Annotated in this window: 47 protein-coding genes, 1 tRNA gene and 1 pseudogene; 24 read left to right on the top strand and 25 right to left on the bottom strand. The window is 68.0% G+C overall.

The features are described from left to right. Positions 1–144: 144 nt before the first annotated feature. Positions 145–1,674 carry a glycosyltransferase family 87 protein gene (locus ADK57_RS46215; RefSeq protein ID WP_053755805.1) on the bottom strand — a complete coding sequence of 510 codons (1,530 nt, stop codon included), beginning with the start codon at positions 1,672–1,674 and terminating at the stop codon, positions 145–147. Between the two features lie 99 nt (positions 1,675–1,773). Beyond that, positions 1,774–4,464 (bottom strand): transglycosylase domain-containing protein, encoded by a 2,691-nt coding sequence (locus ADK57_RS46210; protein ID WP_078973698.1) that lies wholly within the window; start codon positions 4,462–4,464, stop codon positions 1,774–1,776. A 386-nt stretch (positions 4,465–4,850) separates the two neighbouring features. Here ADK57_RS46210 and ADK57_RS46205 point away from each other — a divergent pair, with 386 nt between their 5' ends. The 3 genes from ADK57_RS46205 to ADK57_RS46195 all read left to right on the top strand — a co-directional run bounded on the left by ADK57_RS46205 (position 4,851) and on the right by ADK57_RS46195 (position 7,997). Then, positions 4,851–5,531, top strand: a complete 681-nt coding sequence (locus ADK57_RS46205; protein ID WP_053755804.1) for a PadR family transcriptional regulator — start codon at positions 4,851–4,853, stop codon at positions 5,529–5,531. Between the two features lie 44 nt (positions 5,532–5,575). Then, positions 5,576–6,658, top strand: coding sequence for an inositol-3-phosphate synthase (locus ADK57_RS46200; RefSeq protein ID WP_053755803.1), 1,083 nt, complete (start codon positions 5,576–5,578; stop codon positions 6,656–6,658). A 79-nt stretch (positions 6,659–6,737) separates the two neighbouring features. Next, entirely contained in the window at positions 6,738–7,997 is a 1,260-nt protein-coding gene (locus tag ADK57_RS46195; protein ID WP_053755802.1) for an MFS transporter, read from the top strand. Between the two features lie 111 nt (positions 7,998–8,108). On the opposite strand, the gene ADK57_RS46190 is transcribed toward ADK57_RS46195, so the two are convergent. Then, entirely contained in the window at positions 8,109–9,551 is a 1,443-nt protein-coding gene (locus ADK57_RS46190; RefSeq protein ID WP_053755801.1) for a CCA tRNA nucleotidyltransferase, read from the bottom strand. Positions 9,552–9,808: 257 nt separating this feature from the next. Here ADK57_RS46190 and ADK57_RS46185 point away from each other — a divergent pair, with 257 nt between their 5' ends. The 7 genes from ADK57_RS46185 to trxA all read left to right on the top strand — a co-directional run bounded on the left by ADK57_RS46185 (position 9,809) and on the right by trxA (position 19,565). Further along, complete coding sequence (locus ADK57_RS46185) at positions 9,809–12,202, top strand: DUF6049 family protein (RefSeq protein WP_053755800.1); 2,394 nt, start codon at positions 9,809–9,811, stop codon at positions 12,200–12,202. 44 nt (positions 12,203–12,246) lie between these two features. Continuing rightward, a complete protein-coding gene (gene murJ / locus ADK57_RS46180) occupies positions 12,247–14,511 on the top strand; it encodes a murein biosynthesis integral membrane protein MurJ (RefSeq protein ID WP_053755799.1) in 2,265 nt (754 codons plus the stop codon). 118 nt (positions 14,512–14,629) lie between these two features. Continuing rightward, positions 14,630–16,321, top strand: coding sequence for a protein kinase family protein (locus ADK57_RS46175; RefSeq protein ID WP_053755798.1), 1,692 nt, complete (start codon positions 14,630–14,632; stop codon positions 16,319–16,321). A 74-nt stretch (positions 16,322–16,395) separates the two neighbouring features. Beyond that, positions 16,396–17,121 carry an RNA polymerase sigma factor SigM gene (sigM, locus tag ADK57_RS46170; protein WP_053755797.1) on the top strand — a complete coding sequence of 242 codons (726 nt, stop codon included), beginning with the start codon at positions 16,396–16,398 and terminating at the stop codon, positions 17,119–17,121. Further along, complete coding sequence (locus ADK57_RS46165) at positions 17,118–18,053, top strand: anti-sigma factor family protein (RefSeq protein ID WP_053755796.1); 936 nt, start codon at positions 17,118–17,120, stop codon at positions 18,051–18,053. The genes sigM and ADK57_RS46165 overlap by 4 nt, the downstream gene beginning before the upstream one ends. 168 nt (positions 18,054–18,221) lie before the next feature. Further along, positions 18,222–19,190 carry a thioredoxin-disulfide reductase gene (trxB, locus tag ADK57_RS46160; protein WP_053755795.1) on the top strand — a complete coding sequence of 323 codons (969 nt, stop codon included), beginning with the start codon at positions 18,222–18,224 and terminating at the stop codon, positions 19,188–19,190. Positions 19,191–19,232: 42 nt separating this feature from the next. Beyond that, positions 19,233–19,565: a thioredoxin gene (gene trxA / locus ADK57_RS46155; protein ID WP_003991504.1), complete on the top strand. Its 333-nt coding sequence runs from the start codon at positions 19,233–19,235 to the stop codon at positions 19,563–19,565. A 52-nt stretch (positions 19,566–19,617) separates the two neighbouring features. Here trxA and ADK57_RS46150 read toward each other — a convergent pair whose 3' ends face one another. The 9 genes from ADK57_RS46150 to rpmH form a co-directional block, all read right to left on the bottom strand. Next, a complete protein-coding gene (locus ADK57_RS46150; RefSeq protein WP_053755794.1) occupies positions 19,618–20,235 on the bottom strand; it encodes a GNAT family N-acetyltransferase in 618 nt (205 codons plus the stop codon). A 327-nt stretch (positions 20,236–20,562) separates the two neighbouring features. Next, positions 20,563–21,663: a ParB/RepB/Spo0J family partition protein gene (locus tag ADK57_RS46145; protein WP_053755793.1), complete on the bottom strand. Its 1,101-nt coding sequence runs from the start codon at positions 21,661–21,663 to the stop codon at positions 20,563–20,565. Continuing rightward, on the bottom strand, positions 21,660–22,733 hold the full coding sequence (locus ADK57_RS46140; protein WP_078973697.1) for a ParA family protein: 1,074 nt from the start codon (positions 22,731–22,733) through the stop codon (positions 21,660–21,662). The genes ADK57_RS46145 and ADK57_RS46140 overlap by 4 nt, the downstream gene beginning before the upstream one ends. Positions 22,734–22,995: 262 nt before the next feature. After that, positions 22,996–23,712 (bottom strand): 16S rRNA (guanine(527)-N(7))-methyltransferase RsmG, encoded by a 717-nt coding sequence (rsmG, locus tag ADK57_RS46135; protein ID WP_053755791.1) that lies wholly within the window; start codon positions 23,710–23,712, stop codon positions 22,996–22,998. 124 nt (positions 23,713–23,836) lie between these two features. Next, positions 23,837–24,349, bottom strand: a complete 513-nt coding sequence (locus ADK57_RS46130; protein ID WP_053755790.1) for a protein jag — start codon at positions 24,347–24,349, stop codon at positions 23,837–23,839. Positions 24,350–24,364: 15 nt separating this feature from the next. Further along, positions 24,365–25,615 carry a membrane protein insertase YidC gene (yidC, locus tag ADK57_RS46125; RefSeq protein ID WP_053755789.1) on the bottom strand — a complete coding sequence of 417 codons (1,251 nt, stop codon included), beginning with the start codon at positions 25,613–25,615 and terminating at the stop codon, positions 24,365–24,367. A gap of 3 nt (positions 25,616–25,618) precedes the next feature. Next, positions 25,619–25,972, bottom strand: coding sequence for a membrane protein insertion efficiency factor YidD (gene yidD, locus ADK57_RS46120; RefSeq protein ID WP_053755788.1), 354 nt, complete (start codon positions 25,970–25,972; stop codon positions 25,619–25,621). After that, positions 25,969–26,340: a ribonuclease P protein component gene (gene rnpA, locus ADK57_RS48635; RefSeq protein WP_078973696.1), complete on the bottom strand. Its 372-nt coding sequence runs from the start codon at positions 26,338–26,340 to the stop codon at positions 25,969–25,971. The genes yidD and rnpA overlap by 4 nt, the downstream gene beginning before the upstream one ends. Before the next feature lie 21 nt (positions 26,341–26,361). Then, positions 26,362–26,499 carry a 50S ribosomal protein L34 gene (rpmH, locus tag ADK57_RS46110; RefSeq protein WP_006381191.1) on the bottom strand — a complete coding sequence of 46 codons (138 nt, stop codon included), beginning with the start codon at positions 26,497–26,499 and terminating at the stop codon, positions 26,362–26,364. Between the two features lie 372 nt (positions 26,500–26,871). Between rpmH and dnaA the strand changes: the two genes are divergently transcribed. The 9 genes from dnaA (at position 26,872) to ADK57_RS46065 (ending at position 39,780) form a co-directional block, all read left to right on the top strand. Next, on the top strand, positions 26,872–28,818 hold the full coding sequence (dnaA, locus tag ADK57_RS46105) for a chromosomal replication initiator protein DnaA (RefSeq protein ID WP_078973695.1): 1,947 nt from the start codon (positions 26,872–26,874) through the stop codon (positions 28,816–28,818). Positions 28,819–29,741: 923 nt separating this feature from the next. Next, positions 29,742–30,872, top strand: coding sequence for a DNA polymerase III subunit beta (dnaN, locus tag ADK57_RS46100; RefSeq protein ID WP_053755808.1), 1,131 nt, complete (start codon positions 29,742–29,744; stop codon positions 30,870–30,872). Between the two features lie 139 nt (positions 30,873–31,011). Continuing rightward, positions 31,012–31,887, top strand: coding sequence for a phosphogluconate dehydrogenase (NAD(+)-dependent, decarboxylating) (gene gnd, locus ADK57_RS46095; RefSeq protein ID WP_053755785.1), 876 nt, complete (start codon positions 31,012–31,014; stop codon positions 31,885–31,887). Positions 31,888–31,938: 51 nt separating this feature from the next. Continuing rightward, a complete protein-coding gene (gene recF / locus ADK57_RS46090; RefSeq protein WP_053755784.1) occupies positions 31,939–33,060 on the top strand; it encodes a DNA replication/repair protein RecF in 1,122 nt (373 codons plus the stop codon). Further along, positions 33,057–33,593 (top strand): DUF721 domain-containing protein, encoded by a 537-nt coding sequence (locus tag ADK57_RS46085; protein ID WP_053755783.1) that lies wholly within the window; start codon positions 33,057–33,059, stop codon positions 33,591–33,593. The genes recF and ADK57_RS46085 overlap by 4 nt, the downstream gene beginning before the upstream one ends. A 410-nt stretch (positions 33,594–34,003) precedes the next feature. Continuing rightward, complete coding sequence (gene gyrB, locus ADK57_RS46080) at positions 34,004–36,088, top strand: DNA topoisomerase (ATP-hydrolyzing) subunit B (RefSeq protein ID WP_053755782.1); 2,085 nt, start codon at positions 34,004–34,006, stop codon at positions 36,086–36,088. Between the two features lie 42 nt (positions 36,089–36,130). Then, positions 36,131–38,725, top strand: coding sequence for a DNA gyrase subunit A (gene gyrA, locus ADK57_RS46075; RefSeq protein ID WP_053755781.1), 2,595 nt, complete (start codon positions 36,131–36,133; stop codon positions 38,723–38,725). Positions 38,726–38,743: 18 nt separating this feature from the next. Next, positions 38,744–39,592 (top strand): DUF3566 domain-containing protein, encoded by an 849-nt coding sequence (locus tag ADK57_RS46070; protein WP_053755780.1) that lies wholly within the window; start codon positions 38,744–38,746, stop codon positions 39,590–39,592. A gap of 111 nt (positions 39,593–39,703) precedes the next feature. Continuing rightward, a tRNA-Ile gene (locus ADK57_RS46065) sits at positions 39,704–39,780 on the top strand. Positions 39,781–39,835: 55 nt separating this feature from the next. On the opposite strand, the gene ADK57_RS46060 is transcribed toward ADK57_RS46065, so the two are convergent. From ADK57_RS46060 to ADK57_RS46015, 10 genes are all read right to left on the bottom strand, one after another. Continuing rightward, positions 39,836–40,993, bottom strand: a complete 1,158-nt coding sequence (locus ADK57_RS46060) for a tyrosine-type recombinase/integrase (RefSeq protein ID WP_053755779.1) — start codon at positions 40,991–40,993, stop codon at positions 39,836–39,838. After that, positions 40,993–41,181: a helix-turn-helix domain-containing protein gene (locus tag ADK57_RS46055; RefSeq protein ID WP_053755778.1), complete on the bottom strand. Its 189-nt coding sequence runs from the start codon at positions 41,179–41,181 to the stop codon at positions 40,993–40,995. Before ADK57_RS46055 ends, ADK57_RS46060 begins: the two co-directional genes overlap by 1 nt. After that, positions 41,178–42,557 (bottom strand): replication initiator protein RepSA, encoded by a 1,380-nt coding sequence (gene repSA / locus ADK57_RS46050; protein ID WP_053755777.1) that lies wholly within the window; start codon positions 42,555–42,557, stop codon positions 41,178–41,180. Before repSA ends, ADK57_RS46055 begins: the two co-directional genes overlap by 4 nt. After that, a complete protein-coding gene (locus ADK57_RS46045; RefSeq protein ID WP_053755776.1) occupies positions 42,550–42,735 on the bottom strand; it encodes a hypothetical protein in 186 nt (61 codons plus the stop codon). Before ADK57_RS46045 ends, repSA begins: the two co-directional genes overlap by 8 nt. An 87-nt stretch (positions 42,736–42,822) precedes the next feature. After that, positions 42,823–43,149 carry a hypothetical protein gene (locus ADK57_RS46040; RefSeq protein ID WP_053755775.1) on the bottom strand — a complete coding sequence of 109 codons (327 nt, stop codon included), beginning with the start codon at positions 43,147–43,149 and terminating at the stop codon, positions 42,823–42,825. 199 nt (positions 43,150–43,348) lie between these two features. Continuing rightward, positions 43,349–43,540 (bottom strand): mobile element transfer protein, encoded by a 192-nt coding sequence (locus ADK57_RS46035; protein WP_053755774.1) that lies wholly within the window; start codon positions 43,538–43,540, stop codon positions 43,349–43,351. A gap of 6 nt (positions 43,541–43,546) precedes the next feature. After that, positions 43,547–43,729 carry a hypothetical protein gene (locus ADK57_RS46030; protein WP_053755773.1) on the bottom strand — a complete coding sequence of 61 codons (183 nt, stop codon included), beginning with the start codon at positions 43,727–43,729 and terminating at the stop codon, positions 43,547–43,549. A 20-nt stretch (positions 43,730–43,749) separates the two neighbouring features. Beyond that, positions 43,750–44,439 (bottom strand): DUF2637 domain-containing protein, encoded by a 690-nt coding sequence (locus tag ADK57_RS46025; protein ID WP_053755772.1) that lies wholly within the window; start codon positions 44,437–44,439, stop codon positions 43,750–43,752. A gap of 84 nt (positions 44,440–44,523) precedes the next feature. Then, a complete protein-coding gene (locus tag ADK57_RS46020) occupies positions 44,524–45,879 on the bottom strand; it encodes an FtsK/SpoIIIE domain-containing protein (RefSeq protein ID WP_053755771.1) in 1,356 nt (451 codons plus the stop codon). Positions 45,880–45,881: 2 nt separating this feature from the next. Continuing rightward, positions 45,882–46,235 (bottom strand): hypothetical protein, encoded by a 354-nt coding sequence (locus ADK57_RS46015; protein WP_053755770.1) that lies wholly within the window; start codon positions 46,233–46,235, stop codon positions 45,882–45,884. A 147-nt stretch (positions 46,236–46,382) separates the two neighbouring features. On the opposite strand from ADK57_RS46015, the gene ADK57_RS46010 reads away from it, so the two are divergent. The 3 genes from ADK57_RS46010 (at position 46,383) to ADK57_RS46000 (ending at position 48,705) form a co-directional block, all read left to right on the top strand. Beyond that, a complete protein-coding gene (locus ADK57_RS46010) occupies positions 46,383–46,751 on the top strand; it encodes a winged helix-turn-helix domain-containing protein (RefSeq protein ID WP_053755769.1) in 369 nt (122 codons plus the stop codon). Positions 46,752–46,985: 234 nt separating this feature from the next. Continuing rightward, positions 46,986–48,200, top strand: a complete 1,215-nt coding sequence (locus ADK57_RS46005) for a helix-turn-helix domain-containing protein (protein ID WP_053755768.1) — start codon at positions 46,986–46,988, stop codon at positions 48,198–48,200. Positions 48,201–48,219: 19 nt separating this feature from the next. Further along, a complete protein-coding gene (locus ADK57_RS46000; RefSeq protein ID WP_053755807.1) occupies positions 48,220–48,705 on the top strand; it encodes an NUDIX domain-containing protein in 486 nt (161 codons plus the stop codon). An 82-nt stretch (positions 48,706–48,787) separates the two neighbouring features. On the opposite strand, the gene ADK57_RS45995 is transcribed toward ADK57_RS46000, so the two are convergent. The 3 genes and pseudogenes from ADK57_RS45995 to ADK57_RS45990 all read right to left on the bottom strand — a co-directional run bounded on the left by ADK57_RS45995 (position 48,788) and on the right by ADK57_RS45990 (position 53,030). Then, positions 48,788–50,590 carry an IS481 family transposase gene (locus ADK57_RS45995; RefSeq protein WP_420711987.1) on the bottom strand — a complete coding sequence of 601 codons (1,803 nt, stop codon included), beginning with the start codon at positions 50,588–50,590 and terminating at the stop codon, positions 48,788–48,790. 1,425 nt (positions 50,591–52,015) lie between these two features. Further along, positions 52,016–52,196: pseudogene (locus tag ADK57_RS48625) on the bottom strand (DnaA ATPase domain-containing protein); the annotation flags it as partial. A 474-nt stretch (positions 52,197–52,670) separates the two neighbouring features. Then, entirely contained in the window at positions 52,671–53,030 is a 360-nt protein-coding gene (locus ADK57_RS45990) for a DUF6344 domain-containing protein (RefSeq protein ID WP_053755766.1), read from the bottom strand. 338 nt (positions 53,031–53,368) lie between these two features. Here ADK57_RS45990 and ADK57_RS48620 point away from each other — a divergent pair, with 338 nt between their 5' ends. Together ADK57_RS48620 and ADK57_RS45985 are read left to right on the top strand one after the other, a co-directional pair. Continuing rightward, on the top strand, positions 53,369–53,497 hold the full coding sequence (locus ADK57_RS48620) for a DLW-39 family protein (protein ID WP_003999697.1): 129 nt from the start codon (positions 53,369–53,371) through the stop codon (positions 53,495–53,497). A gap of 166 nt (positions 53,498–53,663) precedes the next feature. Then, positions 53,664–54,987 (top strand): hypothetical protein (locus ADK57_RS45985; protein ID WP_053755806.1); only part of this gene is annotated, 1,324 nt, incomplete at its 3' end.

The raw sequence follows: 54,987 nt of genomic DNA, 5'->3' as shown, positions 1-54,987 counted from the left end.
CAGCAGGGCTCTGGGTCCCTGAGCTGTCCGGACCTCCCGGATCTTGAAGTCCATCGCGTCCCCTGAGCTGGTGTGTTGCAACGACCACTAGAACGGAAGAACCCGTGTACGGCCTTTCGCGTGGGTCACCCATGCCCCGTTCGCTCAGAGCGAACTGCCCTCAGAAGGCTCAGCTGAGGCCACCGCGCCCCGACTGCCCCACTCCACCTGAGGACCGTCGAAGTGGGCCGCGTGCCGCGGCGGATGAGCGGCGGGGCCGAGGACGAAGACGTCCTCCGCGCCGTCGAGCACGCCACCGGAGGGGTCGTCGTCGCCGGCCCGGCGCACCACGTCCCGCTCCGGCATGAAGATGTCGCGCACGACCACCGCACACAGGTACAGCGTGCCCAGCAGGTGAAGGGCGATGGCCCAGTGATAGCCGTCGGTCGGCAGACCCTTGTGGGCGTCTCCGCTGGTCGTGTACGCGAGGTACAGCCAGATGCCCAGGAAGTACGCCACCTCGCACGCCTGCCAGATCAGGAAGTCCCGCCACTTGGGCCGGGCCAGCACGGCCAGCGGCACCAGCCAGAGGACGTACTGCGGCGAGTAGACCTTGTTGGTGAGGATGAACGCCGCGACGATCAGGAAGGCGAGCTGAGCGAAGCGGGGACGGCGCGGGGCGGTCAGCGCAAGCGCCGCGATGCCCCCGCAGCACACCAGCATCAACAGCGTGGCCATCGTGTTGACGGTCTCGGTGCTGGGCGGGTTGCTCGAGTTCTGGGACCAGATCAGCCAGAAGGAGCCGAAGTCGACACCCCGCTCCTGACTGAACGTGTAGAACTTCGACCAGCCGTCGAAGGCGAAGAACATCACCGGCAGATTCACGACCAGCCAGGCGATGATCGCGCCCACCAGAGCCGTCCCGTATTCACGCCATCTGCCGGCGCGCCAGCACAGCACGAGCAACGGGCCGAGCAGGAGGAAGGGATAGAGCTTCGCGGCCGTGGCGAGCCCCAGCAGAACGCCGAAGGCGAGGGAGCGGCCCCGCGACCACATCAGCATCGCAGCGGCCGTCAGAGCGACCGCCAGCAGGTCCCAGTTGATGGTGGCGGTCAACGCGGCGGCAGGCGCCAGGGCCACCAGCAGGCCGTCCCAGGGGCGCCGGGCGTGCGTACGGGTCACGCAGACGGCGATGATGGCCGCGCACGCCATCAGCATCCCGGCATTGACCATCCAGTACCACTGTTCCTGGTCCTGGATGCTGCCGCTGCTGGGCGTGAGCCAGCTGGCGACCTCCATGAACACACCGGTCAGCACCGGATATTCGAGGTACTGCATGTCCCCGGGGAGCTTGTCGAAGTAGGGCACAAGCCCGTCGGCGAAGCCACGCCCCTGGTAGAGGTGCGGGATGTCCGAGTAGCACGCATGCGTGTACTGCGAGCTGGCGCCGAAGAACCAGGCCCCGTTGTAGCAGGGCGCCTTCTGGACCAGGCCGAGGGCGAACATGCCGATCGCCACGAGAGCGATGATCCGGACGGGAGTCCACCAGGACGTCCCGAGCAGGGCACGCCGCCCGACGGGGCCACCGATCAGCTCGCTGCCGCTCCTGGCGACCTCGTCGTTCTTGGTCGGCCGCACCACGTCCGGCTCGTGCACGCTCGTTGGCGTCGATTCTGCACTGGGCATGCCGCACATCCTGCCGTACGCGCCTAGGAATACGCCGAGGGCCGCCGCACCTGGTGGGTGCGACGGCCCCTGTTTCACGTGAAACACCCTCAGCGGGCGATATGACGGCTAACCGGCTGGGCCTCCGAAGATGCCTCCGTTGTTGTTTCCGTTGTTGCCGTTCGTGTCTGTCGACGTGGCTGTGGGTGTGGAGGACACACCTCCGTCGGTGCCTCCGGTGTCCGTCCCGCCGGTGGTGTCACCGGTGCACTGCCAGTCGAACTGGCAGCTCTCGGTCGGCGTGGGCGACGGAGACGTCGTCGTCTCGCTGGGCGACGGACTCGGCGTCGGAGTGGCGGACGGCGTCTCGCTGACCGTGGGAGTGGGCGTCGGACTCGGGACGTCGTTGACGATCTCGCCGATGGGCTCCGGAGTCGGGAACGGCTCCGCCTTCACACCCTTCAGCGCCTGTTCCATGTAGTCGTGCCAGATCTCGGACGGGAACGAGGCACCATGGATCTTCTCCTGGCCACCCGTTCCGAACATCTTCAGGAACTCGCGGTTCTTCTTGGACTCGTCGTCGTCCATCCGGAACATGGTGATCGACGTAGACAGCTGCGGGGTGTAGCCCACGAACCAGGCGGACTTGTTGCCGTCGGTGGTACCGGTCTTGCCCGCCACCTCACGTCCGGTCAGCTGGGCGTTGGTACCCGTGCCCTTCTCGACGACGGTCTTGAGGACGTCCGTGACGTTGTCGGCGACCTTCGCCTCGAACGCGTCCTTGGGCGCGTCCTTGTGCGTGTAGATCGAGCCGTCCTTGCTCGTGACCCTCTGAACCGAGAACGGCTCCCGCTGCTTGCCGCTGGCCGCAAACGTGGCATAGGCACCCGCCATGCGGATCGCGCTGGGGTCGGAGATACCGATGGAGAAGGACGGGAAGCTCGTGCCCGCAAGGCTGTTCTCCTTGAGGCCGGCGTCCATGGCCGACTCCTTCACCTTGTCCAGCCCGACGTCCATGCCGAGCTGTACGAAGGCGGAGTTCACCGACTCCCGCATCGCCTCACGCAGGTCGATGTTGTACTTCGGCGCAGTGCCGTACGACTCCTGGCCGTCGTTCTCCTGGAGCCACTCCTTCCCCTTCTCGTTCTTCCAGATCGACCCGTCGTAGTTCTTGATCTTGAGATCGTTCTCGCCGCTGAACAGGCTCTTCGGGGACACGACGGTGCGTTCGTCCTGCGCCTGCGACTCGGGACCGTCAGGATCCCGCACACCCCACTTCATCGCCGCCGCGAGCACGAACGGCTTGAACGTCGAACCCACCTGCGCACCGGTGGCGTCCGCGTTGTTGGTGAAGTGCTTGGTCGCGTCCTCACCGCCGTAGATGGCCTTGATGGCACCGGTCGTCGGATCCACAGAGGCTCCGCCGAACTGGACGTATTTGTCCGTCTTCGGGCGTTCCTTGGGCTTGATGTTCGCCTTCTGGACCTTCTTGACCGACTTCTCGAGCTCGTCGACCTTCTTCTTGTCGAAGGTCGTGTAGATCGAGAAGCCGCCCTGCTGCAGCTTGTCGGCGCTGATGATGTCGTTGTTGATCAGGTACGCCTTGGCGAGGTCGACGAGGTAGCCCACCTGGCCGCTCAGCTCGTTGTTCGAGCGCGGGTTCTTCCAGTCGGGGAGCTTGGTGTACTTGGCCCGCACCGTGGGGTTCAGATGGCCGTACTCGACCATCTTGTCGAGCGTGTCCTGCATCTGTGTCAGGGCCCGCTTCTGGTTGGCGGCGGGACTGGCACCGGTCGGGTCGATGGACGTCGAGCCCGCCGGGTCGTAGTACGTGGCGCCCTTGAGTGTCGCCGCAAGGAAGGCGCACTCTCCCTCGTTCAGGTCGACGGCGTCCTTGTTGAAGTAGGCGCGGGCGGCTGCCTGGATGCCGTAAGCCGAGCGACCGTAGTACGCCGAGTTCAGGTAGCCCTCCATGATGTCGTCCTTCGACACCGTGGCGCCCACCTTGATGGAGACGAAGATCTCCTTGAACTTTCGCGAGACCGTCTGGGACTGGTCGTTCAGCATCGCGTTCTTCACGTACTGCTGGGTGATGGTCGAGCCACCCTGCGTCTCACCGCCCCTGGCCATGTTGAACACGGCGCGGGCGATGCCCTTTGGGTCGATGCCGCTGTCGGTCTCGAAGGTCTTGTTCTCCTGCGAGATGACGGCGTACTGCATCGCCTTGGGGATCTGCGAGAGGTTGACGTTCTGGCGGTTCGTCTCGCCGCCCGTGGCGACCATCTCGGTGCCGTTGGCCCAGTAGTAGACGTTGTTCTGCGCCGTCGCGGTCTGGTCGATGTTCGGGACGCTCACCAGTGCGTACCCAACGCCCGCGACCGCGACCAGGCCTCCGAAGAAGCCGATGAACATTCCTGTCACCAGCTTCCACGACGGCACCCAGCGCGCCACGCCGTACTTGCCGGCACGTGGATAGTCGATCAGCCGCTTCTTGCCGGAAGCCGCAGGACGCCCCCGCCCGGGGCCGTTCGGGCCACCGCGCCGGCCACCGCGGCCGGCGGGTTCGGCGGCTCTGCGTCGGCCGCCACCACTTCTCTGTGCCGCCCGGCGCGCGTCGGCGCGGCCGCCGGGCGGGCGCTCCTGACCTCCCGGACCGTAGGAATCCGACTCATGGGAGCTCGCCCCATAGGAGTCGGAAGGTGACCCGGTGGCGCCTCGCGGTGCCGCGCGGCGACCGGAGGACGAGCCGGACTGGCCGCGTCGGGCCGCGGCACGTCCGCCTCCCTGCGGCTGCGGCGGTTTGCGACGGTGCTCGCTCATCGAACGATTACTCCTCGGGCAGGCGCACCTTTGCGCGCCTGGAAACGGCGGCTGGTTTCCGGTCCCCCCGAAGTACGGATGTGGTCGGTCCTGCATTCACCCGTACTGCACCAAGGACGACGACGCTCCCCAGTCGTCACTCGGTTCCCGGTGGTGTGCATGGCGCACAGACTACGCACCGTCAAAACCCGCCTAGCCCAGAAGTTCACCCCAAATCAGGCAACTCGCTTCCCATGAATCAGTGATGTGATCCCGTTCACCGTCCCCCCTCTTGCCGCATCCGGAAGGCCGTTCTATCGTCTGGATGTATCGAGTCGATACATCAGCTCGGCATAAAGACCGTCACGGCACCCGTCTCGACGGGTCGCGGCAGAGGGGAGGCGACGATGAGCCGACGTTCCGGCATCCTCGAGTTCGCCGTACTCGGCCTGCTCCGCGAATCCCCGATGCACGGCTATGAGCTGCGCAAACGACTCAACACGTCACTGGGCGTGTTCCGTGCGTTCAGCTACGGAACCCTGTACCCCTGCCTCAAGACGCTGGTCGCGAACGGCTGGTTGATCGAAGAGCCGGGGAACACCCCCGAGGACGCCCTCGCCGCACCACTCGCAGGGCGTCGCGCCAAGATCGTCTATCGGTTGACGGCGGAAGGTAAGGAGCACTTCGAGGAGCTCCTCTCGCAGACGGGGCCAGACGCGTACGAGGACGAGACCTTCGCCGCTCGCTTCGCCTTCTTCGGGCAGACCTCTCGTGATGTGCGCATGCGCGTCCTTGAGGGTCGCCGCAGCCGGCTCGAGGAGCGCCTGGAAAAGATGCGCGCCTCTTTGGCCCGCACCCGGGAACGCCTCGACGACTACACGCTTGAGCTCCAGCGCCACGGGATGGAGTCCGTGGAGCGCGAAGTGCGCTGGTTGAACGAGCTCATCGAGAGCGAGCGGGCCGGACGGGACCTGAAGGGTTCCGCCCACGAAGCACCCGCTCGCGACACCACAGAGGGAGCGCCGGGCGTCCTGCCCCGGACCGGGGACACCTCCGGTCCGGATACGCCCGGCGACACCACCACGTGAGGCCCCTGCCAGGGCCTCACTCGTACACACAGGGAGCAACCGGAATGGGTTCGGTTCGCGTAGCCATCGTCGGCGTGGGCAACTGCGCCGCGTCGCTGGTGCAGGGAGTCGAGTACTACAAGGATGCCGACCCGGCGTCCAAGGTCCCCGGCCTGATGCACGTCCAGTTCGGCGACTACCACGTCGGTGACGTCGAGTTCGTCGCCGCCTTCGACGTCGACGCGAAGAAGGTCGGCCTCGACCTTTCGGACGCCATCGGTGCCAGCGAGAACAACACCATCAAGATCTGCGACGTCCCGAACAAGGGCGTCACGGTCCAGCGTGGCCACACCCTCGACGGCCTCGGCAAGTACTACCGCGAGACCATCGAGGAGTCCGCCGAGACCCCGGTCGACGTGGTGCAGGTCCTCAAGGACAAGCAGGTCGACGTCCTCGTCTGCTACCTGCCCGTCGGTTCCGAGGACGCGGCGAAGTTCTACGCCCAGGCCGCCATCGACGCCAAGGTGGCGTTCGTCAACGCCCTCCCGGTCTTCATCGCCGGCACCAAGGAGTGGGCGGACAAGTTCACCGAGGCGGGCGTCCCGATCGTCGGCGACGACATCAAGTCGCAGGTCGGCGCCACCATCACCCACCGCGTGATGGCGAAGCTCTTCGAGGACCGCGGTGTCCGTCTCGAGCGCACCATGCAGCTCAACGTCGGCGGCAACATGGACTTCAAGAACATGCTGGAGCGCGACCGCCTCGAGTCCAAGAAGATTTCCAAGACGCAGGCCGTCACCTCCCAGATCCCCGACCGGGACATGGGCGCGAAGAACGTCCACATCGGCCCGTCCGACTACGTCGCCTGGCTCGACGACCGCAAGTGGGCGTACGTCCGCCTCGAGGGCCGCGCCTTCGGTGACGTCCCGCTGAACCTGGAGTACAAGCTCGAGGTCTGGGACTCCCCGAACTCCGCGGGTGTCATCATCGACGCCCTCCGTGCCGCGAAGATCGCCAAGGACCGAGGCATCGGCGGCCCGATCCTGTCGGCGTCCTCGTACTTCATGAAGTCCCCGCCGGTCCAGTACTTCGACGACGAGGCCTACGCCAACGTCGAGAAGTTCATCAAGGGCGAGGTCGAGCGCTAAGGCATCTGTCTTTTCGGCTTGTTGAGGGTCCCCGAGGCATTACGCCCGGGGGCCCTTTGCGTATGTGAGGCTGTGCCCCATGGCCGTCGTCCGTGACCTGCGCGTCCTGCTCCGCTTCCGGAACTTCCGACGCCTCCTCGCCGTACGTCTGCTCTCGCAGGGTGCCGACGGCGTCTACCAGGTCGCACTCGCCGCCTACGTCGTCTTCTCGCCGGAGAAGCAGACCTCGGCCACCGCGATCGCCTCCGCGATGGCCATCCTGCTGCTCCCGTACTCCCTGGTGGGCCCCTTCGCCGGCGTCCTGCTGGATCGCTGGCGCCGCCGCCAGGTCTTCCTGTACGGCAACTTGGTGCGCGCCCTGATGGCATCGGCGACGGCCCTGATGGTCAGCCAGGTCCCCGACTGGCTCTTCTACGTCTCCGCGCTGTGCGTCACGGCTGTCAACCGCTTCGTGCTGTCCGGCCTCTCCGCCGCACTGCCCCGCGTCGTCGACGCGGAGCGGCTGGTGATCGCCAACTCCCTTTCCCCGACCGCCGGAACGCTCGCCGCCACCGCGGGCGGCGGTCTCGCCTTCGTCGTACGGCTGGTGGTCGCGGACTCCGATGCGGCCGTGGTGCTGCTGGGAGCCCTGCTGTACCTGGGCGGTGCGTTCGCCTCGCTGCGAATGGCGCCGGAACTCCTGGGTCCCGACCGTGAGTTGGTCAAGCCCCGGATCGCGGTGGCACTCGCCGGCACCGCCCGCGACCTGGTGGCGGGCGTGCGGCATCTCACTGCACCCTCACGCCGGGAAGCCACCCGGGCGCTCGGCGCGATGACACTGATGCGGTTCTGCTACGGCGCCCTGCTGGTCATGCTGCTGATGCTCTGCCGGTACGAGTTCTCCTCGAACACCGACGACGGACTCGCCCTACTGGGGCTGGCGTTGGGGATCTCGGGCGCCGGCTTCTTCGCAGCCGCCGTCGTGACACCCTGGGCTGCCGGACGACTCGGGCCCGGCAAGTGGATCATCGTGTGCGCCGCGGCCGCCTCGATCCTGGAACCCTCCCTCGGCCTGCCGTTCGCCACGGCCCCCATGCTCGCCGTGGCTTTCGTGCTGGGCCTGACCACCCAGGGCGCGAAGATCGCCACGGACACGATCGTCCAATCCTCGGTCGAGGACAGTTTTCGCGGCCGGATCTTCTCCGTCTACGACGTGCTCTTCAATGTCGCCTTCGTCGGTGCCGCTGGCGTAGCCGCCCTGATGCTGCCGCCGGACGGCCGCTCAGTGCCGTTGGTGGTCACGATCGCCGTCATTTACGGGGCAGTGGCAGTTACGCTGGCCCGCTTTGAACGCCAGTGAGTGGAACCAAGCGATGTTTCACGTGAAACACCGCCTCTGAGGGCATCCGCGATCAGGTCTCCCCCGAAACGGGGTCATGTTTCACGTGAAACATGACCCCGTTTCACGGCCTCAGCTCTGCTCGGCCCACCACTCCTTGAGTGCTGCCACCGCTTCGTCGTGCTCCATCGGCCCGTTCTCCAGACGAAGCTCCAGCATGTGCTTGTAGGCGCGGCCGACAACGGGACCGGGCCCGACGCCAAGGATCTCCATGACCTGGTTGCCGTCGAGGTCGGGGCGGATCGCGTCCAGCTCCTCCTGCTCCTGAAGCTGAGCGATCCGTTCTTCCAGGCCGTCATACGCCCGCGACAGCGCGGCCGCTTTGCGCTTGTTCCGGGTCGTGCAGTCCGACCGGGTCAGCTTGTGGAGCCGGTCGAGGAGTGGTCCCGCGTCCCGGACGTACCGGCGGACGGCCGAGTCGGTCCACTCCCCGGTGCCGTACCCGTGGAAGCGCAGGTGAAGCTCGACCAGGTGCGAGACGTCCTTCACCAGATCATTGGAGTACTTCAGGGCAGTCATCCGCTTCTTGGTCATCTTCGCTCCGACCACCTCGTGATGGTGGAACGAGACCCTGCCGTCTTTCTCGAAGCGGCGCGTGCGCGGCTTGCCGATGTCGTGCAGCAGTGCGGCAAGGCGGAGGGTGAGGTCGGGACCGTTCTCCTCCAGCGCGATCGCCTGCTCCAGAACGATCAGCGTGTGCTCGTAGACGTCCTTGTGCCGGTGGTGCTCGTCACTCTCCAGCCGCAGAGCCGGCAGCTCGGGCAGGACATGCTCGGCAATCCCCGTGTCGACCAGCAGCGTGAGGCCCTTGCGCGGGTACGCCGACAGGATCAGCTTGTTCAGCTCGTCCCGTACCCGCTCGGCAGAGACGATCAAGATGCGCTCGGACATCTCCTTCATGGCCGTCACGACCTCGGAAGCCACCTCGAAGTCGAGTTGGGCCGCGAAGCGTGCGGCCCGCATCATCCGCAGCGGGTCGTCCGAGAAGGACTCCTCGGGGGTGCCCGGCGTGCGCAGGACACGCTCCGCGAGGTCGTCGAGGCCGCCGTGCGGATCGATGAACTCCTTCTCCGGCAGCGCGACGGCCATCGCGTTCACGGTGAAGTCCCTTCGGACGAGGTCCTCCTCGATGGAGTCGCCGTACGACACCTCGGGCTTGCGCGAGGTCCGGTCGTACGCCTCCGACCGGTAGGTCGTCACCTCGATCTGGTAGCCGTCCTTCTGCGCTCCGACCGTGCCGAAGGCGATCCCGACCTCCCACACGGAGTCCGCCCACGGCCGCACGATCTTCAGTACGTCCTGGGGACGGGCGTCGGTCGTGAAGTCCAGGTCGTTGCCGAGTCGGCCGAGCAGCGCGTCCCGGACCGAGCCGCCGACCAGGGCAAGCGAGAACCCGGCCTGCTGGAAGCGGCGGGCGAGGTCGTCGGCGACAGGGGCGACCCGCAGCAGTTCACTCACCGCGCGGTGCTGCACCTGACTCAGGGCGCTGGGGTTGTCTTCGTTGGCGTTCGGCACAACAGAAGAGGGTACGTGGCCCGGGCGGCCACGAGCTCCTCCATTAAACGCTCACAGACTCTCCACCCCGACCTGCACAAGGCCTGTCCCTGAGGAGCACGGAGGCGACCCCCTTTATACGTGCACATTCAGGACAGCACGGCTGCGTCCCCCGATCTTGTGGAGCGGTCCGCGGCACTTCCCCTCAGCGCACATCGTTACCATGCGTGGACGCACATTCCGACGACCACTGACGACGACGAGGGACGGGCGAGCGCGTGGCCGAGGCGGCAGACTTCCAGGGGACGAGTCCCTCACCTGCCCGCCGCTGGCTGCGGCGCACCGGAGCACTGCTCGCCGGGGCGCCTCTCCTGGCCGGACTGTGCCAGCTGCCCTCCGCCACGTCCGCGCACGCCGCCACACAAGCCTCCGCGCAGACCGCCGCGGATTCGGGCACGGTGTCCGTGGCCCTCGACACGCTCAGCCCCAGTGCCCCCACGGACGGCGACACGCTGACCGTGTCCGGCACGGTGACCAACAACGGCAAGCAGGCCGTCACCGATGCACACGTGGGCCTGAGGGTGGGGACCGAGCTGACCACCCGCTCGGCCGTCGACAACGCCACCAAGAACAGCAGTGACACCCAGGCCGTCACCGGCCCGGAGGTCGGCGGCAAGTACGCCGAGGAGTTCTCCAAGCTGACGCCGGGCGTCGCCGAGCACTTCTCCATCTCCGTACCGGTCGACGAGCTCGACCTCGGCGACAGCGGGGTCTACCCGTTCGCCGTCTCGCTCTCCGGCGAGACGGCCGCCCAGCCCTGGGAGCAGGTGCTGGGCTCGCAGAGCACGTTCTTGCCGTGGCACTCCGGCGAGGCAGACACGAAGACGAAGACGACGTACCTGTGGCCGCTCGTCTCCACCGTCCACATGACCGCGGAGACGGGATCGAACGAACAGCAGACGCCGGTCTTCCGCAACGACGACCTCGCCAAGGAAATCTCCCCGGGTGGCCGCCTGGACCAGCTGGTCTCACTCGGCAAGGACCTCGACGTCACCTGGGTCGTCGACCCCGACCTGCTGGCCTCGGTCGACGCGATGACGAACACCTACCGCGTGAAGTCGGGCAACACCACCAGGCCGGGCTCTCAGCAGAATCAGACGCTCGCCAACCAGTGGCTCGCCGAGCTGCAGCAGGCGGTGGCGGGCAAGGAAGTCGTCGCGCTGCCCTTCGCCGACCCGGACCTCGCCTCCCTCGCCCACAACGGCACGAGCGTCACCGGTTCCCTGAGCCAGCTCAAGAACGCCACGGACGTCGTCGACAACACGGTGGAGACGATCCTCCACGTGAAACCGGTCACCGACTTCGCCTGGCCGGTGGAGGGCGCGATCGACCCGTCCATCGTCAAGGTCGCCACCTCCGCCGGCGCCGACAAGGTGATCACCCGCAGCGACAGCCTGCAGGAGACGGGCGGCCTGTCGTACACGCCCTCAGCGGCCCGCCCCATCGGCGGTGGCACCACCGCGGTCGTCGCGGACGCCCGGCTGTCGACGGCCTTCCAGGGCGACCTGATGAGGGCGTCCGCCTCCACGCTCTCGGTGCAGCAGTTCCTCGCCCAGAGTCTCGCCCTCAACCTCCAGACCGACAAGCAGCGCAGCATCGTCGTCGCCCCGCAGCGGATGCCGTCGGCACGCCAGGCCCAGGCCATGGCAGAAGCGGTGACGGCCCTGCAGGACGGAAACTGGTCCGAGTCCCGGAAGCTCACGCAGGCCGCCACCGCCAAGCCGGACCCCGGAGCCACCACGAAGGTGCCGTCGGCGTCCAAGTACCCCTCCTCGCTGCGCAAGAAGGAGCTGCCGCGATCGGCCTTCGAGCAGATCGCCGGCACACAGGAGAAGCTCGACAGCTTCAAGGTGATCCTCGCCAACCAGTCCCGGGTGGTGACCCCCTTCGGGCGGGCCATGAACCGTGAGATGTCCACGTCCTGGCGCGGCCGCGCCACGGAGGCGACCAGCTTCCGCGACGACGTGAAGGCGTACCTCGACGGACTGACCGACCAGGTCAAGCTGATCGACAAATCCGAGACCAAGCTCTCGGGCCGCAGCGCCACGATCCCGGTGACCGTGCAGAACAACCTGGTGCAGGGCGTGGACCACCTGGTCCTGCGGCTCACCTCGCTGAGCCCGAAGCGCCTCGAGATCGGCGGCGAGTCCTACTACGAGCAGCCGGTCGAGGTCTCCGGCGGTCACAGCCAGACGGTGAAATTCACCACGACGGCCAAGGCCAACGGTAAGGCCACGGTGATCGCCCAGTTGTACACCGAGGACGGCCAGGAGTACGGCGAGCCCGTGACCTTCGACGTAAAGGTCACCGAGTTCACGGCTACCGTGATGCTGGTCATCGGCGGCGGCTTCCTGCTGCTCGTCCTTGCCGGCTTCCGGATGTACACCCAGCGCAAACGCGCAGCTGCCCGTGAAGCCGAGAACGACGGCCCCGACGGGGCGGACCAGGCCGAAGGCGGACCGGAGAACCCCGAGGGCCCCGAAGACCGTCTCAAGGAGGAGTCCGGCACCCGCACCCGGGCAGACGACCCGGAGCAGCCGAGTGACCCGGCACCGGACACCCCAGCGGAAAGCGCAGACCCGTCCGGCACGGGTGAGAGAGTGGACCGTTGAGGATGTCGTGGCCGGTGGGCCCGGAACGATGAGGTGGGGTAACCATGAACGCGCCGCACGACGGTGACCGCGGCCAGGCCGCGGGCAGCTCGGGCTACCCCGAGGGTCCGCCGCCCGAGCACGGCCAGGTGCCGCCGCAGCCCCCCGCGGACATGTACCTCCAGGACGCCTACGACCAGGACCCCTACGGGGCTCAGGACCTCTACGCCCAGGATCCCGTCGCCGAGGCGCTCTACGACCGCGCGGCCCACCCCCCGCCGCCTTCAGGCACGCACCAGCCGCAGCAGCCGCTGTACGCCCAGCCGCCCCAGTCTCCGTACGCCCCCGATCCCCGCGTGTGGGCGCAGACCCCGGCACCGGAGCCGGAGGGTCCGACGCAATACCTGCCGTACGGCGACGATCCCCGCACCACCCAGTTCGTGGGTGTCGACGACCTGGTGACCCAGGCCGGCGAGGAACGCCACGAGCCGGACGCCTTCGCCCACCTCTTCCGGGACCAGCAGCAGGGCGGCCACTCGCCGTCGGAACACCCGTCAGTGCCGAGTCCGGCAGCGGCTCCTGGCGAGCAGGGACCGGCACAGCAGTACCAGGCTCCGGTGGCCCCCACGCCCTCGGCCGACCAGACCATGAACCTCGGCACCACCCCCGCCGCGGCATCGGCGCCCCCCGCGAAAAAGGGCGGGAAGGCCGCGGGCCTGCTGAAGTCGAGCGCCCTCATGGCAGCGGGCACGATGGTCTCCCGCCTCACCGGCTTCGTCCGCTCCGCGCTGATCGTCTCGGCACTGGGCACCGCCTTCCTGGGCGACTCCTTCCAGGTGGCGTACCAGCTCCCGACCATGATCTACATCCTCACCGTCGGCGGCGGCCTGAACTCCGTCTTCGTGCCGCAGCTCGTGCGCGCCATGAAGGACGACGACGACGGCGGTGAGGCGTACGCGAACCGGCTGCTGACGCTCGTCATGGTGGCGCTCGCCGCGCTCACCGCGATCGCGATGTTCGCGGCGCCGCTCCTGGTACGCGCGCTGTCGAACCCCGTCGCGAGCGACCCCGCGGCCAACGACGTCGCCGTCACGTTCACCCGCTACTTCCTGCCCTCGATCTTCTTCATGGGCGTCCACGTGGTGATGGGGCAGATCCTCAACGCCCGTGGCAGGTTCGGCGCGATGATGTGGACCCCGGTCCTGAACAACATCGTCATCATCGTGACGCTCGGGATGTTCCTCTGGGTGTACGGCACCGCCGAGCACTCCGGCATGAGCGTCACGAACATCCCGCCGCAAGGCCAGCGCCTGCTCGGCATCGGCATCCTGCTCGGGCTGGTGGTGCAGGCCCTCGCGATGATCCCGTACCTGCGCGAGACCGGGTTCCGGCTGCGGCTGCGCTTCGACTGGAAGGGCCATGGCCTGGGCAAGGCCGCGATGCTCGCGAAGTGGACCATCCTCTTCGTCCTCGCCAACCAGGCGGGCGCGCTCGTCGTCACCCAGCTGGCCACCGCGTCGGTTGCCGACACGGAGATCCCCGGCACCGGCTTCAGCGCCTACGCGAACGCCCAGCTCATCTGGGGCCTGCCGCAGGCCATCATCACCGTCTCCCTCATGGCCGCCCTGCTGCCGCGCATCTCGCGCTCGGCCGCGGAGGACGACGCCGGCGCGGTGCGCGACGACATCTCTCAGGGCCTGCGCACGACAGCGGTCGCCATCGTGCCCCTCGCCTTCGGCTTCGTCGCGCTCGGCATCCCGATGTGCACGCTGATCTTCGGCTCCTCCGGCACCAGCGCCGCCACCAACATGGGGTACATGCTGATGGCCTTCGGCCTCGGCCTCATCCCGTACTCGGTGCAGTACGTCGTCCTGCGCGCCTTCTACGCGTACGAGGACACCCGAACCCCCTTCTACAACACGGTCATCGTGGCGGCCGTCAACGCTGCCGCCTCCGCCGTCTGCTACATCGTGCTGCCGGCCCGCTGGGCCGTGGTCGGCATGGCAGCCGCGTACGGGCTGGCGTACTCGATCGGCGTCGGCGTCGCCTGGCGCAGGCTGCGCAAGCGGCTCGGCGGAGACCTCGACGGCGGGCGCGTCCTGCGGACGTACGCCCGGCTGTGCATCGCCTCGGTACCGGCGGCCCTCCTCAGCGGCGCCGCCTGCTACGGCATCGGCCACTCGCTCGGTCAGGGCGCCCTCGGTTCCTTCGCCGCGCTGATCGCCGGCGGGGCGGTACTGCTGGGAATCTTCTTCGTCGCCGCCCGCAAGATGCGTATCGAGGAGCTGAACTCACTGGTCGGCATGGTCCGCGGGCGCCTGGGGCGCTGAAGCGGGGGTACGCGCACAACCATCGTCCGCCACCGTGTGTCGTGCATAGCGGCGGACTGTGGGCACAATTGGTTTCGGCGTCGAACGGCGCGCAATGGATGGGGAGGCAGGAACGACGGTGGCGGAACGGAGCACGGCTGCCGTCGACGTGGCAGACAACAGCGGTGACGAGCCGCTGACCGCCAAGGCGGACCAGTCCACGGCCGACGGGGTGGCCAAGAACCGGGAGCGGGACACGGAAGACGTCGAGGCACAGGGGAGTGGCGGGACCGAGAGTCCCGAGAAGGCCTCACCACCGGAGCTGCACAGCGGACACAAGCTCGCCAGACGCTACCGGCTCGAGGAGTGCGTCACCCGTCTGGACGGATTCAGCAGTTGGCGTGCCGTGGACGAGAAACTGCGTCGCGCCGTCGGCGTACATCTCCTGCCCGCGGACCACGCGCGGGCGCGTTCGGTGCTGGCTGCGGCCCGCTCCTCCGCACTGCTGGGCGACCCGCGCTTCGTCCAAGTCCTGGACGCCGTCGAGGAGAACGACCTCGTCTACGTCGTCCACGAGTGGCTGCCCGACGCCACCGAGCTGACTGCGCTTCTGGCATCCGGCCCGCTGGAGGTGTACGACGCCTACCAGTTGGTGAGTCAGATCGCCTCCGCCATGGCCGCCGCACACCGCGAGGGCCTGGCCCATCTGCGTCTGAACCCCAACGCCGTGCTGCGCACGTCGACCGGCCAGTGGCGCGTCCGCGGTCTCGCCGTGAACGCCGCCCTGCGCGGCATCAGCTCCGAGACCCCGCAGCGCACCGACACCGAGGCGATCGGCGCCCTGTTGTACGCGGCGCTGACCCAGCGCTGGCCGTACGAGAACGACGCCTACGGATTGTCCGGCCTGCCGAAGGACATCGGCCTCATCGCTCCCGACCAGGTGCGTGCCGGAGTCCACCGCGGCCTGTCCGAGCTCGCCATGCGGGCGCTCGCCAACGACGGTGCGACCGCCTCCCGCCACGAGTCCCCGTGCACCACGCCCGAGGAACTGGTGAAGGCGATCGGCGAGATGCCCCGCATCCGCCCGCCGGAGCCGGCGTTCACCGCACCGCCGGACTACCAGCGAACGACCTATCAGCAGGGCACGTACGGACGCCAGGCGCCGCATCCTGGCGTCACCCAGCCCGTGCAGACCCCGCCGGCCCCGCTGCAGAGCCGTACCGGCAGAGCGCTGAAGTGGGCGGTCTCCGCCCTCCTCATCGCCGCCCTCGGCCTCGGCAGCTGGCAGCTGGCGGACGCGCTCATGGACCAGGGCGACAAGTCGGACGACACGAACCAGACGCAGACGACGGACGGGAACGACAAGAGTCCGACGCAGGCGGTCAGCAAGCCGGTCGCCATCAGCGACGCCAGTGACTTCGACCCGTTCGGCGACGGATCCGAGAAGCCGTCCGACATAGACAAGACCTACGACAGCAGTTCCAGTACGTACTGGCAGACGGACTTCTATACGAGTGCCGACTTCGGGCGGCTGAAGCCGGGCCTCGGCGTCATCCTCGATCTCGGCAAGGTCCAGCAGGTCGGGAAGGTGACCGTCTCCTTCGTGGGGAACACGTCGGTCGAACTCCGCGCCGCCTCCACCGACACGGGTGAGCAGCCGACGTCCTTCGACTCGTACACGAAGGTCGCAGAGGGCTCCGGTACGAGTGTGACGCTCAAGCCCGACGAGTCCTTCGAGAGCCGGTACCTGCTGGTCTGGCTGACCAAGTTGCCGCAAACGGAGGACGGCAACTTCCGAGGCCGGGTCGCTGACATCAAAGTGACCAGCTAAGGGCCTGCTGTCCGTCGGCCGAGGATGGAGCGCGCTCCTGCGAGAACGTAGGGTCGCCGCGAGGGAGGGGTCCCATGGCGGAAGGCGCCGGATACGGCGATGTGAGCGATCAGGATCTGCTCGCCCGCCATGTCGAGGGCGATGCCGACGCCTTTGGTGAGCTCGTGCGTCGCCACCGGGACCGGCTCTGGGCGGTGGCCCTGCGGACGCTGGGGGACCGGGAGGAGGCCGCTGACGCCGTCCAGGACGCCCTGGTATCCGCCTACCGGGCCGCCCACACCTTCCGGGGCCAGTCGGCGGTCACGACGTGGCTGCACCGGATCACGGTGAACGCCTGTCTGGACCGTGCCCGTAAGGCGGCCTCCCGCAAGACGTCCCCGGTCGACGACACCGAGCGCCTGGAGCAGCTGCTGGAGCCGCACGAGTCGGCCTCGGCGCCCGCGGAGCGCAACGACCTCCACCGTCAGCTCCTGGAGGCACTCGGCACGCTTCCGCCCGACCAACGGGCCGCGCTCGTCCTGGTGGACATGCAGGGCTACCCGGTCGCCGAGGCCGCCCGCATGCTCGACGTGCCGACCGGAACGGTGAAGAGCCGCTGTGCCCGCGGCCGAGCCAGACTCCTGCCCCTGCTCAAGCATCTGCGGCCGGAAAACACCGACGCCGGCAGAGAAGCGGGCGAGGGGCGGAACCGGACGCAGGGGACATCCGTCCCACCCGCAGCGGGACCGCGAAAAGCGGGTCCGCCGGATACCGGACCAAGCGATTCAGCTGCAGTGAAGGGCGGAGGTGGGCGAGCGTGACATCCACGACAGACACAGCCGGGCACCCGGACGTCGCGGAGATCTCGGACCTCGCCGAAGGCCTGCTCCCGCCTTCCCGGACCGCAGACGTACGACGGCATCTGGACGAGTGCGAAATCTGTGCGGACGTCCACGCTTCCCTGGAGGAGATCCGGGGACTGCTCGGAACCCTGCCGGGTCCCTCGCGCATGCCCGACGATGTCGCCGGCCGGATCGATGCCGCCCTCGCCGCGGAGGCCCTGCTACAAGCCACGGCTCCCGATGCCGTGGACGCGCCGGCACCCGTCAGCGCCCGGTCGCTGTCCGATGCGTCGCCCGCCTCCGTCTCCGGCTCGGACGACAGCACGCATGTTTCACGTGAAACCTCGGCCACGGCGGACCGCCCCGCAGGCCACGCACGAGCCTCGACCACCGGCCCGGGCCGCAAGGGGCCCAGCCGGGGCGGTCGACGCCGGGCTGTCGTCCTTGGCGCCGTGTTCACCGCCGCCGCCCTGGGATTCGGTTCCGTACTGCTGTCCTCGCTGAACGACGGCAAGCCGTCCGCCCCCGAGGCACAGTCCACGTCCCGGGACACCTTCTCCGAGGACAAGCTGGAGAAGCAGGTCTCCGATCTGCTCGCTCAGAGCCAGAACGACGGCAATGGATCTCGCGCTCCGCACAGCTTCGGCGCGGAAACCCTCTCCGGCAACTCACCCAGGGTCTTCAAGGACCCCGTGGTCCCCGACTGCATTCAGAAGGGCATCGGCCGCAGCGACGCGGCGCTCGCCACCGACAAGGGGATCTACAAGGGGACGGAGGCTCTCCTCGTCGTCCTGCCCGACACTCCGGACGGCACCCGAGTCACCGCCTACCTCATGGACGCGACCTGCGTGGGTCAACCGTCGCCCGCCAAGGCCAAGGTCTTGCTGAAGCAGTCCTACACCGACTCCTGAGCCCGCACGCTTCGTCTCCGTCCTGCGTGGTGTCTCGTAGGGTGTCGCATCCCCGTGTGCCCGGACACAGCGGGAATGCGCGCCCCTTAGGATCCGTTGGGTGGGGTGAGAGTTCTGAAAGGAGCTCCCCCGGTCCAACGACGCAGTCCAGAGACGAGGAATCAAGCCGTGAGCGACGTCCGAAACGTGATCATCATCGGCTCCGGGCCCGCCGGCTACACGGCGGCGCTCTACACCGCGCGCGCGTCGCTGAAGCCGCTGGTGTTCGAGGGGGCCGTCACGGCGGGTGGTGCGCTGATGAACACCACCGAGGTAGAGAACTTCCCCGGCTTCCAGGACGGCATCATGGGCCCCGAGCTCATGGACAACATGCGTGCCCAGGCCGAACGCTTCGGCGCCGAGCTCATTCCGGACGATGTCGTCTCCGTCGACCTGTCCGGTGAGATCAAGACCGTCACCGACACCGCGGGGACCGTCCACAAGGCGAAGGCCGTCATCGTCACCACCGGCTCGCAGCACCGCAAGCTCGGCCTGCCGAACGAGGACGCTCTCTCCGGCCGCGGTGTCTCCTGGTGCGCCACCTGCGACGGCTTCTTCTTCAAGGACCAGGACATCGCCGTGATCGGCGGCGGCGACACCGCGATGGAGGAGGCCACCTTCCTCTCCCGCTTCGCCAAGTCCGTGACGATCGTCCATCGCCGCGACACCCTGCGCGCCTCCAAGGCGATGCAGGAGCGTGCCTTCGCCGACTCGAAGATCAAGTTCGTGTGGGACAGCGAGGTCGCCGAGGTCCAGGGCGACCAGAAGCTCTCGGGCCTGAAGCTGCGCAACCTCAAGACCGGCGAGCTCTCGGATCTTCCGGTGACCGGCCTGTTCATCGCGATCGGCCACGACCCCCGCACCGAGCTCTTCAAGGGCCAGCTGGAGCTGGACGAGGAGGGCTACCTAAAGGTCGAGGCGCCCTCCACGCGGACGAACCTGACCGGTGTCTTCGGCGCCGGTGACGTGGTCGACCACACGTACCGCCAGGCGATCACCGCGGCCGGCACCGGCTGCTCCGCCGCCCTCGACGCCGAGCGCTTCCTCGCCGCCCTCGCGGACGAAGAGAACGCCGAGCCCGAGAAGACCTCCGTCTGACCCCCATCCGCCCCACCGCACCAACCAGTTAAGGAGCCCGCCGTGGCCGGCACCCTCAAGAATGTGACTGACGATTCCTTCGAGCAGGACGTCCTCAAGAGCGACAAGCCCGTACTGGTGGACTTCTGGGCCGCTTGGTGCGGTCCGTGCCGCCAGATCGCGCCGTCCCTCGAGGCGATCGCCGCCGAGTACGGCGACAAGATCGAGGTCGTCAAGCTGAACATCGACGAGAACCCGGGTACGGCCGCCAAGTACGGCGTCATGTCCATCCCGACCCTGAACGTGTACCAGGGCGGCGAGGTCGCCAAGACCATCGTCGGTGCGAAGCCGAAGGCCGCGATCGTCCGCGACCTCGAGGACTTCATCGCCGAGTGACGTTTCACGTGAAACACGAATGGGCCAACCCTGAGGGGTCGGCCCATTCGCTTTAGAGCGGCCGGAGCACCGGCTCCTTCTGTACGGCTCCCAGGAGCCGGTCCAGTGCCATCTCCACGTCCTCCTTCCAGGAGAGCGTGGTCCGCAGCTCCAACCTCAGCCGCGGGTATGTGGGATGAGGCCGGACCGTCTTGAAGCCCACCGCGAGGAGATGGTCGGCGGGCAGCAGGCAGGCGGGCTCCTTCCAGCGCGCGTCTCCGAAGGCCTCGATCGCCTTGAAGCCCCGTCGCAGCAGATCCTTGGCGACCGTCTGGACCATCACCCGGCCCAGACCCTGCCCTTGGTAGCCCGGCATGATGAACGCGGTCATCAGCTGCACTGCGTCGGGCGAGACAGGGCTCGTGGGGAATGCCGTCGAGCGGGGCACATAAGCCGGAGGGGCGTAGAGCACGAAGCCCACCGGTACGTCGTCGACGTACACGACCCTGCCGCAGGATCCCCAGTCCAGCAGGACGGCGGAGATCCAGGCCTCCTTCTCGAGGGCGGGTGTTCCGGCTTTTACCGCGGCTTCACCGCTGACTGGGTCCAACTCCCAGAAGACACACGCGCGACAGCGCTTGGGAAGGTCCTGAAGGTTGTCCAGCGTGAGCGGTACGAGCCGACGCCCCATGAAGGCTGTTCCTCGCTTCCTTCGCCCGCCGCGTCGCGGGCGGCCGTCAGAGCGCTCCGTTCCCTGAGCAGGCTGCCGACGAAGCCGCCGACCGCGCCCAGCCCCAGGCCCGCGCTCACCAATCCGGTGCGGCTCACCGTTCGCATGGCCCCTGCCTCTCCCCTCAGAGGTGCTGTCGGGTGGATGCGCCATACCCGATCGCATCGTATCCACGATGCGATTCCACCGATACCGCCTGAAAGCAAAGAGCGGGCCGTGTCCGGTACACACCGGACACGGCCCGCCCCGACGGTCGAGCGAGATCGCCCCGCCCGCCTGAGGATCGGATCAGTCGTCCGTCTCCTCGGCGTCACCATCCAGCAGGCTCTTCTGCAGAACCGGTCCCTCTCCGGGGGCCAGGCTGCTGAGAATCCGCTCAAGGTCCTCCATCGAGGCGAACTCGACGGTGATCTTGCCCTTCTTCTGGCCGAGATCCACCTTCACCCGCGTCTCGAAACGGTCCGACAGACGGGTCGCGAGGTCGGTCAGCGCCGGCGAGACCAAAGCACCGGCGCGCGGTCCCTTGGAGCGCTGAGCCGTCTGGGGCCGAGACCCCATCAAGGTCACGATCTCCTCGACGGCACGCACCGAGAGCCCCTCGGCCACGATCCGGTGAGCCAGCCGGTCCTGCTCCTCCGAGTCGTCGACGGAGAGCAACGCCCTCGCGTGTCCGGCCGAGAGGACACCGGCGGCCACGCGCCGCTGGACCGCCGGCGAGAGCTTCAGCAGACGCAGGGTGTTGGAGACCTGCGGACGGGAGCGACCGATGCGGTCCGCCAGCTGGTCGTGCGTGCAGTTGAAGTCCTTCAGCAGCTGGTCGTAGGCCGCCGCTTCTTCCAGCGGGTTCAGCTGGGCACGGTGCAGGTTCTCCAGGAGGGCGTCCAGGAGGAGCTTGTCGTCGTCCGTGGCTCGGACGATCGCGGGGATCGCCTCCAGCCCTGCCTCCCGGCAGGCCCGCCAGCGCCGCTCGCCCATGATGAGCTCGTAGCGCGCGGGACCGAGCTGCCGTACGACGACGGGCTGGAGGAGACCGACCTCCTTGATGGAGGTGACGAGCTCCTGAAGAGCGTCCTCGTCGAAGACCTCACGGGGCTGCCGGGGGTTCGGCTTGATGGAGTCGAGGGGGAGCTCCGCGAAGTGGACGCCCATGGGAGGCGCAGGCGTCTCCATCGCGCCGTTCGTCGACGGTTCCTCTGTTTCATGTGAAACAGGCGGCAACGTGGCGACCTTCGCCGCAGCCACGCCACGGTCGGTGGTCAGCACCGGCACAGCCGCCGGAGACGTCGAAGCGGCGCTCCCCACCGCGGCCGAAGCCACCGACTTCTCCGTCGGGGCAGCAGGGATCAGTGCGCCGAGACCACGACCCAAACCCCTCCGTCGCTCGCTCACTGGATCCCCTCCACCATGCTCGGGTCGCTCTGTGCGCCGATGTGTGCGTGTGTCGCGTCGTAGGAGACGCCGACACCCTTCAGCGCGATTTCTCGTGCCGCCTCAAGATACGACAGGGCACCGCTCGATCCTGGATCGTAGGTCAGCACCGTCTGTCCATAGCTCGGCGCCTCGGAGATACGGACCGAGCGGGGAATGCTCGTCCGCAGCACCTCGTCACCGAAGTGGGTGCGCACCTCGTCCGCGACCTGGGACGCGAGACGCGTCCGGCCGTCGTACATGGTGAGCAGGATGGTCGACACATGCAGGACGGGGTTGAGGTGCCCCCGCACCAGATCGACGTTCCGCAGCAGCTGACCGAGGCCCTCCAGTGCGTAGTACTCGCACTGGATCGGGATGAGGACCTCCTGGCCGGCGACCAGAGCATTGACTGTCAGCAGGCCGAGCGAGGGCGGGCAGTCGATGAGGATGTAGTCCAACGGCTGCTCGTAGGCCTGGATCGCCCTCTGTAGCCGACTCTCTCGTGCCACCAGGGAAACCAGCTCGATCTCCGCACCGGCGAGATCGATCGTGGCAGGGGCACAGAAGAGACCCTCGACATCAGGGACCGGCTGGACGACCTCGGCAAGGGGCCTGCTGTCGACCAGCACGTCGTAGATGGAAGGGACCTCGGCGTGGTGGTCGATCCCCAGCGCCGTGGATGCGTTGCCCTGCGGGTCGAGGTCGATCACCAGGACACGGCCGCCGTGCAGGGCAAGCGAAGCGGCAAGATTGACGGTCGTCGTCGTCTTGCCCACACCGCCTTTCTGGTTGGCCACCACCATGACGCGGGTCTGCTCGGGACGCGGCAGACCCTCGCCTGCACGGCCCAGAGCCTCCACCGCCAGTTGGGCAGCACGACCGATCGGAGTGTCGTCCATCGGGGGCGGTGTTTCACGTGAAACATCCTCCCCCATCGACTCGGTACGGGGACCGGGGACCGGATCGGTCATCGGTCCCGCGATGTTGGCGTCGGACCGCAAGGATTCACTCTCCTCGACTTCAGGCTCGCAATGAACAGAGCCTCCCATGCCTTCGGGGTCGTGAACCAGTGAGGCCTGTTGTTCTGTGGAGAAAACCACCTCTGTGGACAACTCAGGCCCCTCATCGAGTGACCCAAGAGGCTTTCGGTCGCGGGGTTCGGCCGCGCGGCCCCGGCTGATGATGCCGTGTAGCAGTGAGCGACGTTTCACGTGAAACACGATGCACAGCAGTGAGGGCCGAACTGTCGCGACACTCCGGCATGCGTACGTTTGCCAGCTTGTGGGGAGTAAGTCTCGTCATCAGGACGGATCAGCGTCGCCGCCGCGCACGTCCCGTCCTGGCCGCCTTCGCCCGCTTCGCCGCGAAGCGCACACCACCCGGACTCTCGCCGACCTCTACCCGCACGACGGTGGACAGCGGATCCACCACGCCCTCCCCAACCTGCAGGATGGACGTCTCCACGGCACCGAGCTTGCTCAGCGCCGTCGCCGCGCTCTTGAGCTCCTCCTCCGCGGTGTCGCCCTTGAGAGCGAGCATCTCCCCGTACGGACGCAGCAGGGGAATGCCCCAGGTCGCCAGCCGGTCCAGCGGAGCCACGGCCCGTGCCGTCACCACATGGACAGGCGTGATCTTGCCCATGACCTCCTCGGCCCGCCCACGAATGACCGTCACATGGTCCAGGCCCAGCAGCTCCACGACCTCGGTCAGGAAGTTCGTGCGCCGCAGCAGGGGCTCCAGCAACGTGATCTTCAGGTCTTCCCGGACGAGCGCCAGGGGAATGCCGGGCAGGCCCGCGCCCGAGCCGACATCGCACACCGTCACGCCCTCGGGAACGACCTCCGAGAGCACCGCGCAGTTCAGCAGGTGCCGCTCCCACAGGCGAGGCACTTCGCGCGGACCGATCAGACCGCGCTGCACACCCGCCTCGGCGAGCAGCTCCGCGTACCGCACCGCGTCCGCGAAGCGATCACCGAACACCTCGCGGGCCTGGTCGGGCGCGGGGGGAAGCTCCGCTGCCTCCGTCACGGGGACCGTCCTTCCGTACCGCGTAGGCGCACCGGGCGCCGACGCCAGAACCACCAGAACTATCAGGCTGACAAAGTTCGGCCCCGCCTGCGCTACAGACGGGGCCGGAGAACGTACGGACCGATCAGGCGGGAAGCACGACGACGAAGCGCTGTGGCTCCTCGCCCTCAGACTCGCTGCGCAGGCCGGCGGCCTTGACCGCGTCGTGCACGACCTTGCGCTCGAACGGCGTCATCGGCTTCAGCTTCACGGATTCGCCCGTGCTCTTCACCTCGGCTGCGGCCTTGGCACCGAGCTCGGACAGCTCGGCGCGCTTCTTGGCGCGGTAGCCCGCAATGTCCAGCATCAGTCGGCTGCGGTCCCCGGTCTCCCGGTGTACGGCCAGGCGCGTGAGCTCCTGCAGGGCTTCCAGTACCTCGCCGTCGCGGCCGACCAGCTTCTGCAGGTCGCGGCCGCCCGCGTCGCTGATGATCGACACAGCGGCGCGATCGGCCTCGACGTCCATGTCGATGTCGCCGTCGAGATCCGCGATGTCGAGCAGACCCTCGAGGTAGTCCGCCGCGATCTCGCCCTCCTGCTCAAGGTGGGACAGGGTGTCTGCACCCTCGGCAGCGGCGGAGGTGGTGCCTTCCGTCACGGGATGGACTCCTTCTTACTTCTTGGACGGGGACTTGGGCCGCTGCGGACCCTTGCGCTGTCCGGACTGGGCCTTGCTGCGGGTACCGCCGGGCTTCTTGGCAGCGGCGGGCTTGGCGTCCTCCGGCTCGTCGGACTTGGTCAGCGACGGGCCCTCGCCGGCCGCCTTGGCACTGCCGGACTGGCGCTGGGACTTGCTCTGCCGCTTGGGCTGCTGACGCTTGGGAGCGGCGGCGCTCGTCGGCGTACCGTCCTCGGTCTGGGCTACGGCCTCGGCCTCGCCCTTCACCACGGTGCCGTCGGCCTGGGCCGTGAGGCCCGCCTTGTTCAGGCCGTTGATGAACTTGCGCTCGAACTCGTTGCGGTCGCGGCCCTTGGTCACGATGGCCTTGACGATGGCCCTCTCGCCGCGGCCACGGGTCTTGCCGTGGTGCGTGACGTGCTTGTACAGGCGCTCCAGGTACGCGGCCTGGGCCTTGGAACCCGGAGTCGGGTTGTTGCGGATGACGTACATCTGCTGGCCCATGGTCCACACGTTGGTGGTCAGCCAGTAGACGAGGACACCGACCGGGAAGTTGATGCCGAAGACGGCGAACATGACGGGGAAGACGTACATCAGCATCTTCTGCTGCTGCATGAACGGCGTCTTCACCGTGGTGTCGACGTTCTTCGTCATCAGCTGACGCTGCGTGTAGAACTGCGACGCCGACATCATGACGATCATGACTGCGGTCACGATGCGGACGGTGGTCAGCGAGGCGTCGAGCGCGCCGACGTCCGAGGCACTGTCGGTGAACTTCGCGGCCAGCGGAGCACCGAAGATGTGCGCCTTCTGCGCGCTCTGCAGCAGGCTCTCGTTGATGACACCGATGGTGTCGTTGTTCGCGATGCTGTTGAGCACGTGGTACAGGGCGAAGAAGAACGGGGACTGCGCCAGGATGGGAAGGCACGAGGAGAGCGGGTTGGTGCCCGTCTCCTTGTACAGCTTCATCATCTCTTCGGACTGACGCTGCTTGTCGTTCTTGTAGCGCTCCTGGATCTTCTTCATCTCGGGCTGCAATGTCTGCATGGCCCGGGTCGCCTTGATCTGCTTCACGAAGAGCGGGATCAGGCAGATACGGATCAGGATCACCAGAGACACGATGGACAGGCCCCAGGCCCACCCGGTGTCATCGCCGAAGATGGCGCCGTACACCGTGTGGAACTGGACGATGACCCAGGAGACAGGTGTCGTGATGAAGCTGAAGAAGCTGGCAATCGTGTCCACTAATCATGCTCCTTGGGCATGGGACGGGGTCTCTGCGGCCGGGCTCGTAGGAGCCTGCCCCTCGGTGGCCGGTTCGGCGGAGGAGGGCCCGCCCCTGCGTGTACGCCAGGCGTCACGCAGCATTTCGTGCCACCGCGGACGCTTGCGCGGCGGGACATGGTCCACACCGCCCAGCGACCACGGATTGCACCGCAGGATGCGCCAGGCCGTGAGTCCCGTGCCCTTGATCGCACCATGCCGGTCGATGGCCTGGTACCCGTAGTGGGAGCACGACGGGTAGTACTTGCACACCGGCCCGAGCAGCGGGCTGATGGTCCACTGGTACAGCTTGATCAGCGCCAGCAGCGGGTACTTCATCGCGCGCCCCCTCCCAGCAGCCGCTCCAGGGCGGCATCCAGGTCTTGGGCCAGTTGTGCATGATCGGCGTCGCCCGCTCCGGGCAACGCTCGTACGACTACCAGGCTACCGGGGGGCAACACGGCGACTCGATCGCGCATCAGGTGGCGAAGCCTGCGCTTCACCTTGTTGCGCACCACCGCACCGCCCACGGCCTTGCTCACGACGAAACCCGCACGCGTCGGGGGAGCGCTCTCCCCAGGCGCGTGCGGGTCCGTGGCACCGCTACGAAGGTGGACGACGAGAGACGGGCGTCCAGCCCGACGACCTCGTCGTACCGCGGTCGCGAAGTCCTCGCGCCGCCTCAGCCGGTTCTCGGTGGGCAGCACGATGTCATGACCTGACCGGAATCAGGCGGACAGGCTGGCGCGACCCTTGCCACGACGGTTCGCGAGAATCGCGCGACCGGCACGGGTGCGCATCCGCAGGCGGAAGCCGTGGGTCTTGGCACGACGACGGTTGTTCGGCTGGAAGGTGCGCTTGCTCACTCGGGGGCTCCAGAAATAAATCGGGGTTTTCGGGGTGCCGTCCTGGCTGTCACCGTGCGCCCACGAGTAGCTCGCGTTACGCCCGAGTGCACCGCTGACCGATCACCCAAATGATCTGTGCCCATCGGAGGCAGGCGGCAGCAGCCATCGACAACTCGACCTGGTTACGGTACGCGCGGCTGAGCCATCCGGTCAAACCAGCGGTCACCGGGAGACACTATCCACAGCCTGGGGACAACAACTTGAACCGCACCCGTCGCCCTGACTACCGTGGCTGGACTCCGATTCGTTCCCTTGTACCTGCCCCACCCCATTTGAATCCCGACCGTTCCCGAACCACACGTTCGTGGGACCCGTGAGAGAGCGTGCCCTGTGGCTGATGTACCTGCCGATCTTGCCGCAGTGTGGCCACGAGTACTGGAGCAGCTTCTCGGTGAAGGGCGTGGGCAGGGTGTCGAGGTCAAGGACGAGCACTGGATCCGGCGCTGCCAGCCGCTCGCGCTCGTGGCGGACACCGCACTGCTCGCCGTACCGAACGAATTTGCGAAGGGCGTGCTCGAAGGCCGCCTCGCCCCCGTCGTCAGCGAAACACTGAGCCGCGAGTGCGGCCGTCCGATCCGCATCGCGATCACCGTCGACGACTCCGCCGGCGAACCCCCCTCCCCGCCGAGCCCGCCGACCCGTCCCCAACAGCGCTACGAGGAGCCCGAGCTCCCCTCCGGCCAGTACGAGAGCTACGGCCGCCACCGCGCCGACGACCACAGGCCGGGCCGCTCCGAGCAGCACCCCGGCCCTCAGGGCGACCACACGCCCCGGCCGGACCAACTCCCGACCGCCCGCCCCGCATACCCCTCGGAGTACCAGCGTCCCGAGCCCGGCGCCTGGCCGCGCCCGCAACAGGACGATTACGGCTGGCAGCAGCAGCGCCTGGGCTTCCCCGACCGCGACCCGTACGCCTCGCCGTCACAGGACTCCTACGGCCCATCTTCTCAGGACTCCTACGGCCCCCCGTCGCAGGACTCCTACGGCGCCCCCTCCCAGGACTCGTACGCACAGGACTACCGCCCGCAGTCCATGGAGCGCCCGTCGTACGACAACCAGCGCCCCGACTACGACCAGCGGCCGGACTACGGCCGCCACCGCGCCGACGAGGACCAGCGCGACGCCCGCCGGGAGCGGCCCGAGCCGTCGCACGGCACCGGGCATGTGAACCGCGGCGGCCCCGTCGGATCCCATCTGCCCACCACCGGCGCCCCCGGCCCGCTGGCCGCGCAGCCCGCGCCGGCGACCGGTCCGGGCGAGCCGACCGCGCGTCTGAACCCGAAGTACCTCTTCGACACGTTCGTCATCGGCGCCTCCAACCGCTTCGCGCACGCGGCCGCGGTGGCCGTCGCAGAGGCACCCGCGAAGGCGTACAACCCCCTCTTCATCTACGGGGAGTCGGGGCTTGGCAAAACGCATCTGCTGCACGCGATCGGGCACTACGCGCGCAGCCTCTACCCGGGCACGCGCGTCCGCTATGCCAACGAGTTCATCAACTCCATCCGCGACGGCAAGGGCGACAGCTTCCGCAAGCGCTACCGCGAGATGGACATCCTGCTCGTCGACGACATCCAGTTCCTCGCGGACAAGGAGTCGACGCAGGAGGAGTTCTTCCACACCTTCAACACGCTTCACAACGCCAACAAGCAGATCGTGCTGTCCAGCGACCGGCCGCCCAAGCAGCTGGTGACCCTGGAGGACCGGCTGCGGAACCGTTTCGAGTGGGGCCTGATCACCGACGTCCAGCCGCCCGAGCTGGAGACGCGCATCGCGATCCTGCGCAAGAAGGCGGTCCAGGAGCAGCTCAACGCCCCGCCGGAGGTACTGGAGTTCATCGCCTCGCGGATCTCGCGCAACATCCGCGAGCTGGAGGGCGCGCTGATCCGGGTGACGGCGTTCGCGTCGCTCAACCGTCAGCCCGTGGACCTCGGACTGACGGAGATCGTCCTCAAGGACCTCATCCCCGGCGGTGAGGACTCGGCCCCCGAGATCACCTCCACGGCCATCATGGGCGCGACCGCCGACTACTTCGGCCTCACGGTCGAGGACCTGTGCGGCACCTCGCGCGGCCGCGCGCTGGTGACGGCCCGCCAGATCGCCATGTATCTCTGCCGCGAGCTGACGGACCTCTCCCTGCCGAAGATCGGCGCGCTGTTCGGCGGACGTGACCACACGACGGTCATGCACGCGGACCGCAAGATCCGCAATCTGATGGCCGAGCGCCGCTCCATCTACAACCAGGTCACCGAGCTGACGAACCGCATCAAGAACGGCTGACAGAGTCGCTCGTACGCCTCTGAGGGCGCCCCGGGACGAATTCCCGAGGGCGCCCTCGGTCGTTCCGGAGGCTTGCGCAGTCGTTCCGGAGACCGGCGCCGGTCGTTCCGGGAGACCTGCGCAGGTCCCGACCCGACATCCGCTGTTCGAATACCTGCCGGGTTACGGCCTCCCTCCACAGATTCGGTGACTTTCTTCCGTCCACATCCTGGGGACTGGGAAGTTGTCCAGATCGTGTCCACAGGGCCCCTGGGTGAGAGACCATCAAGCCAGGTCAAGTGGCTGTGGATTGGTGGACGAACGCTCTCCACAGACTGTGGACAGCGAGATCATCCACAGCCTGTGCATCAAGTTGTCCACCGGCCGCCCACAGGCTGAGGTCGGTTGTCCCCAGCGATCCCCAGCTTCTCCACACCGCTGTCCACTGTTCGGCAACGCGACGCGCCTCCTCACCGTGTCGAGTGAAAGGCGTCACACAAAGGTGCCGGGTTGGGCTGTGGGAAACGTGGGTAAAGCTGGGGACGGCGCTGGGGAGAAGTGGCCCGAGGCTGTGCACGGAGTGTGCAGAACTTTCCGTTCTCCACAGAAGCGCCCGGTTGTCCACCGCCGTCACCCACAGGGTCGGTGGACAAAATTTCCGCTCTGAGCTGGGAAAACGCGGTTATCCACGGTATCCACAGGCCCTACTACTACTCCCAACTAGAGAGAGCTGGGAATCCGTTTCGAAGGGGGTCCTGTGCACAACTCGCTGTCCGGCTCCCGACTGCCCCTCGTCACGACTTGACCCCGAGGGGCACCGACTGTCAGTGCCGTGCGTCAGACTGGTCCCCGGTGTCCTTCCCGTCACAGGGATCGACGACACCGAGACAGACGACGAAGCCAGGCAGGGCGAGAAGCGCCGGCAACAGCAGGAGGCGGCAACGGTGAAGATCCGGGTGGAACGCGACGTACTCGCGGAGGCAGTGGCCTGGGCGGCACGCAGCCTCCCGGCCCGTCCGCCGGCGCCTGTCCTCGCCGGCCTTCTCCTGAAGGCCGAGGACGGCCAGCTGAGCCTGTCCAGCTTCGACTACGAGGTCTCCGCACGGGTGTCCGTGGAGGCGGAGGTCGACGAGGAGGGCACGGTGCTCGTCTCCGGCCGCCTCCTTGCCGACATCTGCCGCGCCCTCCCCAACCGCCCGGTGGAGATTTCCACAGACGGTGTACGGGCGACGGTGGTCTGCGGCTCCTCCCGGTTCACACTCCACACACTGCCTGTGGAGGAGTACCCGGCCCTGCCGCAGATGCCGAACGCGACGGGCACCGTCCCCGGCGAGGTCTTCGCCGCGGCCGCCGCCCAGGTCGCCATCGCCGCCGGCCGTGACGACACGCTGCCCGTCCTCACCGGTGTCCGCATCGAGATCGAGGGCGACACGGTCACGCTGGCGTCCACCGACCGTTACCGCTTCGCGGTCCGCGAGTTCCTGTGGAAGCCGGAGAACCCCGAGGCGTCCGCGGTTGCCCTGGTGCCCGCCAAGACGCTCCTGGACACCGCCAAGGCCCTCACAAGCGGCGACAGCGTCATCCTGGCGCTGTCCGGCGGCGGGTCGGGCGAGGGCCTGATCGGCTTCGAGGGTGCCGGGCGTCGCACGACGACGCGTCTGCTCGAGGGCGACCTCCCGAAGTACCGCTCGCTGTTCCCGACGGAGTTCAACTCCGTGGCCGTCATCGAGACCGCCCCCTTCGTGGAGGCCGTCAAGCGCGTGGCCCTGGTCGCCGAGCGCAACACCCCGGTGCGGCTCAGCTTCGAGCAGGGCGTGCTGATCCTGGAGGCCGGTTCCAGCGACGATGCACAGGCTGTGGAGCGGGTCGACGCCCAGTTGGAGGGCGACGACGTCTCGATCGCCTTCAACCCGACCTTCCTGCTGGACGGCCTGAGCGCCATCGACTCCCCGGTGGCCCAGCTGTCGTTCACGACGTCCACGAAGCCGGCGCTGCTCAGCGGCAAGCCGGCCCTGGACGCCGAGGCGGACGAGGCCTACAAGTACCTGATCATGCCGGTGCGCCTCAGCGGCTGACCGAGCCCTTCAGAGAACCCGCAGGTCGGGGCATACGTTTGAGCGCGTATGCCCACAGATGTGCGCGAGCGTCCGGGTTTAGGCTCGGACGTAGGTACGGAAGTGCCGTAACGCCACGTCGCAAACCTAAGGAACACTGATGGAGCTCGGTCTCGTCGGCCTCGGCAAGATGGGCGGCAACATGCGCGAGCGGATCCGCCGCGCAGGTCACACCGTCATCGGATACGACCGCAACCCGGACCTCGCCGATGTCCACAGCCTCTCTGAGCTTGTGGGCAAGCTCAAGGGCCCGCGTGTGGTCTGGGTGATGGTCCCGGCCGGTGCCGCGACCCAGTCGACCGTCGACGAGCTCGGCGAGCTGCTGGAGCCCGGTGACGTCGTCGTGGACGGCGGGAACTCCCGCTGGACGGACGACGAGAAGCACGCCGAGGAGCTGGCCGCCAAGGGAATCGGCTTCGTCGACTGCGGTGTCTCCGGCGGCGTCTGGGGCCTGGAGAACGGCTATGCGCTGATGTACGGCGGTGACGCGGAGAACGTCGCCAAGGTGCAGCCGATCTTCGACGCCCTCAAGCCCGAGGGCGACGCCGGCGCCGTGCACGCGGGCAAGGTCGGCGCCGGGCACTTCGCGAAGATGGTCCACAACGGCATCGAGTACGCGATGATGCAGGCCTACGCCGAGGGCTGGGAGCTGCTGGAGAAGGTTGACTCCGTGACCGACGTCCGGGAGGTATTCCGCTCCTGGCAGGAGGGCACGGTCATCCGCTCCTGGCTGCTCGACCTGGCGGTGAACGCCCTCGACGAGGACGAGCACCTGGACAGGCTGAAGGGTTTTGCCCAGGACTCCGGCGAGGGACGCTGGACTGTGGAAGCCGCCATCGACAACGCCGTGCCGCTGCCCGCGATCACGGCCTCCCTCTTCGCGCGGTTCGCGTCGCGCCAGGAGGACTCGCCGCAGATGAAGATGATCGCCGCGCTGCGGAACCAGTTCGGCGGCCACGCGGTCGAGAAGAAGTAATCCACAGGGCTGCACAGCAGTCCACAAGCCGGGGGAGGTCGGCGCACGACCATGCACGTCACGCATCTGTCGCTGGCCGACTTCCGCTCGTACGCCCGGGTCGAAGTTCCGCTCGACCCGGGCGTCACCGCCTTCGTCGGCCCGAACGGGCAGGGCAAGACGAATCTGGTCGAGGCGATCGGCTACCTCGCCACCCTCGGCAGCCACCGTGTCTCCTCGGACGCCCCGCTGGTCCGCATGGGCGCCGACCGCGCGGTCGTCCGGGCCCAGGTCAGACAGGGTGAGCGGCAGCAGCTGGTCGAGCTGGAGCTGAACCCCGGCCGGGCCAACCGGGCCCGCATCAACAGGTCCTCGCAGGTCAGGCCGCGTGACGTGCTGGGGATCGTACGGACTGTGCTGTTCGCGCCCGAGGACCTCGCGCTGGTCAAGGGCGATCCCGGTGAGCGGCGCCGCTTCCTCGACGAGCTGATCACGGCACGCTCTCCGCGTATGGCCGGCGTTCGTTCCGACTACGAACGAGTCCTCAAGCAGCGCAACACCCTCCTGAAGTCGGCCGCGCTCGCCCGCCGCCATGGCGGCCGTTCCATGGATCTGTCCACCCTCGACGTGTGGGACCAGCACCTCGCGCGCGTGGGTGCCGAGCTGCTCGCCCAGCGCCTCGACCTGATCGCGGCGCTCCAGCCGCTGGCCGACAAGGCGTACGAGCAGCTGGCCCCCGGCGGCGGCCCGGTCGCCCTGGAGTACAAGCCGTCCGCGCCGGGTGAGGCGCACACGCGCGAGGACCTCTACGAGCAGCTCATGGCCGCGCTGGCCGAGGCCCGCAAGCAGGAGATCGAGCGGGGCGTCACACTCGTCGGACCGCACCGGGACGAACTGCTGCTCAAGCTCGGCCAGTTGCCCGCGAAGGGGTACGCCTCGCACGGGGAGTCGTGGTCGTACGCGTTGGCGTTGCGGCTGGCGTCGTACGACCTCCTCAGGGCGGAGGGCAATGAGCCGGTGCTCGTCCTGGACGACGTCTTCGCCGAGTTGGACACCCGTCGCCGTGAGCGGCTGGCCGAGTTGGTCGCGCCGGGCGAGCAGGTCCTGGTGACGGCCGCGGTCGACGACGACGTACCGCACGTACTGGCGGGGACGCGGTACACCGTGTCGGACGGGACGGTGGAGCGGGCATGAGCACCGAAGACGGGCCGGCTCCCGAGAAGAAGCCCGAACCCTCAGGCGTCGACCTCGCGCGCGTGGCGCTCAGGGCGGCGAAGGAGCAGGCACGCGCGCGTGGGGACGCGGTTCAGCAGAAGAAGCAGGCGCGTCGCGGCGGCCTGCGCTCCGGCGCGCGCGCCGACGGCCGCGACCCCATGGCGCTGGGCGCCGCGATCAACCGGCTGATCACCGAGCGCGGGTGGGAGGCGCCGGCCGCGGTGGGCGGAGTGATGGGCCGCTGGCCGCAGATCGTCGGCGAGGATCTGGCCAAGCACTGTGTGCCGGAGAAATACGACGAGGACGAGCGGGTCCTGCTCGTGCGCTGCGACTCCACGGCGTGGGCGACGAATCTTCGCCTGCTCGCTCCGCAGCTGGTCGCGCGTCTGAACGAGGACCTGGGCCACGGCACAGTGACGCTGATCAAGGTGCAGGGCCCCAGCGGTCCCGCCCGCCGTTACGGCCCGCTGCGCGCCCCCGGCAGCACGGGCCCCGGCGACACCTACGGGTGACGGGCGCGCCCGGGGACGACCGGCTGCGCCCACGGGCAGGCGACCGTATCTGATGGTGACTGACTTCACAACCGCAGGTCCCGGGCGATCCCGTCGCGTCGCTGCACGCGGTTGCGAATCCCGACCTGACTCCCAAGTAGCCAAGGGTTGACAGTCCGAAGCGCTGAGTGCCTCCGTGAGCCTCTTTGAGCCCCGTTCCGTATATGGGGACCCGGAAGACGCCGGTTGAGGGCGGCACATGCGGACTCAGGTACCGGCAAACCCCCATCACTGTCGGCGCTACCGGTAGACTGGAAGCTAATCCCGCCCCAAACGTGGGGACCGTCCGGGAAAAGCTGAGCAACGCTGATCAAGGCTTACCAACGCAACATGCCGCAGCCGCTCCGGCAACCCGCCGACGAGCCCGGCTCGTGCTGTGCCAGAAAGGGCGCTTCGTGGCCGATTCCGGCAACCCCAACGAGAACATCCCGTCCACCGACGCCGGCGCCAACGGCGAGGCCCACACCTCGAACGGCGAGGTCACCGCCTCGTACGACGCCAGCGCCATCACCGTCCTCGAGGGTCTGGACGCGGTCCGCAAGCGACCCGGTATGTACATCGGCTCGACAGGTGAGCGCGGACTTCACCACCTCGTGTACGAGGTCGTCGACAACTCGGTCGACGAGGCGCTGGCCGGCCACGCGGACACCATCGACGTGACGATCCTGGCCGACGGCGGCGTCCGCGTCGTCGACAACGGCCGTGGCATCCCGGTGGGCATCGTGGCCTCAGAGGGCAAGCCGGCCCTCGAGGTCGTGCTGACCGTGCTGCACGCGGGCGGCAAGTTCGGCGGCGGCGGTTACGCGGTCTCCGGCGGTCTGCACGGCGTGGGCGTCTCCGTGGTGAACGCCCTGTCGTCGAAGGTCGCCGTCGAGGTCAGGACCGACGGGTACCGCCACACGCAGGACTACAAGATGGGCGTCCCCACGGCGCCGTTGGTCAAGCACGAGGCCACGGACGAGACCGGTACGTCGGTCACCTTCTGGGCCGACAGCGACATCTTCGAGACCACCGAGTACTCCTTCGAGACGCTCTCCCGGCGTTTCCAGGAGATGGCGTTCCTCAACAAGGGCTTGACGATCAAGCTCACCGACGAGCGCGAGTCGGCGAAGGCCACCTCCGGGGCGGACGAGGCGGGTGCGGACGAGACCGCCGAGGTCAAGACCGTCACGTACCACTACGAGGGCGGCATCGTCGACTTCGTGAAGTACCTCAACTCCCGCAAGGGAGAGGCGGTGCACCCGACGGTGATCGACCTCGAGGCCGAGGACAAGGACAAGAGCCTCTCCCTCGAAGTCGCGATGCAGTGGAACAGCGGTTACAGCGAGGGCGTGTACTCCTTCGCGAACATCATCCACACGCACGAGGGCGGTACGCACGAAGAGGGCTTCCGCTCGGCGCTCACCAACCTGATCAACAAGTACGCGCGCGACAAGAAGCTGCTGCGCGAGAAGGACGACAACCTCACGGGTGACGACATCCGCGAGGGCCTGACGGCGATCATCTCGGTGAAGCTCAGCGAGCCGCAGTTCGAGGGCCAGACCAAGACCAAGCTGGGCAACACGGAGGCCAAGACCTTCGTCCAGAAGGCGGTCTACGAGCACCTGAACGACTGGCTGGACCGCAACCCGGTCGAGGCGGCGGACATCGTCCGCAAGGGCATCCAGGCGGCCACCGCGCGCGTGGCGGCCCGCAAGGCGCGCGACCTGACCCGCCGCAAGGGCCTTCTGGAGACCGCGTCCCTGCCGGGCAAGCTCTCCGACTGCCAGTCGAACGATCCCATCAAGTGCGAGATCTTCATCGTCGAGGGTGACTCCGCCGGCGGCTCGGCCAAGTCCGGCCGCAACCCGGAGTACCAGGCGATCCTCCCGATCCGCGGCAAGATCCTGAACGTGGAGAAGGCCAGGATCGACAAGATCCTGCAGAACCAGGAGATCCAGGCGCTGATCTCGGCCTTCGGCACCGGAGTCCATGAGGACTTCGACATCGAGAAGCTGCGCTATCACAAGATCATCCTGATGGCGGACGCCGACGTCGACGGCCAGCACATCAGCACCCTGCTGCTCACCTTCCTGTTCCGCTTCATGCGGCCGCTGGTCGAGGCCGGGCATGTGTACCTCTCCCGTCCCCCGCTGTACAAGATCAAGTGGGGCCGGGACGACATCGAGTACGCCTATTCGGACCGCGAGCGCGACGCGCTGATCGAGATGGGCCGCCAGCGCGGCAAGCGCATCCGTGAGGACTCGATCCAGCGCTTCAAGGGTCTCGGCGAGATGAACGCGGAGGAACTGCGCATCACGACCATGGACCAGGAACACCGCGTCCTCGGCCAGGTCACCCTCGACGACGCCGCCCAGGCCGACGATCTGTTCTCGGTCCTCATGGGCGAGGACGTGGAGGCGCGTCGCCAGTTCATCCAGCGCAACGCCAAGGACGTCCGTTTCCTCGACATCTGAGTCGGTCTCAGCTGACCGCACCAGAAAGGATCCTCACCAGCAATGGCCGACGAGAACACCCCCGTCACGCCCGAAGCAGGCGGCGACATCGCCCAGCGTGTCGAGCCCGTCGGGCTCGAGACGGAGATGCAGCGCTCGTACCTCGACTACGCGATGTCCGTCATCGTCTCGCGTGCGCTGCCCGACGTCCGGGACGGTCTCAAGCCCGTCCACCGCCGCGTGCTGTACGCCATGTACGACGGCGGCTACCGCCCCGAGCGCGGCTTCTACAAGTGCGCCCGTGTCGTCGGCGACGTCATGGGCAACTACCACCCGCACGGCGACTCCTCGATCTACGACGCGCTGGTCCGCCTCGCGCAGCCGTGGTCGATGCGGATGCCGCTGGTGGACTCCAACGGCAACTTCGGCTCTCCGGGCAACGACCCGGCGGCGGCCATGCGCTACACCGAGTGCAAGATGGCACCGCTGTCGATGGAGATGGTCCGTGACATCGACGAGGAGACCGTCGACTTCACGGACAACTACGACGGCCGCTCCCAGGAGCCGACCGTCCTGCCGGCCCGCTTCCCGAACCTGCTGATCAACGGTTCGGCCGGCATCGCGGTCGGCATGGCGACCAACATCCCGCCGCACAACCTGCGCGAGGTCGCGGCCGGCGCCCAGTGGTACCTGGAGAACTCGGAGGCCTCGCACGAGGAGCTGCTTGATGCGCTCATGGAGCGCATCAAGGGCCCCGACTTCCCGACCGGCGCCCTCGTGGTGGGCCGCAAGGGCATCGAGGAGGCGTACCGCACGGGTCGCGGTTCGATCACCATGCGCGCGGTCGTCGAGGTCGAGGAGATCCAGAACCGCCAGTGCCTGGTGATCACCGAGCTGCCGTACCAGGTGAACCCCGACAACCTTGCGCAGAAGATCGCCGACCTGGTGAAGGACAGCAAGATCGGTGGCATCGCGGACGTCCGGGACGAGACGTCGTCGCGTACCGGCCAGCGTCTGGTGATCGTCCTGAAGAGGGACGCGGTCGCCAAGGTCGTACTGAACAACCTCTACAAGCACACCGACCTGCAGACGAACTTCGGCGCCAACATGTTGGCGCTGGTCGACGGGGTCCCGCGCACGCTGTCCCTCGACGCGTTCATCCGTCACTGGGTGACGCACCAGATCGAGGTCATCGTCCGGCGTACGAAGTTCCGGCTGCGCAAGGCCGAGGAGCGGGCGCACATCCTGCGCGGTCTGCTGAAGGCCCTGGACGCCATCGACGAGGTCATCGCGCTGATCCGGCGCAGCGACACCGTCGACATCGCGCGCATGGGCCTGATGGAGCTCCTGGAGATCGACGAGATCCAGGCGAACGCGATCCTGGAGATGCAGCTGCGGCGACTTGCCGCCCTGGAGCGCCAGAAGATCATCCAGGAGCACGACGAACTCCAGGCGAAGATCAGGCTGTACAACGAGATCCTCGCCTCCCCGGTCCGCCAGCGCGGCATCGTCAGCGAGGAACTCGCCGCGATCGTCGAGAAGTACGGCGACGACCGCAAGACCATGCTGGTGCCCTACGACGGCGACATGTCCATGGAGGACCTGATCGCCGAGGAGGACATCGTCGTCACGGTCACGCGCGGCGGCTACGTCAAGCGCACCAAGACCGACGACTACCGCGCCCAGAAGCGCGGCGGCAAGGGCGTGCGCGGAGCGAAGCTCAAGGAAGACGACATCGTCGACCACTTCTTCGTCTCCACGACGCACCACTGGCTGCTGTTCTTCACCAACAAGGGCCGTGTCTACCGGGCGAAGGCGTACGAGCTGCCCGACGCCGGGCGTGACGCGCGTGGACAGCACGTCGCCAACCTGCTGGCCTTCCAGCCGGACGAGGCGATCGCCGAGATCCTCGCGATCCGTACCTACGAGGTGGCGCCGTACCTGGTGCTGGCCACGAAGGGCGGTCTGGTCAAGAAGACGCCTCTGAAGGATTACGATTCGCCGCGTTCCGGTGGTGTCATCGCGATCAACCTCCGTGAGACGGAGGACGGTTCGGACGACGAACTGATCGGAGCCGAACTCGTTTCGGCCGAGGACGATCTGCTTCTGATCAGCAAGAAGGCCCAGTCGATCAGGTTCACTGCCACGGATGACGCATTGCGTCCCATGGGCCGTGCCACCTCGGGTGTCAAGGGCATGAGTTTCCGCGAGGGCGACCAGCTGCTCTCGATGAATGTTGTTCGACCCGGTACGTTCGTGTTCACTGCTACGGACGGTGGGTACGCGAAGCGGACCGCCGTCGACGAGTACCGCGTTCAAGGTCGCGGCGGCCTCGGCATCAAGGCCGCCAAGATCGTCGAGGACCGTGGGTCGCTCGTCGGTGCGCTGGTGGTCGAGGAGACCGACGAGATCCTCGCCATCACACTGTCGGGCGGTGTGATTCGTACGCGAGTCAACGGAGTCAGGGAGACGGGCCGTGACACCATGGGCGTCCAACTGATCAACCTGGGCAAGCGCGATGCCGTGGTCGGCATCGCACGTAACGCCGAGGCGGGACGCGAGGCGGAGGAGGTCGACGGCGACGTGGCCGTCGACGAGACCGCCGAAGGAGCCGCGACCACCGGCACGGACGAGGGCGAGGCGCCCCCGACCGAGTAGCACGAGGAGTGAGTCATCGTGAGCGGAGCCACGGGCGCCGGTTCGGTCGGTACCTCGACCGGTACCTCTGCCGGTAAGGAAACGGACGGCGGCGGCCGTGGCTCCGCCGCGAATGCGACAGACTCGCACACGACGGGCGCGGGCACGACAGACCCGCATACGACCAACTTGCAGGCGATCAGGTCCCCCGCGACCGATTCGCCCTCGCCCGACACGCATGGATCCCAGGGGGGAACTGTGACGGACACCCGAGGTCCGCAGGCCCAGCGGCCCGCCACCGGCGCGGGCCAGGCCACGGCCGCTCCGGGCGCCCAGCCTCAGCCGCAGCCGTCGGCTCAGCCGACGCCGCCCGAGGCGACCTCCCCGCTGCCCGGGGAGCGGCAGCCGCAGCAGCCCACCGGGCCCTACCACCCGCCGCAGGCCTACCCTTCGCAGGCTCCCCCCGCCCCGGCGGGTGCGGTACGCCGCCCCAGGACCGGTGCGCGCACCACGCCCCGCACCCGCAAGGCACGCCTGCGGGTGGCCAAGGCCGACCCGTGGTCCGTGATGAAGGTCAGCTTCCTGCTCTCCATCGCGCTGGGCATCTGCACGATCGTCGCTGCCGCCATGCTGTGGATGGTGATGGACGCGATGGGTGTCTTCTCGACGGTCGGCGGCACGATCTCGGAGGCCACCGGCTCGAACGAGTCGAACGGCTTCGACCTCCAGTCGTTCCTGTCCCTCCCGAACGTCCTGACGTTCACGACGATCATCGCGGTCATCGACGTCGTCCTCGCGACCGCCCTCGCGACCCTCGGCGCGTTCATCTACAACCTCTCCGCGGGCTTCGTCGGCGGCGTCGAGCTGACGCTGGCGGAGGACGAGTGAGCGTGCCGTCACCTGCCTGCTGACGGTCACCGGATACCGATTTTGGGACTGCCCACGTCGTGCGCTAATCTTCAGGAGTCAGCGCGCGGGACACACACCGCAGAGCGCGGCGGGGCTATAGCTCAGTTGGTTAGAGCGCATCCCTGATAAGGATGAGGCCACAGGTTCAAATCCTGTTAGCCCCACCAGCGAGAAGACCTCCTACTCACGTGAGTAGGAGGTCTTTGACATCTACGGCTGACATCAGCCGATGAGTGGATCTTCCAGAAGCTCGGCGAGCATCCCGACCGCTTCCCGTTCGCTGTCGCCGACGACGTGTGTGTAGACGTCCATGGTCATGCTGATCTGGCTGTGCCGGAGGATCGCCTGGGCGACCTTGGGATGCACCTTCAGGAAGGCGAGCAGGGTCCCGCAGGTGTGGCGGGCGAGGCGGACCGTGATCCGGCGCACACCGGCCCGCTTGACGAGCCGGTCGAAGGTGCGGGAGAAGCCCACCGGGTCGATCATGCCGCCGTGTTCTGCAGAGAAGATCAGGTCATGGTCCGGCTCCTGCGACCAGTGCTCACCGGCGATCTTCCGTTCCAGCGCTTGCAGCTCGCGCCGCTCATCCAGGACACGGGCGCAGAACTCGGGGAGCGGGAGCACGGCCTGTGAGGACTCCGTCTTGAGGTCCTTGAGGACCAGGCCCACGCCCTTGACCCGCTGCACCTGCTTGACCGGGGTGAAACGGCCGGCCTCGAAGTCGATGTCCTGCCAGCGCAGCCCGAGCACCTCGCTGCGGCGGAGGCCGAGGACCAAGACGAGGACGCAGGCCGCGTAGAGCCGGTGGGCACGCACCGAGCGCAGGAAGGCGATCGCCTCCCGAGCGTTCCACGCTGTCCCCCTGTCCTTGCTGACCTTGGGCATGTCGACCAGGAGAGCGACGTTCCGCGTGATCAGTTCCTCGCGCATGGCCCGGTTGAGGGCGTTGCGGAGCACCCGCAGAACCTCGAAGCGGGCCGAGGCGCCGACCTTCTCCCGGGTCAGGGCCGCCATGAAGACGCGGATCTGTGCCGGGGTGAGCTTGACCAGCGGTTTCTTGCCGAGATGCGGCAGCAGGTACAGCCGCACCTTGGACTCGTACTTCACGTACGTGTTGTGCTCGCGCTCCGGTGAGACGATGTGCTCCAGCCAGTAGGCCAGCCACTCCCCGAGCGTCCAGGACCGGGACGGCACGGGGATGCCGTTGCGCTCCTGGTCCTGGAGCTTGCTGAGCTTCTCGTTCGCCTCGTCCCACGTCCGGCCGTACACGTACTTACGCACCCGGTTGCCGTCCGTATCGGTCACGTAGGCGGCGCCCTGGTACCGGCCATCGGACCGCTTGGTGATCGTGCCGCCGCCGTTGGGCCGACGCTTCGCCATCAGGCAGCCTCCTCGATCCGGCCCAGGATGAAGTCCCGGACGGCGTCGGCGGGTATGCGGCGGCAGCCGTCCACCTTGATTGAGACCAGGCGGTGGGTGCGGATCAGGTCGTAGACCTTGGTCCGGCCGACTTTGAGCTGCGCCATGACCTCCCCCACGGTCAGCAGTTCGGCGGTGGCGGTGGTCATGCGGCGGCGCCTTCCTGGGTGAGTTGGTCGTGTAGGGCTTCGCGGGCGGTTTCGCGGTTGTGTTGGAGGTCGCGGGCGATGGTTGCGGCGAGGGCGGATTCGCCGGGGGTGTGGCCGTGTCCGGCGTACTGCCAGTCGGCCAGGACGAGGACGGTGTCGGGCTCGCGGTCCTCGAGGCCGAGGGCTTGGCGTTCCTGTGCGGCGCGGAAGTCGGCTCGGGCCTGGCGGAGTTCGCCGAGCGTGGTGGAGTAGCGGCGGGACTTGGAGGAGAAGTGGCCGCGGAAGCCGAGCATGTGAGCCCAGGCCCAGATGCGGCGGTCCGGGTAGAGCGGGTCGAGCTGCTTGCAGGCTTCGATCAGGCGGCGGGTGTGGTCGGGGACCTGGTGGCGGTCGAGTTCGGAGAGTTCGCCGATGCGGCGGTCGAGGGTGCCGGTGTTCTCGGCTGCTTTGGTGGCGTACTTGGCGACGTAGGAGGCGACGGCCTGTTCGGTGATGTCGGAGCCGTCGCCGAAGGCCTTGACCGGTCGGACGTCGAGCTGTGTGCCCCAGCGGAAGGTGCGGGCGGGCTGGTCTGAAACGGCCGGCACGGAGACCGAGGTGTAGGAGTGCGCGGCGGCGGCGCGGATCGCGTCGGCGAGGAGGTCGACCGTTGCCCAGCACGGCGGCGAGGTGTCGGGGCCGTCCGGGCCGTCGATGCGGATCACGGCGTGGAAGTGCAGGGCGCCACGCTTCTGGAATTCGGCGACCTTGCCGTACGACAGCCGTGCGGCCTCTTTCAGCTCCCGTTGCGTGAGTCCTGCGCGGGCGGCAATCTCGCGGCGGAGGCGGTTGGTGAAGCGCTGCCAGAGCTGTCCGGCGTGGTTGTTGAAGAGGACGGCGCCCGCGTAGTCGTAGGTTGCCGGGTCGAGTGCCGTGCCGAGCGTCCGGTCGTCGGACAGGTGGCGTGCGCCGCAGCGGCAGACGCCTCGGTCGGGCCGGTTGTGGACCGGGCCGAAGGAGGGTGCGGTGAGGGTGGCGAAGACGCGGGGGTGGTCGCGGACGGTGGCGGGGATGTCGCGGCGGTCGTCTCCGGCGAGCCCGGCGCGGATGAGGTGGTAGGTGTCGCCCGCGTACGTCCAGGCGCAGGAGGGGCAGCGGGAGGCGCGGCGGTTTCCGCAGGCGACGCGCAGGCGTCCGCCGGGCTCGTTGTCGGTGGAGTAGTGGTGCAGGGTCTCGCCGGTGGTCTTGTCTTTGGCGAGGGTCCAGCCGGTGAGATGGATGGGGTCGGCGCAGCCGCCGGTGCGGCGGATCTGTTCGTGCCAGCGGTCGTAGTCGTCGGCCGAGGCCACCCTCAGCAAATCGCCGAGGGTGACCGGGTCGTCCAGCAGGTCAGGCACGGGCGCCCTCCCGGACGGACGAGCGGCGGGCGGTGCCGGTGCCGTGGCAAGCCGGGCAGTGGGCGGTAATGGTGCGCAGGTGGCCGCGGCTGTCGCGGCCGCCGAGGGTGATGGCGGCGGAGGCCTGGCCGTCGCAGTTCGGGCAGATGCGGGGCGAGGGTGCGGTGTGGTCGGTCATGCTGGGGTTCCTTCCGGTTGCGAGATCGGAGTGGGGCACGGTTCCCGGGCGGCGCAGACTTGGCGGTTGAGGCCGCCCGGGGGCCCGTCAGCGGCGCTTGCTCTCCGAGGCGATCAGGGAGCGGATGACCAGCGCGCAGATGGCGACCGAGGCGCCGGTGGTGGCGACCGCGAGGAGCATCGAGACCAGGACGGCACCGACCACCAGGACCACGGCCGTCCCACCACCGACCAGGGCGACGACGGCGCCGGGGGTGAGCTGGACGGTGGGCCGGACAGATGCGGGGGCCGTGGCGACAGGCGCGGGCGCCGGGGCGGTGGTCGGCTGCTGCTGGATGACGGCGGTCGGCTCGACGATGGGCGGGATGCTGAAGCCGGTCGGCTGCGGCATGGCCGGGAGCTTGGGGCGGAACATGGTGGATCTCCCTTCGCAGGTGGTTACTTGATGGCGGTGTTGATGACCGGGGCGAGGAGGCTGTCGGCGATGAGGTGATGAGGTAGCCGCCGAGGAGGAGCACCAGGACCAGCCAGAGCGGCGGGCGGATGAGCTTGCAGCCGAGGTAGCCGACGACGGCGAGGGCGAACCAGAGGGGGACGTCCATGGCGGTGGCCTCCTAACGGACGCGGCAGCGGTGGGTGCGGGCGGCGAGCTGAGCGGCGGACTGGCTGGAGTAGTCGGCGGACCAGCCACAGCGGTCGTTGGTGCACACAGCGGCGTGCTTGGTGCGGCCGTTGCGGTCGCGGTGGGTGCCGATCTGCACGGGGCCGATCCGCATCACGGAGTGGAAGTGGTCGCGGGCAGGCATGTCGGGTCAGTCCTTCCGGGCGGGGGCGGGGAACTGGGTGCGGATACCGGCTGCGGTGGCCGGGTCGGTGGTGCGCTGTGCGGCTTCCTCAGCGAGAAGGTGGGCCAGGTAGGGGCGTCCGGCGGCGTGCATCTCACGGGCACCGTCGAGGTAGTCGGCGCTCGTCAGGTCGGCCGGGTTGTTGGTCATCCGGGGTTCCTTCCGTCTGGTCAGGTGAGTTGGGCGGAGATGGCGTGGGCGAGCTGGGGCGGGACGCCGAGGCGGGCCCGCAGGGTGTCGGTGTCGATCGGCGATCCGGTCCGGGTCTGGTGGTCGTCGGCGACCTTGCGGGCGTGGTCGATCAGCGCGGCCGGGACCGAAGGAGCCGGGACAGCGGGCGCAGCCATGACAGGCTCCGGCGTCGGGGCGGGTTCAGCGGCGGGAAGCGCGGGGGTTTCCTCGGCCTCGGTCAGCGCGTCTGGGGCGGCTTCCGGCTCAGGTGAGGTGACCGGTTCGAGGTCGGGTGTAGTGGCCGGCGCTTCGGGTGCAGAGTGGTCGGTGGTGGAGTGGGCGAGGAGGGTGCCACCCATGAAGGCCAGGGCGGGCCAGGCGGCGACCAGGATGCGGAGCCAGGCCGGTACCTGCTGGAGGTCGAGGAGTCCGGCGGTGGCGACGTTGGCGCCGAGCGAGGCCACCAGCGCGATCACGAACCAGCACCAGGCCAGCCGGGACGGGCCATCGGAGCGCAGCCGCCGCCAGGAGGCGACCAGGAGCAGGTCAACCGAGATGGGGTAGGCCCAGGCCTTCCAGCCGTCTTGTCCAGCAGCGGCGGCGAGGTCGTGGAGGTGGGCGAAGGACAGTGCCCCGGCAATGACGGCCTGGACGAGCACGGCGTCGACACGGAGGGCGGTGCGGGCCATCACGGCTCCTTCCGGTGATGAGGCATGGCGGAGGTAGGGACCCGGCGCGAAGGCGGTCGCGCCGACCGGAGAGCGGGGGAGGGATCAGGCGGTGGCGGGGGCTGTCTTGGACAGCGGCACCCGGGCCGAGGGCAGCGGGGCAACCGCGGGGCGGAAGGCCGCCAGGGCGGGCAGGTCCGGGACGCGGTCGGCGTGCTTGTTGCAGATGTTCACGGCTTCGCGCAGCGTGGTGTGCGGGGCGCGGATGCGGGCCCAACCGCCGGAGGAGTCCCCGGTGATGGCGACGCCGCGCATGTCGGTGGGGATCTGGACGGCCGCCAGGACGGCGTCCGGGGAGATGTCTGCGAAGGCCATGTTGGCGGAGGTTTCGTCGTTGACGCGGTGGGCGGTGCGGCCGGTGAGCTGCGAGCGGAGCATCGTGATGCCCTTGCCGAGTTCGGCGCCGAAGCGCTGGCCGCAGATTTCCAGGTAGATCCCGGAGGCGCGGCCGAGCTGGGCGAGGCGGACCAGGGCGGTGATGATGCGGTCCCGCCGCTTCTCCTCGTCCTTGGTGGCGAATAGGGCGAGTTCGGCGACCTCGTCGACCAGCACGACGACCGGGACGGGGCGCAGATCCTCGGGCAGGTCCCAGATGTCGGCTGCGATCTCCGCGTCGGGCACGTCGACGGTGATCCGCTGGTTGGCCCGGATCAGCTGGTAGACGCCTTCCATGTGGGTGACGAGGGCTTCCAGGAGGTCGAGGGCGGTGTCCGGGTTGTCGGCGAGCGCGGAGAACCGGCGTGCCAGCGGAAAGAGTTCGACTCCCTGCTTGCAGTCGATGCCGACCAGGGCGACGTCCTGGGCGGCGAGTCCGGCGACCAGGTTGCGCTGGTAGACGGACTTCCCGGACTCCGTGGCACCCAGCGTTAGCCCGTGCGGAACCGCCCGGTAGTCGCGGTAGTGCACCGAGCCGTCCTCACGCAGGGCGACCGGGACCCGCATCGGGCGGGTATCGGTCCGGGCGGGCATCTGCACCCGCTTGAGGACGTCATAGCCCGTCATGCGCACTTCGACGACGCCAGAGCGCAGTTCACGCGAGGTGACGCCGTACAGGTTGAAGGAGTGGCGCAGCCGGTCTGAGGCCGCCGAGACGTCGAAAGCGTCCTGTCCGGGGCGCAGGCCGAGCCGCAGGACCAGGCCGGTGCGCGTGGGGCGGATCCGCAGGATGCGCGGCGGACGGGACTCGGGGACGGGCCGGTTGGCCATCCGGGCCAGAGCCAGGCGCCAGCGGGAGGGCGGGACCGTGAGCCCGCAGGCGTCCATGACCGAGGCGTAGCGGACCAGGACCCGCAGCGTGGCGAGGGTGACCCCGAAGGTCAGCCAGTACCAGGCGGGGCGCCGCCACCGCAGTAGACCCGCGGCAGCGACGACCAGCACCAGAGCGACCATGAACCAGGTCATGATCAGGCAGCCTTGGACTGCGAAGCCGCACCGGCCAGCGAGGTCACGGCCACCGCACGGAAGGCGATGCCGTGCCGCTTCTGGCCGTTGAACTCGTTCTCCCACGCCGAGGCGACCAGGCCCGTCAGCGCGACCGGAGTGCCCATGGTCAGCTCCTCCGAGACGCCCGGCTGCGGGACGGTGAGCTTGAGAATCTCCACCTCGTCGGGCGTGGAGAACATGACCTCCACCGTCATCAGGGTGACGCCGTCCTTGTCGATGGCGATCTCACCGGTCCGGCGGTCCTTGACCTTGGGCTGCGGAGCCTTGGCGACCATCACGGTCGCGTTGGAGGTGTCGACGGGAATCTGACGCATGAGCGCGCTCCTAGTTCGATCAACTTGACGTACTTAGTACGTCGGCCTGCTTCGAGAGTGCACCTGAAGTACTTAGTACGTCAAGTAGCTCTCGACGTCTGTCTGTCTGGTGTGCTGCACTTAGTGCAACAAGCACTGAGAGGGGCTATGGCCGACTTCACCGGGCGAGCGAAATACTTGGAGATCGCCGACGACTTCAAGCGGCGAATCCGTGACGGGGAGCTCCCTGCGGGAGAGAAGCTGCCATCCGAGACTGAGCTGATGACCACACACGGCGTTTCGCGGACCGTGGCTCGGCAGGCGATCTCTCGTCTCCGTGAGGACGGCTACGCGATCTCTCACCAGGGCAAGGGAAGCTACGTCACCCTGCCCGGCGAGGCTCGCCCAGCGAAGCACAGTCCGGAGTTCGAGCAGATCACCGAGTATCTGTCCGAGGTCCGCCGGGATGTGCGTCGGCTCGCGGAGCGGATGGATCAGATTGAGCAACTGGTCCGGAACCAGCCTCAAGACGGCTGACCATCGCCTCGGCACGGCTCTCCAGTTCGGCCACCTCCTCACCAAGTGCTCTGACTTCACTGATCAGTTCCACTACTTCGGCCGGGGTCAGCGCCATCGTGGCCCCTTCGTCGCGCGTTCGGTCTGACATCCCCTGGGGTTGTCAGCAACGCTAGGAGCGGATCGCCGCAGTACCCCGGAAAATCCCTCCGGGGTCCCACGTAGAGACGGGGGGACGCTCTTCCCATGCGAGGAATGACGACGAACCTGACGATCGGCGAACGAGTCGCTTGGTACCGCCGCAGGCGTGGGATGTCCCAAGAGGTCCTGGCTGGACTCGTCGGCCGTACGGTCGACTGGCTGAGCAAGGCCGAGAACAACCGGCTGGAGCTGGACCGACTCTCGGTCATCAAGTCACTGGCCGACGCCCTGGACGTGACACTGGGCGACCTGCTGGCGGAGCCGACCCTGTTGGAATGGACGGCGGACAGCGGCACTCGAACTGTGCCGGCGCTTCGCTCGGCGCTGATGAACTACCGCCAACTCACTCCCCTATTGGGAGTCACCACCGAGGGGGAGCCGACCCCGCTCGACGAGCTGCGCACAAGCGTCGCCGAAGTCTGGGACGCGTACCAGGATTCCCGCTACGGGTTCGCGACCCGGCATCTGCCCCTCCTGCTGGCTGACGTGCTCATTGCCGCTCAGGCGTACGAGGGACGGCAACGCGAGCAAGCCCACGAACTCATGGCGATGACCTATCAAGGCGCAGCCATGGTGCTGACCAAGCTCGGTGAAACTGACCTCGCATGGATCGCCGCCGACCGCGGTTTGGCGGCAGCGCAGCAGTCCGGGAACGCAGTCGTGACCGGATCGCTCTTCCGGTCCGTGGCTCACTGCCTGCTGTCGAACGGCCGCTTCGATGCCGCCGTGCAGCTCGTCGGCGACGCGGGAGAGTACCTCCGCCCAGGCATGGACCAGGCCACTCCGGAGTTCCTGTCGATCTACGGGACGCTGTTCCTCGCAGGATCGATGGCGGCGGCCCGCGCAGAGGACCGCAGCACCACTCAGACCTTTCTCGGGGAGGCTGACCAGGCAGCGCGGCGACTCGGAAGCGATGCCAACCACGTATGGACCGCCTTCGGCCCGACGAACGTCGCCATCCACCGAGTGGCCACGGCGGCCGAGCTGGGGGACATGCAGGTAGCGGTAGATCTCGGCCCGCAGATCGACACCACCGGACTGCCAACCGAGCGGCGTACCCGTCACAACCTCGAAGTAGCCAGGGCGCTCAGCTCACACAACAGGATGGATGACGCACTGGCGAAGATCCTCGAAGCGGAGAGCTGGGCACCCGAGCAAGTGCGAAGTCACTACCTCGCGCGCGAGCTGGTGCTCACCTGGGTCAGGAACCAGCGCGGCCGACCGAGCCGCACTCTGGCAGACCTGGCCGACAGGCTGCATGTCGTCTGAGCTGGGTACGCTCGGCATCATGGCAGCGAACGAACAGGAAGCGAAGATGGCGCATCCGCGCATGGCCGCGGGTGCGCTGTTCTTTGATGCCGCCGGACGAGTCCTCATGGTGGAGCCCACCTACAAGAGCTACTGGGAGATCCCCGGCGGGTACGTCGAGACGGGTGAGTCACCGCTTCACGCTGCCATCCGCGAGGTTCACGAAGAGTTGGGGATCACACCCGACCTCGGACGCCTACTGGCCGTTGACTGGGCGCCCAACGAGGCCGAGGGCGACAAGGTGCTGTACCTCTTCGACGGCGGCCAGCTCAGCCCCGATCACCTCGCAAGGATCAGCTTGCAGGCAGACGAACTGAAGAGCTTCGCCTACTTCTCCCCCGACGAGATCACCCAGCGCACTATCCCACGACTAGCCCGACGCATCTTGGCAGCGGCAGAGGCCCGGACCGAGGCAGCACCGGTCTACCTGGAGCACGGGCAGAAGCCTGATAGCCGAGCTGCATGATCGTGACGAGCACGACCCGAACCGCTGTCGGATCCCAGCTGATGCTTGACGTTCTGGTCTCACCTGATGCTTGACGGTGGGCCTAGACAACATAGAAACCCTTGTGGGGCTTGTTCGCTTTCACGTTACGGACCGGGACGTCGGTCGTGCGGCGGATGACCCGGATCTGGCCGTCCAGCTCGACGGTGATCGTCGTGTCCGACACGTGCACGGTCACGGTCTGGCCTGCGTAGGGGCGGCCGAGGGAGACGGTCTGGCGGCAGACCATGACCGTGCCGACCGCGCTGACACGCCGCTGCACGCGGACCGGCTCGACGCCAGGCCGCGGGGCCGGGCCTGCGGGCCGCAGACCGCGCAGACGCTGGACCTCGTCGGAGCTGAGCGGGTTGGGCCGCACCCGCAGCAGCTCCCGCGAGGACAGGTCGAAGAACGACAGCGTCTCACCGTCGATCCGGATGCCCACCTGGCGCCCGCCGAGAATCTCCGCGGCCAGCACCTGGTGCCCACCCAGGCCCACCAGCCCGCTGTTGTTCACGACCCGGTCCACCTCGAACGCCGCCCCGTCACCGACAGGCAGCGGTGCCGGCCCGGCCGCACGTCCTCCTCGGGCCGCCAGCACCGCCAGATCAGAGACGGACAGGTGCGAGCGCACGGTCTTGATCCGTGTCCCGGCGATCAGTAGATGGATCACCGAGGTGTCGGCCCAGAACGTCACCGTCAGCCCCGACCGCGTGGGACCCAGCCAGAACTGCTTGCCCGCAACCTGCAAATTCCCACTCGCAGGCACCACCCGCTCGAACTCCACCGGCCCACCGGACCCGACCGGAACCGGCACCGCCTCAGGCGGATCCGCAGGACCCTCGGGCACGACATCGGCAGGATCCGGGATCACGGGCGCCGTCCGCTGCTGCGGCACCAGCGCCAGCACCCCAGGAACCCGCAAGCCCAGCACATCGCGCTCCGACTCGGGAACCGGGGCGAACCGATCCGCAGGAGACTGCATGTCCAGCGCCTGATGCGGACGCACCGAGTTGTACTCCTCAACCCACGCATCCAGCGCCGTCTGAGCCGCCTGGATGCTCTCGAACGCACCGCAGTCGTCGAGGAGTTCACGCCGCAGCGTCTGATGGAACCGCTCGACCTTGCCCGTCGTGGTCGGCGACGCCGGCTGCGTCAGCCGATGCGCGATCCCGTTCTCCCGGCAGATCCGGTCGAACAGCACCTCACCGCCATGCCCGAACCGGTCGGTGAACTGCTTGCCGTTGTCGGTCAGCACCTCCTCCGGCACCCCGAACCTCCGCAGGGCCCCCGCGAACGCCGAGCAGACCGCCCGTCCGGTCGCCCGCTCGACCACCGACGCGATCACGCAGTACCGGGAATGGTCATCCACTCCGGTCACGACTTTGGCCTCGGTCAGCTCACCGGTCACCGGGTCGACCAGCATCACCCCGCCGACGATGTCCATCTGCCACAGCTGCATCGGCCTATCCCGCTGCCAGCGCTTGTAATCCGACCGCTTCCGCCGCCGAACCCCCGGCTCCACCAGACCATGCCGGACCAAGATCCGATACACCGTCATCCGTGACGGCAGCGGGCTCACCGCCCCCGAACGCTCCAGCGCATGAGCGATCCGCCGCGGCCCCCAGCGAGGGTGCTTGCGCCGCAGCTCGCACACGGCCGTCTCCACCTCGGCGGAAGCCTGATGCGGACATGAAGCCGGCCTGCGCGACCGGTCCGCCAGCCCCGCCAAGCCCGAGGCGGCATACCGCGACTTCCACCCGCTCACCGTCTGCCGCGACACCCCCAGCGACGCGGCGATCTCCGTCACCGTCGCACCCGCCAGCACCGCGAGCACAGCCCGGTATCTCTGCTCGACAACCGACAACTCCACCAGAGCCAATCCCGGCCTCCTGCCACACGCCGCAACGACGCGCACAGAAAAGCCGATCACGGCCACCGTCAACCATCAGCTGGGACCGAAGTGTCAAGCATCTACCGGGACCGGACACACGACCCGAACCGCGGTGCGGTAAGACTTTCTCTACTTCATCAAGCCCCGGCTGCGCTCCGCTCCGCCGGGCGCGCTTCCCGGCTCTGGCTGCGCCCGCGCTCCTGCCTTCGGCCCGCTCGGCGCTGCCGCCGCCGACGCGCGCCCACATGTGGATAGGGCCGGTGGCCATGAGTCGATCACCGCATTGCGCGGCCCACGGTCAAGGCGATGCCTCCGGCGGGGGATCGGCCGGCACCGGGATGGAGGGAGCGCCGTTCCCGGCCGCGGGCCCGTAGTGGTGTGCGCGGGGAGCCGACCCAGGCAGAGCCGAGCAGACGCGGCCCATGGCGTCCAGGTCGTTCGTACAGTGGCGCGCTCCACCTGGACGCCATGAACCACGCCCGCTCCACGGTGTGTGGGTCGACGGCGGACGGGATGGGAGCTGGGGTAGTGGTGGGTTGCTGATGAGCAGTCCGGAGTGTGCCGCTACCAGATTGGACCAGCACACTCCTCGACACGGCTCACTGGTGGTGATTCCACCAGTACAGCGCAAGCACTCCGATGCCGCTCAAGCTCGCCTTGACGGCGACGCGCACCAGCTCATCGCCAGCGGAGTGCAGGAGCCGGCGAAAGTGTCGCCGGGCGGACCGTTCCGCAAGGTGGACGTGCTTACGGTCGCGCTCTCGCGACGGCTGCGCGATCTTCGAAGTAGGTCGATGTCCGACCTGGCGCCTACACTTCTTGTTGCTGGGAATCTCGGCCTCCCTTGGTTGATGTTCCTGACGGTGTTGGCGGCCTCCTGCGTAGGACCAGGGGGCCGCCGCCGTTTCCGGTGGAGGCCCTGACGGCCGCGGATCTAGTCTGACGCACCGCACTGACAGTAGGTGCCCTTCGCTACCAAGAACGATCAAGAGCACCCCTCACGAACGCGGCCGGAACAGACAAGGGCGAGGGGAGAGGCGCCATCTGACGTGAGTGACACTCTTGCCGTCGCTGACGTCGATGCCCGCGCTGGCCAGCTCCTCTAGCGCCCTCTGCAGAGTAGGACGCCGACGCAGGCGAACTCTCCTAGGGTCACCAAAGTTCAGCCTGTCAGGCGGCGAAAACTGGTCGCACGATGCATGGATGGTCCCAGAGATGGGTATAAACGCAATTTTTTTCTGCGGCGATGACCGTTCTCCGCCTTCCTTGCTGGTATCCGCCCAGTGATCGCATCGATCTCGCGCACACGTCCTTGATGCGGTTGGTCAGCTCGGTCACCTAGTTGTAGATGGAGCGCCGTTCGGCCACAGGCTGCGGATCTTGCGGTCGGCGTGCATGGGTGTGGAAGAACTGCTCCTGCGTCGACTCCATGTCCGCCGGGAACTGGATGTCGTCGGAGCAGGATGTCCATCTCGCGGTAGCGCTTGCGGAAGCTGTCGCCCTTGCCGTCGCGGATGGAGTTGATGAACTCGTTGGTGAACTCCTCCGAGCTCACGTACCGCACGGTGCTGGGCACTATGAGTCAGCGCTTGTCAACCAAGTCCCCGTTCCTGACATCAGCGTCTGACACCAACAAGCGCGGATGCTCCCGGTCAAGCACGAACCTAAGCGGTTAAGAGCCCGAAGCCGCGAAGGGGTTGGCCAACGCCATGTCCGCCCCGTGATCGACCTGATAAGGATGAGGCCACAGGTTCAAATCCTGTTAGCCCCACCAGCGAAAAGACCCCCAACCGGTCATGGTTGGGGGTCTTTCGCGTTTATGGTTGGCTGCGGGCTGCGGGCTGCGGGCTGCGGGCTGCGGGCTGCGGGCTGCGGGCTGGGCTACGGGCGGGCTGGGGCTGGGGCTGAGACGGGGACTGGGATCGGGATCAGGATTGGGCCGGGGGGCTGGGATGCAGTCGAGCCCCGACCGGTGTGCGGTCGGGGCTCGGTGTGTTCTGCGGGCGTACGCAAGTTCGCCGTTACGTCAGTGTGCTGGGTCGGCGGTGTGCCGTCAGTGTCGGAGAGGGGCTGCCGGGGCCGCGTCCGGGCTCGTCCCGGTGCTCGATTCCGTACTCGCGTCCGCTTCCGCTTCGGCGTCCGTGTCCGCCGGCGGGCGGTGGCGGCAGCTGGGGGTCTTGCCGTGGGCCTCGGCGCGGATGCGCTGTTTCATCGTGGGGGGCAGGTCCCTGGTGCAGGACCAGGACCAGAGGGGCTTCGCCGGTGTCGTCGTGTGTGCGGTGCTGTTGCGGGTCGTCTCGGTCTGCGGTACGGCCGCGGCGGCGGTCGTCGTGATCAGGCCGAGCGTCGTGCACAGCGCCAGGAAGGCGGTGACGATGGCGGTCCACAGCTTCATGACCTTGTTCTGGGCCATGGCCCCTCACTTTCGGGTTGGGCGATTTGCGTACTTTCCTCATCATGTGTATGAGGGCCGCGAAGTGGTGGACCGACGCCTGTGGCGCGTCGATCTTCGGATGAACACCACTCGGATGGGTGCAAGAGGGGCGAAAATGAGGGGATACGGGAGAAAGGTGATCAAACTGACCCGCCGTGAGGGTGTCGTCACCCTCTGATCGGAGCGCCTTCATCCGCTTCTACTGGGGTGTTCCGGACGGGAGTTGAGGGCCCGACGCAGGTCACCGATCGGTCTCGGTCGGTGTGTATAGTCGGGCGCCAGAGGTCCCCTACGTCAAGGAAAGACGAGGTCGCGCGGTGAAGAAGCTTCTCCTGGTCGCACTGGCCGCCATCGGCGGGCTCCTCGTGTACCGCCAGATCCAGGCGGATCGCGCCGAGCAGGATCTGTGGACGGAGGCGACTGACTCCGTGCCCACGGGTTCGTGAGTACCGACATCGGATTCTGAACAGACCCCGGCCGCCTCGCGGTCGGGGTTTTGTGTTGCGAGCCGGGTGTTTCGGACGCTCGTACGGATTGCGCGGATGGCGGGCGGCGCCGCGGGGCAGGATGGGCCACGGTCCCGGTCCGGTGTACGACGAGGGGTGGCGCGTGATGGGGCGGCGTACGGCGTGGTGGCGGGCGGCGACACGGCGTGGCCGTGGGGCCGTCGTGCGGGTGGCCGCCGTGGGCGTGGTGCTGGGGGTGACGGCGCTGCTGGGCGGTCCGCCCGCGTGGGCGGCCGGTGCAGCGGGCTCGTACGACTTCGACGAGGACGCCCGGTCGGTTCCCGGCGCGACGAGCACCGCGGACGCCGCACGCCTGGCACCCGGCACGACGTACCGCAGCACACTCCCCGCCACCGGCGAGCTCTACTACCGCCTCGAACTCGACGCCACGTCAAACGCATACGTCTCCGTAACGGCCGTCCCGCCCGCGGGCGCGACGGTCTCGGCCGGTGACGGCGTCAAGGTGTCGCTCCAGGACGCCGACAGTCACACCTGCTCCGTCGACACGGTCAGCATCGGGGCCGGCCGGAGCGCTCACCCCATCACGGCATTGGGAGAGCGCGAGGCCTCGCGCAGCGGGTCCATATGCAAGGGGTCCGGCACGTATTACGTGCTCGTCGAGCGCGTGCAGAGGGGCACGGGTGCTTCCCCGTCGTTGCTGGACGAGTGGGATCTGGAGCTCGATCCCGTGTCCGAGCCGGGACTCGCGCAGGCCGGCGCGACGAGTGCGCCCGAGGCCTGGGACTCCGCCTCGCCCGCGGCTCCCAGCGGCGAACCCGAGCGCCGTGCGGGCGGTGCGGGCTTCGCCGCGGCGACGTCCGTGGGACAGGGTGTCTGGCGCGACGACGTCCGGCCCGGCCAGACGCTCTTCTACGAGGTGCCCGTCGACTGGGGCCAGCAGCTCTACGCCACCGCCGAACTGGGCAGCGTGAGCAGCGACGGCGGCTTCGTGGCCAGTGCGCTGACCCTGTCCCTCTACAACCCCGTGCGCGGCCACGTCGACGACGACGGGGTCGGCTACAACGGCAGCCAGAAGTCGGCGGCCCTCAGACCGCTGCCGCCGGTCGCGTACGCCAACCGCTTTGCCGTCTCCGACCACGTCAGCGGCATGCGGTTCGCCGGTTCGTACTACCTGGTCGTGCATCTCGCGACGCAGACGGCCGACGACTTCGGCGACGGGCCCTTCGATCTGACCCTGCGTGTGCGGGTCGCGAACGCCGCGGAGGCCGGTCCCGCGTACGCGGGGCAGTCCGAGCCGCGGGACGTCTTCCAGGCCACGGGACAGGCCCGGGAGACGGCGGCGTCGGCGGGTGGGGAGACGGCTGCGGCGGGCGGGAACGCCTTGATGAAAGTGGTTGCCGCCGGAGGCATCGGCGGGGGGACCGTGGTGCTGGTGGTGCTTGGGGTGTGGATGGGGCTGGGGCGTCGGC

Origin of the sequence: Streptomyces sp. MMG1533 (assembly GCF_001279775.1) — a bacterium.
Lineage (GTDB): Bacteria > Actinomycetota > Actinomycetes > Streptomycetales > Streptomycetaceae > Streptomyces.
The sequence above is the reverse complement of the archived record's forward strand: the minus strand, read 5'-3'. Positions and strand labels throughout refer to the sequence as shown.

Excerpts from the sequence above, each read along its gene's own strand:
- ADK57_RS46215 (WP_053755805.1), bottom strand. The coding sequence starts at position 1,674 with ATGTGCGGCATGCCCAGTGCAGAATCGACGCCAACGAGCGTGCACGAG.
- ADK57_RS46210 (WP_078973698.1), bottom strand. The coding sequence starts at position 4,464 with ATGAGCGAGCACCGTCGCAAACCGCCGCAGCCGCAGGGAGGCGGACGT.
- ADK57_RS46205 (WP_053755804.1), top strand. The coding sequence starts at position 4,851 with ATGAGCCGACGTTCCGGCATCCTCGAGTTCGCCGTACTCGGCCTGCTC.
- ADK57_RS46200 (WP_053755803.1), top strand. The coding sequence starts at position 5,576 with ATGGGTTCGGTTCGCGTAGCCATCGTCGGCGTGGGCAACTGCGCCGCG.
- ADK57_RS46195 (WP_053755802.1), top strand. The coding sequence starts at position 6,738 with ATGGCCGTCGTCCGTGACCTGCGCGTCCTGCTCCGCTTCCGGAACTTC.
- murJ (WP_053755799.1), top strand. The coding sequence starts at position 12,247 with ATGAACGCGCCGCACGACGGTGACCGCGGCCAGGCCGCGGGCAGCTCG.
- sigM (WP_053755797.1), top strand. The coding sequence starts at position 16,396 with ATGGCGGAAGGCGCCGGATACGGCGATGTGAGCGATCAGGATCTGCTC.
- ADK57_RS46150 (WP_053755794.1), bottom strand. The coding sequence starts at position 20,235 with ATGGGGCGTCGGCTCGTACCGCTCACGCTGGACAACCTTCAGGACCTT.
- ADK57_RS46140 (WP_078973697.1), bottom strand. The coding sequence starts at position 22,733 with ATGGGAGGCTCTGTTCATTGCGAGCCTGAAGTCGAGGAGAGTGAATCC.
- yidD (WP_053755788.1), bottom strand. The coding sequence starts at position 25,972 with ATGAAGTACCCGCTGCTGGCGCTGATCAAGCTGTACCAGTGGACCATC.
- gnd (WP_053755785.1), top strand. The coding sequence starts at position 31,012 with ATGGAGCTCGGTCTCGTCGGCCTCGGCAAGATGGGCGGCAACATGCGC.
- recF (WP_053755784.1), top strand. The coding sequence starts at position 31,939 with ATGCACGTCACGCATCTGTCGCTGGCCGACTTCCGCTCGTACGCCCGG.
- ADK57_RS46085 (WP_053755783.1), top strand. The coding sequence starts at position 33,057 with ATGAGCACCGAAGACGGGCCGGCTCCCGAGAAGAAGCCCGAACCCTCA.
- gyrA (WP_053755781.1), top strand. The coding sequence starts at position 36,131 with ATGGCCGACGAGAACACCCCCGTCACGCCCGAAGCAGGCGGCGACATC.
- ADK57_RS46060 (WP_053755779.1), bottom strand. The coding sequence starts at position 40,993 with ATGGCGAAGCGTCGGCCCAACGGCGGCGGCACGATCACCAAGCGGTCC.
- ADK57_RS46055 (WP_053755778.1), bottom strand. The coding sequence starts at position 41,181 with ATGACCACCGCCACCGCCGAACTGCTGACCGTGGGGGAGGTCATGGCG.
- ADK57_RS46045 (WP_053755776.1), bottom strand. The coding sequence starts at position 42,735 with ATGACCGACCACACCGCACCCTCGCCCCGCATCTGCCCGAACTGCGAC.
- ADK57_RS46040 (WP_053755775.1), bottom strand. The coding sequence starts at position 43,149 with ATGTTCCGCCCCAAGCTCCCGGCCATGCCGCAGCCGACCGGCTTCAGC.
- ADK57_RS46035 (WP_053755774.1), bottom strand. The coding sequence starts at position 43,540 with ATGCCTGCCCGCGACCACTTCCACTCCGTGATGCGGATCGGCCCCGTG.
- ADK57_RS46030 (WP_053755773.1), bottom strand. The coding sequence starts at position 43,729 with ATGACCAACAACCCGGCCGACCTGACGAGCGCCGACTACCTCGACGGT.
- ADK57_RS46025 (WP_053755772.1), bottom strand. The coding sequence starts at position 44,439 with ATGGCCCGCACCGCCCTCCGTGTCGACGCCGTGCTCGTCCAGGCCGTC.
- ADK57_RS46020 (WP_053755771.1), bottom strand. The coding sequence starts at position 45,879 with ATGACCTGGTTCATGGTCGCTCTGGTGCTGGTCGTCGCTGCCGCGGGT.
- ADK57_RS46015 (WP_053755770.1), bottom strand. The coding sequence starts at position 46,235 with ATGCGTCAGATTCCCGTCGACACCTCCAACGCGACCGTGATGGTCGCC.
- ADK57_RS46010 (WP_053755769.1), top strand. The coding sequence starts at position 46,383 with ATGGCCGACTTCACCGGGCGAGCGAAATACTTGGAGATCGCCGACGAC.
- ADK57_RS46005 (WP_053755768.1), top strand. The coding sequence starts at position 46,986 with ATGACGACGAACCTGACGATCGGCGAACGAGTCGCTTGGTACCGCCGC.
- ADK57_RS46000 (WP_053755807.1), top strand. The coding sequence starts at position 48,220 with ATGGCAGCGAACGAACAGGAAGCGAAGATGGCGCATCCGCGCATGGCC.
- ADK57_RS45990 (WP_053755766.1), bottom strand. The coding sequence starts at position 53,030 with ATGGCCCAGAACAAGGTCATGAAGCTGTGGACCGCCATCGTCACCGCC.